General features: G+C 53.1%; 52 protein-coding genes, 1 pseudogene and 1 CRISPR repeat array (1 of these 54 running past the window's edge). Of the genes and pseudogenes, 33 read left to right on the top strand and 20 right to left on the bottom strand.

Translation table 11 applies throughout. The annotated features are described in order from the left end of the window. From HZ297_RS10035 to HZ297_RS10025, 3 genes are all read left to right on the top strand, one after another. Positions 1–115, top strand: partial view of a 3',5'-cyclic-nucleotide phosphodiesterase gene (locus HZ297_RS10035; protein WP_178863383.1) — the final stretch only. Its footprint begins 683 nt before the window's first position; only the last 115 of its 798 coding nucleotides appear in the window; its start codon lies off the left edge, out of view; the stop codon is at positions 113–115. 45 nt (positions 116–160) lie between these two features. Next, positions 161–298, top strand: a complete 138-nt coding sequence (locus tag HZ297_RS10030) for a hypothetical protein (protein ID WP_178863381.1) — start codon at positions 161–163, stop codon at positions 296–298. A 151-nt stretch (positions 299–449) separates the two neighbouring features. After that, positions 450–683 (top strand): hypothetical protein, encoded by a 234-nt coding sequence (locus HZ297_RS10025; RefSeq protein ID WP_178863379.1) that lies wholly within the window; start codon positions 450–452, stop codon positions 681–683. 62 nt (positions 684–745) lie between these two features. Next, positions 746–5,325: direct repeats of the CRISPR family, unit length 32 nt; unit sequence GTTTCAATCCACGCGCCCGCGTGGGGCGCGAC. 193 nt (positions 5,326–5,518) lie between these two features. Here HZ297_RS10025 and HZ297_RS10020 read toward each other — a convergent pair. The 11 genes and pseudogenes from HZ297_RS10020 to HZ297_RS12210 all read right to left on the bottom strand — a co-directional run. Continuing rightward, positions 5,519–5,800: a helix-turn-helix domain-containing protein gene (locus tag HZ297_RS10020; protein ID WP_246261886.1), complete on the bottom strand. Its 282-nt coding sequence runs from the start codon at positions 5,798–5,800 to the stop codon at positions 5,519–5,521. Then, complete coding sequence (locus HZ297_RS12070) at positions 5,778–6,029, bottom strand: type II toxin-antitoxin system RelE/ParE family toxin (protein WP_343034814.1); 252 nt, start codon at positions 6,027–6,029, stop codon at positions 5,778–5,780. The genes HZ297_RS10020 and HZ297_RS12070 overlap by 23 nt, the downstream gene beginning before the upstream one ends. A gap of 130 nt (positions 6,030–6,159) precedes the next feature. Next, positions 6,160–6,453 carry a CRISPR-associated endonuclease Cas2 gene (cas2, locus tag HZ297_RS10010; protein ID WP_178863377.1) on the bottom strand — a complete coding sequence of 98 codons (294 nt, stop codon included), beginning with the start codon at positions 6,451–6,453 and terminating at the stop codon, positions 6,160–6,162. Positions 6,454–6,465: 12 nt separating this feature from the next. Further along, entirely contained in the window at positions 6,466–7,485 is a 1,020-nt protein-coding gene (gene cas1c / locus HZ297_RS10005; RefSeq protein WP_178863368.1) for a type I-C CRISPR-associated endonuclease Cas1c, read from the bottom strand. Continuing rightward, complete coding sequence (gene cas4, locus HZ297_RS10000) at positions 7,466–8,104, bottom strand: CRISPR-associated protein Cas4 (protein WP_178863366.1); 639 nt, start codon at positions 8,102–8,104, stop codon at positions 7,466–7,468. Before cas4 ends, cas1c begins: the two co-directional genes overlap by 20 nt. Before the next feature lie 2 nt (positions 8,105–8,106). Beyond that, entirely contained in the window at positions 8,107–8,946 is an 840-nt protein-coding gene (gene cas7c, locus HZ297_RS09995) for a type I-C CRISPR-associated protein Cas7/Csd2 (RefSeq protein ID WP_178863353.1), read from the bottom strand. Between the two features lie 17 nt (positions 8,947–8,963). Further along, complete coding sequence (gene cas8c / locus HZ297_RS09990) at positions 8,964–10,892, bottom strand: type I-C CRISPR-associated protein Cas8c/Csd1 (RefSeq protein WP_178863351.1); 1,929 nt, start codon at positions 10,890–10,892, stop codon at positions 8,964–8,966. Then, on the bottom strand, positions 10,889–11,605 hold the full coding sequence (gene cas5c / locus HZ297_RS09985) for a type I-C CRISPR-associated protein Cas5c (RefSeq protein WP_178863349.1): 717 nt from the start codon (positions 11,603–11,605) through the stop codon (positions 10,889–10,891). Before cas5c ends, cas8c begins: the two co-directional genes overlap by 4 nt. A gap of 14 nt (positions 11,606–11,619) precedes the next feature. Next, on the bottom strand, positions 11,620–14,064 hold the full coding sequence (gene cas3 / locus HZ297_RS09980; protein WP_178863347.1) for a CRISPR-associated helicase Cas3': 2,445 nt from the start codon (positions 14,062–14,064) through the stop codon (positions 11,620–11,622). A gap of 225 nt (positions 14,065–14,289) precedes the next feature. Further along, a complete protein-coding gene (locus HZ297_RS09975) occupies positions 14,290–15,132 on the bottom strand; it encodes a helix-turn-helix transcriptional regulator (RefSeq protein WP_246261883.1) in 843 nt (280 codons plus the stop codon). Further along, positions 15,133–15,261, bottom strand: a pseudogene (locus HZ297_RS12210) (DeoR family transcriptional regulator); the annotation flags it as partial. 174 nt (positions 15,262–15,435) lie between these two features. Between HZ297_RS12210 and HZ297_RS09970 the strand changes: the two are divergent. The 11 genes from HZ297_RS09970 to HZ297_RS09920 all read left to right on the top strand — a co-directional run bounded on the left by HZ297_RS09970 (position 15,436) and on the right by HZ297_RS09920 (position 24,816). Continuing rightward, positions 15,436–16,434, top strand: a complete 999-nt coding sequence (locus tag HZ297_RS09970) for an HlyD family secretion protein (protein WP_178863343.1) — start codon at positions 15,436–15,438, stop codon at positions 16,432–16,434. Then, on the top strand, positions 16,431–17,390 hold the full coding sequence (locus tag HZ297_RS09965) for an ATP-binding cassette domain-containing protein (RefSeq protein ID WP_178863341.1): 960 nt from the start codon (positions 16,431–16,433) through the stop codon (positions 17,388–17,390). The genes HZ297_RS09970 and HZ297_RS09965 overlap by 4 nt, the downstream gene beginning before the upstream one ends. Continuing rightward, the gene (locus tag HZ297_RS09960; RefSeq protein WP_218644610.1) at positions 17,387–18,484 is read left to right on the top strand and encodes an ABC transporter permease; all 1,098 of its coding nucleotides are present in this window, start codon (positions 17,387–17,389) and stop codon (positions 18,482–18,484) included. Before HZ297_RS09965 ends, HZ297_RS09960 begins: the two co-directional genes overlap by 4 nt. 88 nt (positions 18,485–18,572) lie before the next feature. Beyond that, the gene (gene atpD / locus HZ297_RS09955; protein WP_178863339.1) at positions 18,573–19,964 is read left to right on the top strand and encodes a F0F1 ATP synthase subunit beta; all 1,392 of its coding nucleotides are present in this window, start codon (positions 18,573–18,575) and stop codon (positions 19,962–19,964) included. Between the two features lie 11 nt (positions 19,965–19,975). Continuing rightward, positions 19,976–20,371, top strand: a complete 396-nt coding sequence (locus HZ297_RS09950) for a F0F1 ATP synthase subunit delta/epsilon (RefSeq protein WP_178863337.1) — start codon at positions 19,976–19,978, stop codon at positions 20,369–20,371. A 19-nt stretch (positions 20,372–20,390) separates the two neighbouring features. Continuing rightward, entirely contained in the window at positions 20,391–20,687 is a 297-nt protein-coding gene (locus HZ297_RS09945) for an AtpZ/AtpI family protein (RefSeq protein ID WP_218644609.1), read from the top strand. 15 nt (positions 20,688–20,702) lie between these two features. Next, the gene (locus HZ297_RS09940; RefSeq protein WP_178863335.1) at positions 20,703–21,413 is read left to right on the top strand and encodes a F0F1 ATP synthase subunit A; all 711 of its coding nucleotides are present in this window, start codon (positions 20,703–20,705) and stop codon (positions 21,411–21,413) included. Positions 21,414–21,416: 3 nt separating this feature from the next. After that, on the top strand, positions 21,417–21,683 hold the full coding sequence (gene atpE / locus HZ297_RS09935; RefSeq protein ID WP_178863333.1) for an ATP synthase F0 subunit C: 267 nt from the start codon (positions 21,417–21,419) through the stop codon (positions 21,681–21,683). Between the two features lie 27 nt (positions 21,684–21,710). Next, the gene (locus HZ297_RS09930) at positions 21,711–22,466 is read left to right on the top strand and encodes a F0F1 ATP synthase subunit delta (protein ID WP_178863331.1); all 756 of its coding nucleotides are present in this window, start codon (positions 21,711–21,713) and stop codon (positions 22,464–22,466) included. Next, on the top strand, positions 22,447–23,940 hold the full coding sequence (locus HZ297_RS09925; RefSeq protein WP_178863329.1) for a F0F1 ATP synthase subunit alpha: 1,494 nt from the start codon (positions 22,447–22,449) through the stop codon (positions 23,938–23,940). Before HZ297_RS09930 ends, HZ297_RS09925 begins: the two co-directional genes overlap by 20 nt. A gap of 9 nt (positions 23,941–23,949) precedes the next feature. Continuing rightward, positions 23,950–24,816 carry a F0F1 ATP synthase subunit gamma gene (locus HZ297_RS09920; protein WP_178863327.1) on the top strand — a complete coding sequence of 289 codons (867 nt, stop codon included), beginning with the start codon at positions 23,950–23,952 and terminating at the stop codon, positions 24,814–24,816. Here HZ297_RS09920 and HZ297_RS09915 read toward each other — a convergent pair. Beyond that, positions 24,802–25,158: a putative quinol monooxygenase gene (locus HZ297_RS09915; RefSeq protein ID WP_178863325.1), complete on the bottom strand. Its 357-nt coding sequence runs from the start codon at positions 25,156–25,158 to the stop codon at positions 24,802–24,804. The two genes, HZ297_RS09920 and HZ297_RS09915, sit on opposite strands and share 15 nt — an antisense overlap. Positions 25,159–25,228: 70 nt before the next feature. On the opposite strand from HZ297_RS09915, the gene HZ297_RS09910 reads away from it, so the two are divergent. From HZ297_RS09910 to HZ297_RS09845, 14 genes are all read left to right on the top strand, one after another. Beyond that, positions 25,229–26,092: a methyltransferase domain-containing protein gene (locus tag HZ297_RS09910; RefSeq protein ID WP_178863323.1), complete on the top strand. Its 864-nt coding sequence runs from the start codon at positions 25,229–25,231 to the stop codon at positions 26,090–26,092. A gap of 162 nt (positions 26,093–26,254) precedes the next feature. Next, positions 26,255–28,273 (top strand): EAL domain-containing protein, encoded by a 2,019-nt coding sequence (locus HZ297_RS09905; RefSeq protein WP_178863321.1) that lies wholly within the window; start codon positions 26,255–26,257, stop codon positions 28,271–28,273. 92 nt (positions 28,274–28,365) lie between these two features. Continuing rightward, positions 28,366–29,238 (top strand): DNA/RNA non-specific endonuclease, encoded by an 873-nt coding sequence (locus tag HZ297_RS09900; protein WP_178863319.1) that lies wholly within the window; start codon positions 28,366–28,368, stop codon positions 29,236–29,238. A gap of 128 nt (positions 29,239–29,366) precedes the next feature. After that, the gene (locus HZ297_RS09895) at positions 29,367–30,647 is read left to right on the top strand and encodes a sensor domain-containing diguanylate cyclase (protein WP_178863317.1); all 1,281 of its coding nucleotides are present in this window, start codon (positions 29,367–29,369) and stop codon (positions 30,645–30,647) included. A 13-nt stretch (positions 30,648–30,660) separates the two neighbouring features. Beyond that, positions 30,661–31,857: a murein transglycosylase domain-containing protein gene (locus HZ297_RS09890; RefSeq protein WP_178863315.1), complete on the top strand. Its 1,197-nt coding sequence runs from the start codon at positions 30,661–30,663 to the stop codon at positions 31,855–31,857. Between the two features lie 237 nt (positions 31,858–32,094). Next, complete coding sequence (gene cmoA, locus HZ297_RS09885) at positions 32,095–32,838, top strand: carboxy-S-adenosyl-L-methionine synthase CmoA (RefSeq protein ID WP_178863313.1); 744 nt, start codon at positions 32,095–32,097, stop codon at positions 32,836–32,838. Between the two features lie 74 nt (positions 32,839–32,912). Next, positions 32,913–33,902, top strand: coding sequence for a tRNA 5-methoxyuridine(34)/uridine 5-oxyacetic acid(34) synthase CmoB (gene cmoB, locus HZ297_RS09880; protein ID WP_178863311.1), 990 nt, complete (start codon positions 32,913–32,915; stop codon positions 33,900–33,902). 209 nt (positions 33,903–34,111) lie between these two features. Continuing rightward, complete coding sequence (locus tag HZ297_RS09875) at positions 34,112–36,556, top strand: methyl-accepting chemotaxis protein (protein WP_178863309.1); 2,445 nt, start codon at positions 34,112–34,114, stop codon at positions 36,554–36,556. A 246-nt stretch (positions 36,557–36,802) separates the two neighbouring features. Continuing rightward, positions 36,803–37,777, top strand: coding sequence for an AAA family ATPase (locus HZ297_RS09870; RefSeq protein ID WP_178863307.1), 975 nt, complete (start codon positions 36,803–36,805; stop codon positions 37,775–37,777). A 13-nt stretch (positions 37,778–37,790) separates the two neighbouring features. Then, positions 37,791–38,723, top strand: a complete 933-nt coding sequence (locus HZ297_RS09865) for a DUF58 domain-containing protein (RefSeq protein ID WP_178863305.1) — start codon at positions 37,791–37,793, stop codon at positions 38,721–38,723. A 12-nt stretch (positions 38,724–38,735) separates the two neighbouring features. Next, positions 38,736–39,236 carry a DUF4381 domain-containing protein gene (locus HZ297_RS09860; protein ID WP_178863303.1) on the top strand — a complete coding sequence of 167 codons (501 nt, stop codon included), beginning with the start codon at positions 38,736–38,738 and terminating at the stop codon, positions 39,234–39,236. Beyond that, complete coding sequence (locus tag HZ297_RS09855) at positions 39,236–40,246, top strand: VWA domain-containing protein (protein WP_178863301.1); 1,011 nt, start codon at positions 39,236–39,238, stop codon at positions 40,244–40,246. The genes HZ297_RS09860 and HZ297_RS09855 overlap by 1 nt, the downstream gene beginning before the upstream one ends. A 1-nt stretch (position 40,247) precedes the next feature. Next, on the top strand, positions 40,248–42,263 hold the full coding sequence (locus HZ297_RS09850; RefSeq protein WP_178863299.1) for a VWA domain-containing protein: 2,016 nt from the start codon (positions 40,248–40,250) through the stop codon (positions 42,261–42,263). Then, a complete protein-coding gene (locus HZ297_RS09845; RefSeq protein ID WP_178863297.1) occupies positions 42,257–43,921 on the top strand; it encodes a BatD family protein in 1,665 nt (554 codons plus the stop codon). The genes HZ297_RS09850 and HZ297_RS09845 overlap by 7 nt, the downstream gene beginning before the upstream one ends. A gap of 31 nt (positions 43,922–43,952) precedes the next feature. On the opposite strand, the gene HZ297_RS09840 is transcribed toward HZ297_RS09845, so the two are convergent. The 4 genes from HZ297_RS09840 to HZ297_RS09825 form a co-directional block, all read right to left on the bottom strand. Continuing rightward, positions 43,953–46,118 (bottom strand): AMP-binding protein, encoded by a 2,166-nt coding sequence (locus HZ297_RS09840; RefSeq protein WP_178863296.1) that lies wholly within the window; start codon positions 46,116–46,118, stop codon positions 43,953–43,955. Positions 46,119–46,136: 18 nt separating this feature from the next. Continuing rightward, positions 46,137–47,438 carry an MFS transporter gene (locus HZ297_RS09835; protein ID WP_178863295.1) on the bottom strand — a complete coding sequence of 434 codons (1,302 nt, stop codon included), beginning with the start codon at positions 47,436–47,438 and terminating at the stop codon, positions 46,137–46,139. 88 nt (positions 47,439–47,526) lie between these two features. Continuing rightward, complete coding sequence (locus tag HZ297_RS09830) at positions 47,527–48,213, bottom strand: hypothetical protein (RefSeq protein WP_178863294.1); 687 nt, start codon at positions 48,211–48,213, stop codon at positions 47,527–47,529. Beyond that, positions 48,213–48,788 (bottom strand): RNA polymerase sigma factor, encoded by a 576-nt coding sequence (locus HZ297_RS09825; RefSeq protein ID WP_178863293.1) that lies wholly within the window; start codon positions 48,786–48,788, stop codon positions 48,213–48,215. Before HZ297_RS09825 ends, HZ297_RS09830 begins: the two co-directional genes overlap by 1 nt. Positions 48,789–49,006: 218 nt before the next feature. Between HZ297_RS09825 and HZ297_RS09820 the strand changes: the two genes are divergently transcribed. The 3 genes from HZ297_RS09820 (at position 49,007) to HZ297_RS09810 (ending at position 51,419) form a co-directional block, all read left to right on the top strand. Further along, on the top strand, positions 49,007–49,465 hold the full coding sequence (locus HZ297_RS09820; RefSeq protein ID WP_178863292.1) for a DsrE family protein: 459 nt from the start codon (positions 49,007–49,009) through the stop codon (positions 49,463–49,465). Between the two features lie 12 nt (positions 49,466–49,477). Next, positions 49,478–49,966, top strand: a complete 489-nt coding sequence (locus HZ297_RS09815) for a DsrE family protein (RefSeq protein ID WP_178863291.1) — start codon at positions 49,478–49,480, stop codon at positions 49,964–49,966. 88 nt (positions 49,967–50,054) lie between these two features. Next, positions 50,055–51,419, top strand: a complete 1,365-nt coding sequence (locus tag HZ297_RS09810; RefSeq protein ID WP_178863290.1) for a porin — start codon at positions 50,055–50,057, stop codon at positions 51,417–51,419. A gap of 206 nt (positions 51,420–51,625) precedes the next feature. On the opposite strand, the gene prlC is transcribed toward HZ297_RS09810, so the two are convergent. Further along, positions 51,626–53,680 (bottom strand): oligopeptidase A, encoded by a 2,055-nt coding sequence (gene prlC, locus HZ297_RS09805; RefSeq protein WP_178863288.1) that lies wholly within the window; start codon positions 53,678–53,680, stop codon positions 51,626–51,628. A gap of 118 nt (positions 53,681–53,798) precedes the next feature. Here prlC and HZ297_RS09800 point away from each other — a divergent pair, with 118 nt between their 5' ends. Continuing rightward, positions 53,799–54,218 (top strand): secondary thiamine-phosphate synthase enzyme YjbQ, encoded by a 420-nt coding sequence (locus HZ297_RS09800; RefSeq protein ID WP_178863287.1) that lies wholly within the window; start codon positions 53,799–53,801, stop codon positions 54,216–54,218. A 243-nt stretch (positions 54,219–54,461) separates the two neighbouring features. Here HZ297_RS09800 and HZ297_RS09795 read toward each other — a convergent pair whose 3' ends face one another. Further along, complete coding sequence (locus tag HZ297_RS09795) at positions 54,462–54,716, bottom strand: hypothetical protein (RefSeq protein WP_178863286.1); 255 nt, start codon at positions 54,714–54,716, stop codon at positions 54,462–54,464. A gap of 178 nt (positions 54,717–54,894) precedes the next feature. Continuing rightward, positions 54,895–56,691, bottom strand: a complete 1,797-nt coding sequence (locus tag HZ297_RS09790) for a Na/Pi cotransporter family protein (RefSeq protein ID WP_246261881.1) — start codon at positions 56,689–56,691, stop codon at positions 54,895–54,897. A gap of 217 nt (positions 56,692–56,908) precedes the next feature. Between HZ297_RS09790 and HZ297_RS09785 the strand changes: the two genes are divergently transcribed. Continuing rightward, positions 56,909–57,496: a rhodanese-like domain-containing protein gene (locus tag HZ297_RS09785; RefSeq protein ID WP_178863285.1), complete on the top strand. Its 588-nt coding sequence runs from the start codon at positions 56,909–56,911 to the stop codon at positions 57,494–57,496. Between the two features lie 82 nt (positions 57,497–57,578). Here HZ297_RS09785 and HZ297_RS09780 read toward each other — a convergent pair. After that, a partial coding sequence (locus HZ297_RS09780; RefSeq protein ID WP_178862052.1) for an IS3 family transposase occupies positions 57,579–57,671 on the bottom strand: 93 nt, incomplete at its 5' end.

Below are 57,671 nucleotides of genomic sequence, written 5' to 3'. Positions count from 1 at the left end.
AACCATTCTCGACGAACTCAACCGCCGCCAGATTCGTCCATTGATCAGCCGCATATTGCAACGCGGCGACCAGCTCGATGTTTTCCGCGCCACCCCGCAGGTCACACCTTTGTAACATCCGACTGGCCTTGGAGGCCATTCGAACGATCAGCTGCGTATCTTGCTGTCGATCGCCCAATCGATCACCTCGGAATCCCGGATTGAACACCTGCTGAAACAGATTCTTGAGCAAGCCATCGCTTTTTCTCAGGCCGATGCCAGCACCCTTTACCAGCACAAGAACTTGAGTTCAGGGTGATTATCAATCATTCGCTAGGCATCAAGATGGTTGGCAGCGGCAATCTGATCGAATGGGATCAGTCTGCCACTCTATCTCGAGGACGGTGTGCCCAATATCCGCATGACAGCCGTGCTCTGCGCGCTCAACAAACACCCCATCAACATCCACAATGTTTACGAAATACCGCGCCTCGATTTCAGCGACACCAAGGCGTTCGACCAAAAAACCGGAATCCATGCTAATCGTGCCGATTATCGACCGCGACCAAAACGTCTATAAACGTGCGCATTACGATACCGAAAACGACGATCAAAAAACTCAACATATAAGGCCAGGTCGTCGAAACCTTCGCAGCGTTACCAACAAAGTCTTGCCGAGTTGGACGGTTTTTGCAAAACGCTAACAGCGGCAACGACATCCTTCGCGATGACGCCACCAGGAGACTCTAGTACTCACCCAAATGCCGTTTCAATCCACGCGCCCGCGTGGGGCGCGACGGTCATGTTTTACCCGTAATAGTCGCTGTTCAACTCGTTTCAATCCACGCGCCCGCGTGGGGCGCGACTGCATTAAGCTCATCAATGTATTTATCTTGAAGGCGTTTCAATCCACGCGCCCGCGTGGGGCGCGAGCCCATGTTTTGCATCGGCGGGTTTTTTTATACCGTTTCAATCCACGCGCCCGCGTGGGGCGCGATTTGATCGGATCACTTCCATGTCAACCAGGTACGAGTTTCAATCCACGCGCCCGCGTGGGGCGCGACCCGACATTGTGTTTATGGGCGGCGCGCTGTCCGGTTTCAATCCACGCGCCCGCGTGGGGCGCGACCAAGGTTTTGCAACGGTGATTCAGCGTTGATTTGTTTCAATCCACGCGCCCGCGTGGGGCGCGACTGTAGGGATATAGACTGCGGCACCTTGTTTAACGTTTCAATCCACGCGCCCGCGTGGGGCGCGACCATTGTGCTCATGTCATACGCCGTGGATAGCGGGTTTCAATCCACGCGCCCGCGTGGGGCGCGACGAACCTACCAGCTTTAAGAATCCGCCAGGGAATGGTTTCAATCCACGCGCCCGCGTGGGGCGCGACAGCTGCTTTTGCACCTTGCCGGCAACCATTGGAGTTTCAATCCACGCGCCCGCGTGGGGCGCGACCGGTGGAGTTCTTGCGCTCGAGCGGCAAGGAGCCGTTTCAATCCACGCGCCCGCGTGGGGCGCGACTTGATTGGTGATTTTATGGCTACGTATATTGAAGTTTCAATCCACGCGCCCGCGTGGGGCGCGACCTGTCATAAAGCGATCTGGCATTAATGGCTCTTGTGTTTCAATCCACGCGCCCGCGTGGGGCGCGACGAGAGCAATTTCAATATTAGAAAAGCATATGAGGTTTCAATCCACGCGCCCGCGTGGGGCGCGACTTAACGACTGGAGCGGTGTCGGTTTCTGATCTTGTTTCAATCCACGCGCCCGCGTGGGGCGCGACACCTGTTCTTCAAGCGCTGTAACCTGTTCTTTTAGAGTTTCAATCCACGCGCCCGCGTGGGGCGCGACTTTAACAGCCCCGCCGTCTGTCGTGATTTTCACGGTTTCAATCCACGCGCCCGCGTGGGGCGCGACTTTGCATTTTATTAACAATTACGGTGGTGAAAATGTTTCAATCCACGCGCCCGCGTGGGGCGCGACTGATAGACCCTGTGGGTGCCATGGCGCTTTCTGGGTTTCAATCCACGCGCCCGCGTGGGGCGCGACAATTTTACTTCTTTAATCCGGGTACGATGGAACTTGTTTCAATCCACGCGCCCGCGTGGGGCGCGACACCCGCCCTTGGCTGAAAACGGCTTGAAGGTCGCTGTTTCAATCCACGCGCCCGCGTGGGGCGCGACTCAGCGATTTGTAGTGAGCTACCAGATGCAGCAGTTTCAATCCACGCGCCCGCGTGGGGCGCGACTATCTTCTCCAAATTTAGGAAAGATAAAAAGTTAGTTTCAATCCACGCGCCCGCGTGGGGCGCGACGCGGTACTTTCTCTTTATGGCGCGCAACCAATAGTTTCAATCCACGCGCCCGCGTGGGGCGCGACGCGGGATGGTGCTTGATTGTCGGGGCCTTGGTCGTTTCAATCCACGCGCCCGCGTGGGGCGCGACGTGCCTTTTCCGCGCCATTATCAACTCCGTCCAGTTTCAATCCACGCGCCCGCGTGGGGCGCGACGGATTGCCGTGAGCGCCGGCTTAAAAAGAGCGAAGTTTCAATCCACGCGCCCGCGTGGGGCGCGACAGTACCCCCAAAGCCGATTAAACCAACCCACTCAAAGTTTCAATCCACGCGCCCGCGTGGGGCGCGACATGCCAATATCATGCCCAACCTTGGGGTTGTTAGTTTCAATCCACGCGCCCGCGTGGGGCGCGACTACCTGTTGAGCGATGCATTGCATGGCTGGCTCAAGGTTTCAATCCACGCGCCCGCGTGGGGCGCGACACTACGTTCAATGAACTGACCAGGGGTTAAACGAGTTTCAATCCACGCGCCCGCGTGGGGCGCGACATTCAACAGCAGCAGTCTGCACCGCTAGGTATTGTTTCAATCCACGCGCCCGCGTGGGGCGCGACGATAGGGATACTATTACTAGATTGCCAATTGAAGTTTCAATCCACGCGCCCGCGTGGGGCGCGACGAAGACAAAAAGCCATGGATACAAGCTGTCAAAGTTTCAATCCACGCGCCCGCGTGGGGCGCGACGAGTACGCCGACGCGATTAAACACATTGCGCCTGTTTCAATCCACGCGCCCGCGTGGGGCGCGACCTAAAACGCGCACACGCGTCATTATTCCTGGAGCAGTTTCAATCCACGCGCCCGCGTGGGGCGCGACCGTCAACCCGTACAGCACAATCGGCTTCTCGGTTGTTTCAATCCACGCGCCCGCGTGGGGCGCGACATGGTCTCGATGGACTTCTGCACGCTGTCCTGCTGGTTTCAATCCACGCGCCCGCGTGGGGCGCGACCCCTTTGCACCGGCACAGTCCCGGAAAAACCGTGGTTTCAATCCACGCGCCCGCGTGGGGCGCGACGGATGTGACGCGCATGGTCGATTTTATGGACGCGTTTCAATCCACGCGCCCGCGTGGGGCGCGACTGGGTAAATACCCAAGCCAGGCACAGCCGATTGAGTTTCAATCCACGCGCCCGCGTGGGGCGCGACAAAACAGGGGAAACCCCATGCCGTTTGATTTAAAGTTTCAATCCACGCGCCCGCGTGGGGCGCGACGATGCAGAGATGTTGGAATCAGCTAAACGACTGGTTTCAATCCACGCGCCCGCGTGGGGCGCGACATGGAACTTTCCGGTAGGATCAGTAGTGGGTAAGTTTCAATCCACGCGCCCGCGTGGGGCGCGACAATGAGCGTGGATAAAACAACATTGGATTTTCTAGTTTCAATCCACGCGCCCGCGTGGGGCGCGACACCTAAGAGATGGGTTAATAGATAGTGTTGACTGGTTTCAATCCACGCGCCCGCGTGGGGCGCGACTGTTTACCCTTTAAATAAACGCCTGTAGGGATATCGTTTCAATCCACGCGCCCGCGTGGGGCGCGACTCATTATACCTGCTAAACTAGCCGTTGGTTCTACGTTTCAATCCACGCGCCCGCGTGGGGCGCGACAAACGATGGCATAGTTGTAGCGGTGATTCCTAAAGTTTCAATCCACGCGCCCGCGTGGGGCGCGACTTCGTAATAGCCCTTGTTGGCGATTTCTTGTACGTTTCAATCCACGCGCCCGCGTGGGGCGCGACCGAGCTGCAGTTCGACCCCCTTTAAGTATTGAGTGTTTCAATCCACGCGCCCGCGTGGGGCGCGACGAGCGAGTGGTTAGATTACGCCAGAAGAAATGGATGGTTTCAATCCACGCGCCCGCGTGGGGCGCGACTTAAGCTATGAGGATATTCGTGCGGAATTTGACGTTTCAATCCACGCGCCCGCGTGGGGCGCGACCTGGATATAGACCAATCTAGATTGAGCGGTGGTCAAGTTTCAATCCACGCGCCCGCGTGGGGCGCGACAGCAACACTGTAAAAGGTCAAATTGCTTTAAATAGTTTCAATCCACGCGCCCGCGTGGGGCGCGACTCAATCTGCTTGACCAATTGATGCAGGATAAACCGTTTCAATCCACGCGCCCGCGTGGGGCGCGACGGAGCTAGCGTGTGAGCTGTAAAAGTTAAAGAAGTTTCAATCCACGCGCCCGCGTGGGGCGCGACTAAAACCGTGGTCAAAGAGGTGCAGAGCCATGTTGTTTCAATCCACGCGCCCGCGTGGGGCGCGACGCAAGGCCAAGCATGCCGCCGCCGTTGAAACACTGTTTCAATCCACGCGCCCGCGTGGGGCGCGACTCCTTCGTCAAGCTGGTCTTTTAGCTGTGCCTTGTTTCAATCCACGCGCCCGCGTGGGGCGCGACCCGCGTATAGATCGGCTTATGACGCGGCCAATATGTTTCAATCCACGCGCCCGCGTGGGGCGCGACAAGGCGTGCGGGAAATTTGAGAGGGTGGATGCATGTTTCAATCCACGCGCCCGCGTGGGGCGCGACTCAAAAGCCATTCCCCGTTCAAGCGTGACAGATTGTTTCAATCCACGCGCCCGCGTGGGGCGCGACACTATCACCTCGAACCCAAAGATTTGCATCCCTGTTTCAATCCACGCGCCCGCGTGGGGCGCGACCGCTTGCGCCGGTGCCAGCCGGCGTTTCGTTGCTTGTTTCAATCCACGCGCCCGCGTGGGGCGCGACCTTACCACGGTGGCGCGGGCACGAATGCAAGGTGTTTCAATCCACGCGCCCGCGTGGGGCGCGACTGCGCTCGACGATGAACGCCTGGCCATCGGCATGTTTCAATCCACGCGCCCGCGTGGGGCGCGACTGGCGGAACAACAAACACGGTAATAACTATTCAGGGTTTCAATCCACGCGCCCGCGTGGGGCGCGACTAGGCGGCATCCGCATCCCAGTCGCCCACCGCATCGTTTCAATCCACGCGCCCGCGTGGGGCGCGACCGCTTATCTTTCAAGCCCAGCAAATCGAATGGATTTAGGCGGGAATTCGCTAACCTTGAAAATAAGCTTATACATTTTAGCAAACCTTGCTTGAAGAAGAGACTTAAGGTTTGAAGGACAGGCAATTTGCGCCTTATCGCTAAAGTTCCGAGTTTTTAAAGAGCACTCTAGGTTAGCGATAGACGGAAAAGACTTATTGGGTGTATTGCAGCTGAATTTTAAATCCACACGCATGGGCATAATTCTGAAGGGTTTTCCAACCCGGATTGCCAGTTCCAGATTCTAAGCGACTGATATTGCTTTTTTGAGTGCCCATTTTTTGCGCAATTTCTTCTTGCGTTAAACCAGCTTTTTGACGCATATCGACCAAGGCTTCGATCAATTTAAACTCTTCCTCAAGCGCATCGTACTCTTTTTTAACATTCGGATTTTTAAACGCTTCTTTTTTTAACTCATCTAATGTCATCATCTGCATTTTCTATTTCCTTTTTTCGTTTAAGAGCCAATTCCAACTCTTGCTTGGGTAATTTTTGTGTTTTCTTAACAAAAGCATGCAAAACATAAATATGCTTGCCTCTCTGAAAGCAATACAAACTTCGCGCAATACCCTCTGCAGACTTGGCACGCAACTCAAACACCCCCTTACCTAGAGCCTTTGACTGAGGTTCATCGAGCGATGTACCTTTTTCTGCAACAAGATCTATAGTTTATAGCACACGAGACTGCAGCTTGTCAGGCATGCTCAAAATCGCTTTTTCAACCCCCGGGTATAGAATTACTTTCCATTCGTTTGCCATGTTTAGCTCCGAAACAATGTTATCACAAAAGATAACCTTATAAAATCAACGTGTCTTTAAAAACATCCAAAGTCTTTTTAGCCCCAAAATGCTCAACCTTGCCACGCCAACGCGCTCCAAGCATATAAAAACGCAAGCTATCGGTCTCTGCGTTATAAATTTCTAATAATTTTGCTTTTAACCGCACCCATTGATCGGGCTCAATTTCGCATTCAAAAACGGAATACTGCACCCTGACTCCGTGATCGAGACAGGCTTTGGAGATGTGTCGCAAGCGGCGCTGCCCACCCGGATCGTCAAATGAAACGTCATACGTGATTAATACCATCATAACTTACCACTCCTAACGCGGTACAAACGGCGGATATTCGGCCAAATCACCGCGCAAGTGGCGTGCAAGCAACATCGCTTGAACATGCGGCAAGAGACCAATTGGAACCTCTTCATTCAAATAAGGATGCATTACGGTTTCCTGTTTTCGATTTTGCAATGCAACCAAAACGGTTTTACGCACATCGTCTTTTAGTTTGACCGCCCCACTCGCTTCAATCACAAAATCATTGGCTTTAATCTGTTTACGATTGATTAAACTCAGCACTAAACGGTCGGCATACCAGGCACGAAACTCTTCCAAAACATCTTGCGCCAAGCTATCCCTACCCGGCCTGTCCAAATGCAAAAAACCCACTTGCGGATCAAGCCCTACCCCTTGTAATGCCGCCGAAATATCATTGCCAACAATGCTGTAAATAAACGATAACAAGGCGTTAGTTCGATCTAGAGGAGGACGGCGCGAACGGGTGGAAAATGCAAAATCCGCCTCAACGGCCGGCAAAATCAGCTCATTAAACACTCCAAAATAGAAGGCCGCCGCTTCGCCCTCTATGCCGCGAATCAAATCCAAATTTTCAGCCCGTTGCAGCCGATTCAATGCTGACGAAATTTGCGTGATTGCCTGTTTAACCGATGGATTTTCGCCATGATTGCGTAAATGACGATACAACACAGAACGGGAGTTGCTGATTTTGGCGGCGATGATATTGCGGGCAATTTTTTCGGGAGAAGACTCCGCCACGTTGTATTGCGCTTTACGCAACAGCACATTGCCGGTTTGCTTTCCTTGCATACGCCCAAGAAAACGGCCATATTCGGTAAAAAAGGCCAAATGCACGCCGTTTTCGCCGCAAAAACCAATCAAAAACGGCGAGACCATCACATTACCGAAACAATAGATCGCTTGAATGGCATGAATCGGCACCTGCATCGCCTTTTCATGTTCAACCTCAATCACCAACGTTTCGCGTTCTTTATGCAGGTAGGCTCCTTGGCGAGTGATGTACAGGCTATTTTTCAGTTTCTTCAAACGATCTCTCCTGATAAATCGCCTGCACATAAGAGCGGCTTTTATCCCGAAACGTCAGCTTGGGATTGCACAACTCATACAATGAGCAAGCATCGCACTTCTTTTCGTATTTAGCTTTTGGGGTTTTTCCTGAATTGAGCAGGTTTCGAGTTGCCTCGATAATAGATAAGGTTTCCTCTCGAAGCGTCTCGGAGATTTCAACTTGGTGACGATGACGTGTTTGCCAATACCAAATTGCTCCATGTGAAACATTCAAGCCCAGCATCTCCTCCAAACATAACGCCTGAGCACAAAGCTGAATCAAATCGATATGATCTTGTTTAGGTTTTCCGCGCTTATATTCAACTGGAAAACAGACTCCAGTGGCGATATCTACCTCCACCAAATCCAGCTTTCCAGTTAAGCCAAGTGACGGAGCGGACACTTCGACCCCGCGTTCATAACGAATCCCTTTACGGGATTCAGGTAGCCCATGATCCACCCGCTGATGCAATTGCTGACCTTGCGCCGTCAGAAAGTTTTCCGACCAGACCTGTTCATTATGAATAAGCGCACACTGCCGCGGACAAAAAGCATAATGCTGTAATGCCGACAAAGGAATCAAGCGGGTGTCTTGCATGGTTAGAATCCGTCAATTTCTTCAGGCACTAAACCATCCAAGTTATGTAACTCATAGCTACCATCAGGTTTTACATTCAAAGTGCGATGCACCTTGGCAGATGAATATTGTCCCGCCTTCGAGTTATGCTGCCACCAAATGACTTTTTCAACAACCATACTTCCTTCAGGGCGCGCGGAAGATGCGTCCCCTTCAAATAACTTTGGAAGGGTTGCTTTAATTTTTTCTGCATCACCATCGCTAAAGGCTGTGCGTTCAGCTAGTTGTGGCGACATGGCACCAAAGGTTACATACACGGCTTTGTCAACACGGTGTTTCATGCCCATCGTATCAGAGCCTTTTTTAGAGCCATCTCCTTCACCGCTAACACTTTTTGTAATTTGTGTGCTCGTAATGCTCACCGGTTCAATGCTAAATGCCGATTGAATTGAAACAGGTCCGCGAATAGGTATAGATACGCCATCTTTAGTTTCACTTTTGAACGCAAACAATTGTCCAAATGTTCTAACATCAAACCATTTTTGGCACGCTAATTGAGCCGTTTCTTCAGGTTTAGTTTTCTTTACATTGAGTGCATTTTTACCCAAGCCAAACTCTTCAGATTCCGCACGCGCTTTTAAACTTGGCAGTCCATCGGTTTTCTTTTCATCCGATTGTACAAAAATCGACTCACCCACATCCTGCAGGCGATCTCGAATTTTACGCTTTAAACACACATCAGAAATTTCACCAAACCCTTCATAATCCGTTCTCGGACGATTACCGTTCAACGGGTCACCATTAGGGTTGGCATTTTTAACACTAAAAATAACAGCAAAATCTATTTTATTTCGTAAGCTCATGGCTATATCCTCCAGCATTATTGATCAGAATGAGTTTGTGAATCAGATGTATCTTCTTTAGATTTATTTAGCTCAAGCCTTTGAGCATGAAAGGCCAACAAGAACTCACCAGACAGTGATTTATCAGAATTAAACTCCGCTGAGTTAAACATGCCCATCACCTCGTCAAGCTCAGTTAGCCTTTTGTGTAAAAATCTTCCACGAGTGACTTTTAACCGTTGAATATAGGGATTTAACGCCAACTCGATATTGCGCCAAGTTGAAAACGGTCTGTCAGCAAATCGTTGCATTAACCTTGCGGCGGTTGTTGAACGGTTTTCACCTGCGACATAAAGTGCGGTTTCTTCGATTTTTTCGGCAATCGCTAACAATCGGCCAAACAAGTAATCACGACTGCTGTTCTCTTTTTCTAACCCCATCTCATACTCCTTTGACGGTATCTGACGTTTTTTAAAACCTTTGAACAGGGCACAAGCAATGCCCAGATTTTTTTCCCATAACCAACCTTCATCCGATTTATAACCTTGGCGATTAATAGCACGACGAACCGCGCCTTGCATTAAATCCCTCGGAAAAGGGACTGCCTCGACAATACAGGGTAAGATCCGTTCAATAGTTTGCTTTTTTAATGAATCAGAAATGGTAGAGCCAAATATCGCTTCATAAATCGACTTGGGCGCGGGCGTGCTAATTGACCAAGTTGTTTGCTCTTTGCCATTGATTTCTTGTTTAACTCTTTGAAACCAAGCAAAGTCCTGATGCCATTTTTCAATACGTGAAAGGTACTCTTCGGGCATGAACTCTTGATAATAAGTCACCCCCATTCGACCCGGTGTTGCGGAATCTAAGCCGATAATGATCACACTGTCACTTTGATCAAGCTTTGCTTTATAACCTGCGATGTACTTTTTAAGTTCTAAGCCAAACTTTTTGCCAATATCAATCGAATGGTCTATAGCTAATTGACTAGCTTCGTCCGAAAGTAAATCAAAGCTCATTGTCATCGGATCGGGTATTTCTTTACAGGAAAGCGCCCATGCGACCACCGCTTGATCACCATTGCGGTAACCTTGTCGTGAAATTAACCACCTGAGCGCATTATGAGATTTTTGGGTGACATCGTAGGCTATACTCGCAGCTTGATCACCCGAAGCATCTGTAAAGCGCCCTCTAAATGTGAAACCTGAGCTGTCATTAGAAGAAATGAGTTTCGCTTTATCGCCCGTATGACGTAGCTTTGCTGGATGATTCGATGCCAACGGCATGACTTTACCCGTAATATAACAAAGACCTTGCTGTCCTGCCGTTTGGCTATCGTATTGAATCCATGAAGATTGAATATCAGGATTTAACCAAGTTTCACTCGTTAAAAACTTCACATCTTCAACATTCCAGCAAACCAAAGCATTACCTTGATCCAAGCTCCCCGCTTCTTTCGGTAAAACCTTAAATATTTTTGGCGGTTCTAAATCCGACTCTTTAGGCCAACTTGTTAATAGTTTATTTTCAGCATCAACAAATAAAATTTTCTCGGCAATGAGGTCTGCCACTAAACAGCCTTTTTCTACATATTTTTGTACTGCTCTAACTTGCTCAAGTGCAAATTCAGATGTACACCAAGCTGTAAGCTGATCCAAATACCCTTGATAATAGGCGTTTTTGAGCCCTCCGAACACTGCGTAATCACCAGCAACATATTGAATTTTGTCTGCCAAGGGGTGAGGAGCCTCGCCACTGCTTCTTCCTGCTGATTTTTCAGTTGCAGGCAATACAATTTGCATTTTTTCTAACACCTCAGCACGCTTAAAATTACCGTCTAAATCAATCGTTACTTTGATATGGGCATTTTGCAATGTATGACTGATTGGTAAAGGTTTAAGGTCATCAGAAATATCTAGCTGCTGAGCTTTTTCGTAGGTAGCGTAAAGACTAGATAACCAACTCATATCGCCTCCTCTTCCTGTTCAACAGGTTTCTGATTTTCATCCAATTCAAACGTTTTTGCTGTCATAGGCCGCACAACGCGACTATGCTCACACTCATCAGGGCGAGGAAAGTGCAGAACACCTTGCTTCATGGTTGCTTGCCAAAAATTGGCACTCAACTCATCCTTTCCTGTTTCGTCAGGGTAACCAAAACTGTGGAACATTAGACCGAATCCAAGTTCATCTATTTGGTCATACGCCCCCTCACCTTCACCAAATTCACAGGCTTCTACATAACCTTGACAATCGCGTGTCCCTAAAAAAATGTCTTGGCGACCACCCTTATCAATGAACCTTTTCGCCATTGCAAAATGCTTACCATCAATACGATCACGCTCAAGCTCGGGACGATGTTCATTCCATTCAAAATGTGCTTGTACTTGATACTCGACATCATGCAAAAAAGTGTAAATCGCTAAACTATTGCCTCCTCCCCACACTAAAGGCTTCGTTCCTTTAGTTTGCGTGCGCATAGGCTTCATAACTCTTACTTTATCTACGTGCCAAATCAAAGTTGGCTTCCAATAAACGGACTTTAAAATGCCTTTAATCGCTTCGTAGGTCGGAATGTGATAAGAACACTTTTCTCCTCCCACTTTTGTAACCGGGTCAGTAAATAACGCATAGCGCCCACTTACCTTAAAACTGACCGTATTCTTCGGGGTTTCGTGCATGTGAACCTCCTGTGTTAACAATCATAAAATGCCATTGTCGAAACTACCTTTTCCGACAGGCCAAACTCTTTACTGTAGTGTTCATTTTTTAAGTAATAGATACCTTCTCCTTGTATTTCGACAATAGCTTGCGCATCAATTAACCGACTCCAGACATTTGGAAAGACATTCACACTGTACTGTTGGGCCTGCTTTAAGGCTTTTTTATAGGCTTTTAAATCAAAACGCTTTTCCACTCGGCAAAGCTCTGCAATCACCGCCTCCCCTTCACCATAAGGCACAATAACCGCTTTTGTGGGTGAATCAATGGCTTCAAATTCGTCAGCTGCGGTCATAAAAGACTGTTTTAGAAATGGGTAATCAGAGTTATTAAGGCCGCTTACTGGAATATTTACGTTTGAACTTAATAAATTCAGAATATTTTCCTCAGGGTCATGTTTTAATGGAAAAACCATTAATTTCTCACGGTCTGGCTGGTAAAAATAATGCTCAAAATAAAGCGACATAGCTTGCGGGGAAAGAATATCTTGCACACCTGAGTCTAGGACTAGCCTTGCTTTGTCGCGCCCTACTTTAATCTCGTGTAATAAGTCTATTTTTTCTTCGTCGGGATTCACGACATAGACTGTCGATAGCTCACGTTTACCATTACGGTTACAACGCCCAGCGGCTTGTGCAATAGAATCTAACCCTGCTAAAAATCGAATAACCGAAGCAAAATCTACATCAACGCCTGCCTCAATCAACTGCGTACTAATACACAAGACCGGCAAATCATCGTTTAGACGCTGTTTCATTTCTGCAAAAATCGCTTTGCGGTGAGCCGGACAAAGGTTTGTACTTAGAATAAAAAGCGCTTTACTATCTACTTGGTTTTGCAATGATTGATACAGCTTGCTCGCCCAATCCTTGGTATTTACGATTACCAAGCAACTGCCTAAAACGTCAAATTGTTTGTACGCCAAATCTGAAATTTCTGCCTCAGTCCAGCCAGATGACTTGCATAAGTTTTTGACTTCTACACGCTTTAAATCTTCAAACAACTGACTTACATCACTAATCAATTCATTTTCAGACAAGAGATTTAGCTGTCCTTTATCTGGGCGTTTTAGCCTATTCAATAAGGGCTGGGTAGCCGTACACAGTAAGGCGGTTGTGCCACAATAATCCGTCAAAAAATTAAGCGCATTACAGAATAAATGTGTGGTTTTAACTGGCAAGGTTTGAATTTCATCAAAAATCAAAACTGCATTAGCCAATTGATGTAATCGCCGCGCGCGGCTTGTTCCGCCTGCAAACAAAACTTCTAAAAATTGAACCATGGTTGTTAAAACAATTGGCGAATCCCAATTTTCACTGGCTATTTTGTTGTGCCAAGTCTGATGTTCAGGTTCTAAATTAGAATGATGCTCCAGCACCCACGAAAGGTCATCAGCTTCATGTTCAATCACATTTCGAATTGCTTGAGCATTTTGTTCAATGATCGAAGTGTATGGAATGATGTAGATAATCCGCTCAAGCCCGTGATGCTTGGCATGATGCAATGCATAGCGCAAACTAGCATAGGTTTTTCCTCCACCAGTTGGGACGGTTAAGGAATACAAACCTTGTGACTCGGTAGCACGCTGAAAACAATCATCCGAAATTTTTTCTCGTATCGGTGATACCGGGTCTTTTTGAGAGCTTGATTTAAATTCGTTAAGCTTCGTTTCCAAACGCTGGATAGCAACTTTCCAGTCGGGTTTTCTAAACCTCCTATCCGCGTTTTCAGACGTTTCAAAATCCGCACTATTGATGCGGTCAGCATCAATCAAACAACTGAACAGAAACCTAACTAGAAAACCCTTGTTAAATGCCGAAATGCAAGAATGACGTTGTTCCTCACTAACTCGCTTAAGCTGCTCAAGAAACTCCACTACCAAATCCTTATTGAGATGGGATTTGAGATGCTGAGTGTATATCTCTGAAGCATTTTGCAGGCACTCCTGAAGATGAGTTTCATAATCTGTTTTTTTAATTCGCTTAACGAAGTGATTTGTACCATCCAACTTAAAACAATCAATTAAACCACTGTGATGAGAGGCAATACAAAGCGATAAGGCTTGTGCCACAACCTGTCCTTCGCCCTTAAACTCACTTGCTAACGAATGAAATAAATACTGAGAACCTGCTGTGGAATGATCTATATGGCCTTTATGGCTTATTGGATCAATATAATCTTCAGAATCGGGATCAATACGCCCAACGGCTGAACGTAAATAATTTTGAAATGAAAAGCTATACTTACCAAAATCATGTAACAATCCTATCAAATACCCCGCTTTCGGTAGCCCTACCTTTCCTGCCAACTTTTCAGTAAGTTCTGCTACATCAAACAGGTGACCATCTAATGATTGGTCTTCTCCTTTATTTGAAGGGTGAGCTATAAACTCTACATTACTCGTTTTTAAATTATTCATTCAAACCTCTCCCAATCGCTCAACAAGCCTGCCAAATACGCCAATTCTTGCGCACAAAAATAGCGAGCATTGTGTTTGGCGAGATTGGCCACCACTTGCAAATGATCTTGGAGAGTCTGCCAATCAGATTTATCTGCATTACGGCCCGAGTGTGCGTAAAAATGTTGCATAGCTTCCTTACTAAATAGTAGTCATGACTCTATCACATGGTTGTGACAAATCCTGTCACGCTAGCACATCACTGTAGTGTTTTAAGGTCTCATAAAGTATTTTGGCGACTTTACCGCGCAATTCGGGTGGGCTGACGACTTCAATTTCGGGGCCGAATTTGAGAATATCCTGAATTAATTCGGCATCTTGTCCGTAGGGTAAATGCAGTTCCAAACGGCCGTCTTCCAACACCCGTGATACTTGCTGCGGATGCCACTGCTGGTCTTTGACCCAACGCGCCTGATAGGCGCTGAAACGGAGCACGGCGGTTTTGTCGGCATTGCCGTTAAAAATCCCGTAACTGGATTGATAAAATCGGTTCAGAGCGTCGGCTTGTGGCATGTAAACCGCTTTATTCAGCGGCTTGATGTCGAGAATGGCTTCCAGCGAGAAACTGCGCAATGCGTCGCGTTGGTGGCAAAACGCGTCCACAAACCAGCGGTCGCGGTAGCGCACGAGTTGCAGCGGTGAAATTTCGCGCCAATCTTGCTGATCTTGGTGACGGTTCCAAAAATGAATTTTCAAGCGCGTTTGGGCAGCAATAGCCGCGGTGATTTGATTGAGGTTAACATTATTGATCGGCGGGCTGGCAATCGGCACGATCTTAACGTGCTGCGTTAAATAGCGGCTCTCATTTTGAGTTCCTAAGAGCTCAAGAATGCGTTGTTTCATCTGTGCAAAATGGCCTGCCAGCAACCCCTCCGACAGACTATCCATTGCATGATAGAGCGCAAGCAGCGAAAACAGTTCGTCTGAGGTAAACCAGTAACCTTCCAATTCGATTTGCTGCTGTCTGGAAAGATCAAGGTACACCACCCCATCGCTGATAAACCAAGGCGCATGGCGCTTTTCGACCAATTCTTCAATATCCCGCCGGATAGTACGCTGACTTTTCCCAAACGCCTGCGCTAAACAATTAAGTGCTATTCCGCGGTGATTTTTAGGAAGTCGTTGCAACAAACTTTTTTGACGCTCTTCTTTATCCATAAACACAACTACGTATAAAAACCCATGAAAATGAATTTTTAACGTAAAACGCGTTGGCTCACAAGTAAAAGATCGGTTTAACTTTTAACAACCCTCTCTCTATGAAAGCAAAACCACTCAATATGAAGGGCGATTGGAGTAAGATAAAAACCATCAAATCCCACAAGATCGTTTATGCGTATGAATTGGTTTGCGGCTTTTCTTATCCCGTTTTGGCTGACGGCTTTGCTGACAGGCTGTTCAAAACATGAAAACGGCACAACACTCGGCGAACTCGCCTGGGATCGCGTCGAGCTGATTAATGAAGCCAGTGAATCGATTGTCGAGAGAAGCATCGCAGAAGGCAGCCGCGTGTCCACGGGTGAGGTCATTCTTAAACTGGACGACCGCCGCGCCCAGGCCGATCTGGCACAGGCGCAGGCCAACCGGCAGCAACTCGCCGCCAGACTCGACGAACTGCAACACGGGCCACGTCCTGAAGAGATTGAGCAAGCTAAACAAGCCGTGTTGCGCTCGCAAAGCCAGCTCAATCTGGCGCAACTCGAACTGAACCGTCTGCAAAAACTGCTGGCTCAAAAACTCATCAGCCAAAACGACTTGGACCGCGCCAAAAACGACTATCAGACCGCATTAGCCGAATTCAATGCCAACCAGGCCAATCTGACCCTGCTGCAGAGCGGCACGCGGAGCGAACAGCTTGAACAGGCCAAACAAGCATTGGACGCCGCCAATGAACAAGTCAGCCATTTGCAGATTAATCTTGAACGCCATCAGATTCGCGCGCCGGTTGACGGTATTTTAGATAGCCTACCGTTCCAACTTGGCGAACAACCCGCACCGCACAGTGTGGTCGCCGTGCTGCTTTCAGGCAAACAACCCTATGCCCGCGTGCATGTACCGGAACAGATTCGCGCCTTTATTAAACCCGGCACGCCGGCCGAGGTGCAGATTGACGGCGTGGCAAATGTCATGCGCGCCAAGGTGCGCTCCATTCAAAGCGATCCCGATTTCACCCCCTATTACGCACTCACCGAAGGCGACCGCTCACGCCTAAGCTACACCGCCAAGCTTGATATCGAGGCCGATCTGCACGACTTGCCCGCCGGCCTGCCGCTCACTGTGGTCTTTGATCTGGACAAAGTGCAAACAACCGATGCAGGAGCCGCACGGTGAATTCAACAGCCGCCATCAAATGCCACGGCCTGACGCGCCGTTTTGGCGACTTGGTGGCGGTGGATCATTTGGATTTGACGGTTCCCAAGCAGAGCATTTACGGCTTTTTAGGGCCAAACGGCTCCGGCAAATCGACCACCATGCGTATGCTCTGCGGCTTGTTGCTGCCCTCCGCTGGCGAGATTGAAGTTTTGGGACTCAAATTGCCCGAAGCGTCCGAAGCCCTCAAGCAGCGCATCGGCTATATGACGCAGAAATTTTCGCTCTATGACGACCTGACCGTTCAGGAAAACCTGCGTTTTATGGCTCAAGCCTACGCGCTGCCGACCAACACGCAAAAGAGCCGCATTGCAGAAACCTTGGCGGCCTACCAACTGGACGAACTACGCCATCAACTTGCCGGCACCCTGAGCGGAGGCCAGAAACAGCGGCTGGCCTTGGCAGCCGCGACCTTGCACCAACCGCAACTGTTGTTTCTGGACGAACCGACCAGCGGCGTCGACCCGCAAAGCCGCCGCGACCTCTGGGAAGCCCTGTTCAATCTGGTGGATGATGGCGTCACTGTACTGCTCTCCACCCACTATATGGATGAGGCGGAACGCTGCCACCAACTGGCCATTCTTGACCACGGGCGCAAAGCAGCCGAAGGCGTGCCTGCCGAGATGATTGCCAATCTCGATGCGTGGGTCGTCAAAATCGACAACGGCTCGATCCCCGCCCTCAAACAGCACTTGGCACAGGCCAAGGAGGTCATTAGCCTGTCGCAAATGGGCGGCCAACTGCGCCTGCTGGTCAAGAAAAACATTGCCGATCCGGTAACCTATGTGCAACAGCAATTAGCCGGCCTGTCCGAAATTGAAATTGCGCAGCATGCCATCAGTCTGACGGAACCGACCCTGGAGGACGTGTTTGTGGTAGCTACCCAAAAACCGCGCAAAATGGATGCACCCAAATGATGTCGTTGCGCCGCTTACTGGCCGTTTTCCGCAAGGAGGTCTGGCAGCTCAAGCGCGACCGCCTGACCATCGCCATGATTTTCGGCATCCCGATTATCCAGATCCTGCTGTTCGGCTATGCCATCAACACCGATATCCGCGCCATTCCCACGGTGGTGCTCAACCAGTCGCACAGCCAACTCTCCCGCGACCTGCTTTCCGATTTGCAGGCATCGCAAGTCATAAAACTGAAAGGTAACGTCCACCATGTCGAGGAAATTGAAACCCTTTTAAGACAGGGAAAAATCAGTATCGGCATTGTCATCCCGCCCGACTTCGAGCGGCGCTTACAGGATAGCTCGCGCGCCGCCGCACAACTGCTGGTGGACGGCAGCGACCCGATTATTCTCGGAGCTGCCAAGCAGCTCACCGCCATGCCTTTCCACCTTAACAGCCAGAGCGTGCCGCCCCAAAACCGCCTATTTGAAGTGCGCCACTTCTATAACCCCGAAAAACGCTCCGCCATGAACACCATTCCGGGGTTAATCGGCGTGATTCTGACCATGACCATGGTGATTTTCACCGCCATCTCGCTGGTGCGCGAACGCGAGCGCGGCAATCTCGAACTGCTCATCAACACCCCCATCACCTCCAACGAACTGATGCTCGGCAAAATGTTGCCCTATATCGCCATTGGATTCTTCCAGGTGACGCTGATTATGCTGCTCGGTTTGGTGATTTTTGATGTGCCGGTGCGCGGCCAGCTGGTGGATGTCTATATCGCCGCGCTGGTGTTCATCGCCGCCAATCTGACCTTGGGGCTGTTGTTCTCCACCCTTGCCAAAAGCCAACTGCAGGCCTTGCAGATGACGATTTTCATTATGCTGCCGTCCATTCTGCTCTCCGGCTTTATGTTCCCGTTTGACGGCATGCCCGAAGCCGCACAGTGGATTGCCGAGATCCTGCCGCTGACTCATTTCGAGCGTCTGATACGCGGCATCATTCTGCGCGGTGCCGATTTGAGCGAACTGTGGCCGGAGCTGTTGGCCTTAATCGCTTTTGCAAGCGTGACGATGTTGCTCGCGCTCAAGCGTTTCCGTAAACGCCTCGATTGACCTGGCTCAACAAAGCAGTGAAAAACCCAGTCCTCAGGATGGCAATGACTATAATGGAACTTCATTTGTTAAGTAGATTTGCGGCACCATGAACCACTTTCATGCCACCCAGCAAGGCGAACTCATCGGCACCATCAGCGAAGTGCATGGTCCGGTGGTGGTCATCGCCTGCCAACAGCTGCCGCCGCTGAATCAGGCGCTGTTCGCGAAATTTGACGACAGCGTCTGCCTGTTCGAAGTGCATCAACACCTCGACAAACATCACGTGCGTGCCGTCAGCTTGCACTCTACCGCCGGTCTCTACCGCGGCATGGACGTTTTCGATACCGGCTCGCCGCTGCATGTGCCGGTCAGCCCCGACTGCCTCGGGCGTGTGCTCAATATCTTCGGCGAACCGCTGGATGGCGGCGAAGCCATTCAAACCGGCACCTACCGCAATATCCACACTCCCCCGCCAGACCTCTCCGAAGCCACCGACGGCAGCGACATCCTGATGACCGGCATCAAGGTCATTGACCTGCTCTGTCCGTTTGTCAAAGGCGGCAAAACGGGGCTGTTCGGCGGCGCCGGGGTGGGCAAAACCGTGCTGACCATGGAGTTTATGCACGCCGTGGCCTCGATTCACAAAGGCGCCTCGGTGTTTGCCGGCGTGGGCGAGCGCATGCGCGAAGCGCACGAAATGTGGCACGAAATGGACGCGGCCGGCATTCTGCCGCAATCATTGCTGATTTTCGGGCAGATGGACGAAGCCCCCGGCGTGCGTTTCCGTCTTGGCCTCTCCGCCCTGACCTACGCCGAATACCTGCGCGATACCCTGCAAAAGGAAGTGCTGTTTGTGATGGACAACACCTTCCGTTTCGTACAGGCCGGCAGCGAAGTCTCCAGCCTGCTGGGGCGCATGCCGGCCACCGTGGGTTACCAGCCCACCCTGACGACCGAAGTCGCCGAACTGGAAGACCGCATCACCTCGACACGCCGCGGCAATATCACCTCGGTGCAGGCTATCTACGTGCCCGCCGATGACATGGGCGACCCGGCGGTGAATGCCATTTTGAGCCATCTGGATACCACGGTCATCCTGTCGCGCAGCCAGGCGGCCAAAGGGATCTATCCGGCGGTCGACCCGCTCAAATCCAGCAGCAAGGCGATGGACGCCTATACATTGGGAGCGCGGCATTACAGCGTGGCCGAAGCGGTACGCGAACATCTGGCGCGTTACCACGAACTGGAAGATATTATCGCCATGCTCGGCGTCGAGGAACTTTCGCCCAAAGACCAGCTGATCGTCAAACGTGCGCGCCGTCTGCAACGTTACCTGACCCAGCCTTTCTGGGTCACCGCTGGCCAGAGCACGCTCAAAGGGGTTTCCGTGCCGTTGGAAAAAACCCTCGACGACTGCGAAGCCTTTTTGCGCGGCGATTACGACGAACTCACCGAAGAGGAGTGTTATATGCGCGGCGCCATGAGCGATCCCAAATAGGTGACCAGACCATGCCGTTTGTGATGCAACTCCAGGACAGCACCCACAGCCAGACCTTCGAGGCGGTCACGGCGTTTGTCGGCGAGGATGCCAGCGGCAGTTTCGGCTTGTTAAGCGGTCATGCGCGTTTTATGACCTCGCTGCAGATCGGCTTGGCGCGTTTTAAAGAGGAGGATGGCTGGCACTATCTGGCCACCCCCGGCGCCCTGCTCTATTTTGACGACAATGTGCTGACGCTCTCGACGCGCCACTTTGTGATTGACGACGACTACACCCGCATCAGCCGGATATTGCAGGAGCAGATTCTGGAAGAAGAAATGGCCTTGCTGCAGCAAAAACAGAGCCTGCGGCGCATGGAAGAAGAGGTGCTCAAACGCCTCTGGAAACTCAACAGGCCGGGTGGCTGAGCGCTGTGATGGTAATGAGATGACTGAGATGACTGAGATGACCGATAAAGAAACTCTCAAAAAACAGGTCGAACGCCAGGTTAACCGCCTGCAGCAGGCGGAAAAACAGCGTTCGACCCTGCTGGCGCAAACCGTCTATCTGGGCACCATCGGCTTGCTAATTGCGCTGCCGATTGTGGTCGGCGCCTATCTCGGCCACTGGCTCGACCAGCAGGAAGCGCTACGTTACTCTACCAGCTGGACGGTCAGTCTGATACTGCTCGGTGTCTTTATCGGCGCCATGAACGTCTATCTGTTTATCAAACGCAACCCCTAAGCGGAATCAGCCAAGATGAATGCATCGGAAATCGCCATCCAAAGCCTATTTAACATTGGTCCTATCGGCATTACCAGCACGGTGGTCACCACCTGGGCGATTCTGCTCGGCCTGACGCTGTTTATCGGCGTTTACACCCGCCACCTGGCCGCCGCACCCGGCAAAATGCAAACCGCCATCGAAGCGGTGGTGATTGCCATGGAAGACGCCATTGCCGCCGTCGCCCCCGAACACGCCAAACGCCTGCTGCCGTTTGTCGGCAGTCTGTGGATTTTTCTGGTAGTGTCCAATCTCATCGGCCTGATTCCTGGCGCCCATTCGCCCACCCGCGACTTTTCCGCCACGGCCGCGCTCGCCGCGCTGGTGTTCCTGTCGGTGCACTGGTACGGCATCCGCATTTCCGGCCTCAAGGCCTACCTGCACCACTACCTGACCCCCACGCCTTTCCTGCTGCCGTTTCATCTTGTCAGCGAAATCACCCGCACGGTGGCGCTGGCAGTGCGTCTGTTCGGCAATATGATGAGCCTGGAAATGACCGCCCTGCTGATTCTGATGGTGGCGGGGTTTCTCGCCCCCATTCCGATTCTCGCGCTGCACATTATCGAAGCACTGGTGCAGGCCTATATCTTCGGCATGCTCGCACTGGTCTATATCGCCAGCGGCCTGCAAACGCAAAGTGCGCAGAGTTTAAAACAATCCACACAATCCACTAATCCCTCGGAGTAACCCATGACCGATATCGCCACCTTCGTTACCGACTCCACCCTTATCGCCGTTTTCGGCATCGCCATCGGCGTGCTCGGCCCGGCCATTGCCATGGGCTGGTCGATCAGCCGTGCACTGGAGGCCATCTCACGCCAGCCGGAGGCCGAAAACTCGATTATGCGTACGCTGTTCATCGGCCTGGCGATGATCGAATCGCTCGCCATCTATGTGCTGGTCATCGTCCTGATCGTGTTGTTCCGCAACCCATTAATGGAATATCTGGTGAAGTAAACACCCTTTTGAGCAAGGAAAAGCGCCGTGGAATTTAGCCTCTCGACCTTTGTGCTGGAAGTCATCAACTTCCTGATTCTGATGTGGATACTCAAGCGGTTCTTCTACCGTCCGGTACTCAATGCCCTGGAAAAACGCCGCAACGCCATCAACCAGACGCTGGAGGACGCCACCCGCAAAATGAGCGAAGCGGAAGCGCTGCAAAACCGCTATCAGCAGCGTCTGCAAGCCTGGGATAAAGAAAAACAGCTGCTGCAAAATAACTTGCAGGAAGAACTGCAAACCCAACGCGGCACCCAGTTGGCGCAACTGCAGGAGGAGCTGGCGGCAGAACGCGAAAAATCCCGCGTCAACCAGGCCAGCGAACTCGAACAAACCCTGCAACATTACCAGAGCACCGCCCATCAGCAAGGCGCGCGTTTTGCCGGCAAGCTGCTGCAAAGCATCGCCTCGCCCGAAGTCGAAGCGCGTCTGCTGGATTTCCTGCTGCAACAATTGCAACAGCTGGACGAAGAGGATCTAAAACGCTTAAAAAGCGCCTGTGACGCCTCTTCACACCAACTGTCCATCGTCAGCGCCTATCCGCTGTCGGAAACACAACGCCAAACGCTGCACGACAAGCTCGCGGGCTTCTGCATCGAGCCGGTCAAGCTGAAGTTTGAAGAGGACAGCGAGCTGCTCGCCGGATTCCGCATCCATATCGGAGCTTGGAGTCTGCGCCTCAATTTGCATGATGAACTCACCGGTTTTGCGGAGTTGGACAATGAAAAAGCCAGCGTCTGAGCGCACGGTGTTTCACGACATTGACGAATGGCTCAACGATTACCGCCTGAAGATCGGCATGGCGGAACGCGGTTATGTGGTGTCGGTCGGCGACGGCATTGTCTGGGTCAGCGGCCTGCCAAGCGCCAAAATGGACGAAATCATCCTCTTTGAAGACGGCAGCCGTGGTTTTGTCTTCGAACTCACCCAGACGCTGATCGGCGTGATTCTGCTGCACGAAACCCGCACCCTGACCGCAGGGCATGACGCCTGCCTCTCCGGGCGCATTCTCGATATCCCGGTCGGCGACGGCTTGCTGGGGAGAATTATCGACCCACTCGGCATGCCGCTGGACGGCCAGGCGGCGCCTGCGGCGCAGAGCCGCCTGCCGCTGGAGCGACCATCGCCGCCCATCCTCGCGCGCGAAAAGGTCAATCAGCCGCTCTACACCGGCAATAAAATCATCGACACCCTGATTCCCATCGGCAAAGGCCAGCGCCAGCTGCTCATCGGCGACGAAGGCTTGGGCAGAAGCACCCTGGCGATCGACACCGTCATCAACCAACGCGGCAAAAACGTGCGCTGCGTGTACGTGCTCATCGGCCAGAAACGCTCCACCATCGTCAGCACTATCGAACTGCTGCGCAAACACGGCGCGCTCGAATACACCACGGTGGTGACCTCGCAGGCCAGCACCCTGCCCGGTTTGCAATATCTGGCGCCGTTTGCCGGCTGCGCGCTGGCCGAACACTGGATGCAACAAGGCAAGGACACGCTGGTGGTCTACGACGACCTCTCCACCCACGCCAAAATCTATCGCGAACTCTCCCTGCTACTACGCCGCCCGCCGGGGCGCGAAGCCTATCCGGGCGACATTTTCTATATCCACGCGCGCCTGCTGGAACGCGCCACCAACCTCAACGCGCGGCATGGCGGCGGCAGCATGACGGCGCTGCCGATTATCGAAACCGAACAGGGTGAAATCGCCGCCTTCATCCCCACCAACCTCATTTCCATTACCGACGGGCAGATTTACCTCAACCGCGAACTCTTCGTCTCCGGTTTCCGCCCGGCGATCGACATCGCCCGCTCGGTGTCGCGCATCGGCGGGCAGGCACAGCATCCGCGCATCAAGGAGGAAGCCGGCCACATGAAACTCGATTACCTGCAGTTTATGGAACTGGAGGTCTTCACCCGCTTCGGCACGCGGCTCGAAGCGCGCATCGAGAAAGCCATCCAGCGCGGCCGCACCCTGCGCGAACTGCTCAAACAGGGGCATCTGGCACCCAAATCCATCGAATTCCAGCTTGCCTGGCTGATCGCCTTTAACGACAACCTGTTTGACGACATCCCGCTCGAACAACTCGGCGAACAACTACAACAACTGGAAGCGCGGGTCGGCAACAGCCGCCTGACCATCGACAGCCCGCGTGAACTGTGGAAATCGGCCTTATCGGAGTGGTTTGCTTCACGTGAAACCGTAGCGGACGTTTAAGGTACGCAGATGGCCCGGTATCACGAACTCAACCTCTACCGCAACAAGCTCAACGATATCCGCGAGATCATGCACTCCATGAAAACCCTCGCGCAGATGGAGGCGCATAAGCTGTCACGCGTCATTCAGCAACAACGCGCCCTAAAAGCGCAGATTGAGAACGTCGCGCAGGATTTCCTGCATTTTTTTCCCACCGCCCTGAGCGCCGATGACCCTGTTGGCAAAACCGTGATTTTGGTGGGTTCGGAGCGCGGATTTTGCGGCGATTTCAATGCCAAACTGCTGAAAACATTCAACGAGAAATTTACGGATGATCGCGTGCAGCTAGTCGCTATCGGCAATAAGCTGCAACCGCTCGTCGAAGCACGCGCAAACACCCTGACGCTGCCCGGCGCCAATGTCACCGAAGAGATCGGCACGCTGGTGGAACTGGTCATCAAAACCCTGGCCGAACAACTGCAAACCAATACCCTTTATGCCGCATTCCACAGCGAAAAACAGGCACAACCCGTCGTCGAAAAACTGCTGCCGGCTTTTACCGAAATGGCGCCAACCAACCAAGTCAGCCGCCACCCGCCCGAACTAAACCTGCCGCCCGATGAGTTTATGCTGGAACTGACCGATCATGCACTGCATCACGCCCTGCAACGCATTTTCTATGTATCGCTGATGGCCGAAAACCAGCAGCGCATCCACCACCTGGAAAACGCCACCCAGCATCTCGATCAGAAAACCGAACAGCTGCAAAAACGCATGAACGTGCTGCGTCAGGAAGCGATTATTGAAGAAATCGAGGTGATTCTGCTCAATCAAGCTACCTTAATAGCGCCCGACCAAACCGAAAACGGCGATAGGAAGGCATCAAACGGCTCGTAGTGACGGACGGTCATACGCCTCCGGCTCGTCGGAATAGACGCACACATTCCAGTCCGCCGCCAAACCGTCCTCGGCCAAACAGTAGGTATTGAAGAAATCGACGATTTCGCGGCGCTGACAGTGCGCCTCAAACGCCGCCATATCCGCCCAGATTTCGTTAAACACGATCGGAAAACCCGTGCCCTCGGCAAACGGGCTGGCAATCTGCCGCGTCACCCGATACTGCAAACAACCGTCCTCGCGCAACGTATTCGGCTCAAGCCCCTGCAACACCGCAAACAACGCCTGTTCCTGGCCGGGTTTAGGTAAAAACTGCGCTAAACAGTAAACTTTGGATGACATTTTTCTCTCCTTTTAACATTCGCTTTACTACAATAACCCGGCCTGTTCACTTTTCATAGAGTCCATTTTCATGACCTCCAAACGCCCCACACCGCGCGGCCAGCAAGACCGCAACTTTGACAAACTGGTCGATAAGTTTGAATCCAAAATTTACAGCACCGTCAAAGGCGAATGGCGTTTGAAACTGCTCAAGGAAGATCTGCAGCGTTTTATGCCGCAAACTGCGCACGATGGCGGAGAAGAAAATCGTGACGAAACGGCTCAAAAAAACTCAACAGGCCGGGTAGAACACCCCTTGCAGGTTTGGGACGCGGGCTGCGGGTTTGCGCAGATCAGTCAATGGCTCGCCGAAGCGGGGCATGAAACCACGCTATGCGACCTTTCCTACCAAATGCTGTGGCGCGCGCAGCAGAATTTTGAACAGGCCGGGTTACAAGGCCACTTCATCCATGCCGCCGCGCAGGAAATCGCCCCGACTCTTCCGCAATTTGATCTGGTACTGTTCCACGCCGTACTGGAATGGCTCGCCCAGCCGCAGGACACCCTTAAAGCGGTGGCCGACAAGGTCAAACCCGGCGGGACTCTCTCGCTGCTGTTTTACAACCGCAACGCCGTGGTCATCCGCAACACCCTGCGCGGCGGCTGGCGCCTGCCTTACGTACTCAGCGACGAATACCTCGGCAAAGGCAAAAAACTCACCCCGCCGAATCCACAAATTCCCGAAGAGGTCTGCCAATGGCTGGAGGATTGGGGATTTGACATCGAAATCCACACCGGCATCCGCGTGTTCCACGACTACATGAGCGAAGAAGCGCTCCAACAGAGCAATATCGACGAGCTGCTGGCACTCGAATACCGCTTCTGCCGCCAACCCACCTACCGCAATATGGCGCGATACATCCACCTGCTCGCCAAGCGCCGAGCAAGTGATTGATTTTTATTCATAAAAATTATCATCAACGCGAAAAAATTGATGGGTTTTTTATCCCCTGCAGTGATAAGGTAATACGTAATAAATGCACCTAAAGCGTGATCAAATGCGCGTATTTCCGCAAAATGCAGGCTATTTGACCCCATAGGTCAAATAGGGGGATCTATGAAAACCGAACAAATCGAACTTTTTATCGAGGCACTGCTGGATTCATTGGAAAACGAGATCATCCAACAGCCTTCAATGACGCATGTCATTCATTCTCTGGAAGAGCTGCACGCACTCTACAATGAGGAAACCTACTGGCTCAAACAGATCATAACCCATCATCTGGATGAACATGATCTTCAAGAACTCAAGCAGATCGGCACGGCCCTCAAACAGACATACCAACTCAACCTGAGTGACATTTTTAAAGTCATCGATCTGGCGCAGGACTATCTGTTCAACAATCTTGACCAGTTCGCTGAAAAAGACGAGAAAGAGCGTATTTATGCAAACGTCAAAGCCCTTAAATCGGCACTGACGCAAGGCTTTTTCGAAGCCACACTGAATGAATTCATCCACCATCTCGAAAACGGCTTTATCGGTCCAAGTCGAGTCATGTCGATGCACAAAAACTGGCTGCTGCAACTTCAGACGCATTTTCTCAATACGGCGGCATCCTGCATACCCGAAATAGAACACAATCAGTGCGCTTTCGCGAAATGGCTGGAAAGCATGGAAGCCAAACTCATATTGTATGCCTCCGGAGAAAAGTCCTTTGATCTGCATGGCAATATCCTGCTGGCGCATCGCAATGTGCATGAACAAGCCAAATACGTCAATAACTACCTCAAGCAGAACAGTTACTTCGAAGCGCTGACCCACTTTGAAGCGATGATCCGCGAATTTCTGATGCTCGACAAATACATCAACGAGGCGCATTTCAACTACCTGTCCGACCCTTACCGTCATTTCATCGACTTTGTCGTTTCCGAAACCAGACGTCAGAAACGCCTGGACTACTATTTCGTTATCCACTTCGGCCTGCTTCACCAGTCGGATATTTACTACAAACGCAAAAAAGAGATTCTCGACAGTTTTGCCACCTTTTTTCAGGAAAAACTTAAAGAGGATGCTGTCGACTTCATCAGCCTGCAACAAAATGAAAGCCTGCACGTCGTCATCAGGGAGGGCGCTGTCAAATATGACCGGCTGGAGCCGGCCAAACACGCGCTAAAGAAACTCCGCAAAAATTTTGGGAAAATTCTGGCAGAACCCATCAGGGTGAAACTCTTCGAACTGCATGAAATGCCGATATGCGATGGCCGCCATTTCGACTCCATACTCCAAAAAATGGCTCGCGACCAATGCCACAAGGCCATTTGCACCATCGACGCCAAAAAAATACAACGCTACCGCGATGAAGTCATAAAAGACCTGGAGCTGCTGGAAATTGTACAGGCCCATCTCGACCAGAAAAAATTCGAGATGCATTACCAGCCTATTGTCGATGACCTAGGTAAATGCCAAACCGTCGAAGCCCTTATCCGCATGTCGGTAAACGACCGTATCATCCCGGCGGAACAATTCCTGACACTGGTAGAAAACCATCGGCTCACCCTGGAAATCGACCAACTGGTATTCGAACTGCTCAAACAGGACATTCCACGCCTAAAAGGCATCACTCCGATGATCAACGTCAATATCTACCCCCAGTCCCTCGGGCAGCTCTCTTTCATTCAGCAGATTATTGAACTGGGGCTTATCTGCCATCAAAACCATCTCAAACTGATGGTCGAAATCACCGAGCACGAAGCCCTCATGCATGACCAGGTTTTGCAGGAACTACATGAAAAACACCATATCCTCTTTGCCATCGACGACTTCGGCACCGGTTACTCCAACCTTGCCAAACTGGCCGAACTGGCCGGCAACCACACCGTCCAACAAGCCAAACTCGACGGCTCCCTGATTGAAGGCATACAAACCGATGAAGCCAAATTACGGGTGGTACGTTTCATCACCGATATGGCCGCACATCTTGGTCTGCAGCCGGTTATTGCCGAATTTGTCGATTCCAAGGAAAAGCTCAACGCCCTGAAAAAACTGCCGTCGCAGATTCTCTACCAAGGCTACTTTTTCAGCCATGTCCTGACGCTAGACCAACTACAAGAACGGTTTGCCGCCGGAAAGCCTTGACCTGCAAGCTGGCAACCCCGCAAAAGTCATCTGTTGACTGACTTTTAAGCGCGCCTATAATGACGGCTTTCAATTCAACGCATGGAAAGTCGATGAACCGCCGTCACCAGCTATCACTGCTGCAAACTCTGCTCACCCTGGTCATTAAAAATCCCAAATACCTGCTCATCGCCGTGTTGGGCGGCGGGCTCTGGTACGGTTACGAAGTCACTGTCGCCCGTCCGGCCATGGCCTATATGGGCTTGCCACAGGAAAGCGCCGTGCCCGCCAAAGGGCAGTGGAGCCATGTATTGCGCAACGACGGCTTTATGCTGAGTTATTCCGAATCGCTCAAAAACCCGCTGTGGGTCACCTACAAAGTCGGCGCGGCGGACTATATCCCCGGCAAGCGGCCTTCGGGCTTCAGCACCGACTGGCGCAGCCCGGCGTTTGTGAGCCATGACGACTACACCGGCACCGGCTACGACCGCGGCCATATGGCGCCCAACTATGTGATTGCCAGCCGTTACGGGCGTTCGGCGCAGCTCGATACCTTCAAAATGACCAATATCACCCCGCAAAAACCCAATCTCAACCAGAAGAGCTGGCAGCGGCTGGAAGAGTTGGTCGCCAACGATTTTTCCAAATGGTTCGGCGAATTCTGGGTCGTGACCGGCCCGGTTTTTGACGCCGAGCCCAAGCGCCTCAAAAGCGGCGTGGCGATCCCCAAAGCGTTTTACAAGATTCTGCTTAAACCGGCCACAGCCGAGCAGCCCGCCAAAGCGCTGGCGTTCATTTTCCCGCAAAACGCCAAAGCCAATATCAGCCTGATGAAACTGGTGGTCAGCATCGACGAGGTTGAAGCGCAAACCGGTTTGGATTTTTTCAGCGATCTGGATGACAGCATCGAGAACGCCTTGGAAAGCAGCCTAACACCGGAAGCCTGGCGACTGCCGGAAGTAGCTAACCGCCCTTCGCGTTACTAAGAGACGCCAGCGCAGCGGTTTTCATAAACGCCGCGCTGTTGTAGTATGGCGGAATGTACACCGTCAACATGGTTCGCCGCCGATTGAGCGCGGCGCCGGCCTAAAAAATACAAAAACAGAGTCATCGCATGCCAAGCAAATATCTCACGCCTTATATCGCCAACGTCGTTAGTGACTTTATCGAGCGTTACCGCCTCTCTTTCAACAAACTGCCCGATAGCGCCTACGACGAATACAAAACCCTGATTCAAGGCGTGCTCGACGCAACACTGCAACAGGATTCGCAATCGCTCGGCGAACACTGCCGGAAGTTGGCGCAGATCAACAGTCGCTACAACATTCCCTATATCGTGATGGTCAACGAACTCAACGCCATCAAAAACCGTCTGACGGCGATTTTGCTGGAGCACGAAGCGCGCGACGAAGTCTTCGCCCTGCAGCGCACCTATCACGACATTGAAAACGTCTTTGCCTACGAATATTTGCATCAGTACATGAGCGAGCTCACGCACGCCAACACGGTGCGCATGAACAGCCTCAAAGACCTGCTTAAAAAAGACCTGATTATGCACTACCAGAGCCATCTGGAATGGCTCAATGCCTTGATCAAGGCGATTGACGCCAAACAGCCCGAACAGATGCCAGAGCTTGAAGCCGACCTCTGCCGTTTTGGCTGCTGGCTGCACACCGACGGCAAAGCGGTCATCAGCAACAACTCCAAATACACCTATCTGGTGTCGATTCACCACACCCTGCACGCGCTGGGCGGCGCTATCCACAACCAGATGCAGAAACCCTTTATCAACTACAACATTCTGATGAGTTATCTGGAGAAGTGCGAGTTCATCTCGCTGTCCATCGGCACCGAACTGGCGCTGATCGACAACCGCAACCTCGTCAAAGACATCTCCAAAGACCCGCTCACCGGCGCGCTCAACCGCAACGCCCTCGAAAGCGTCTTCAGCAACCACTACGAACTGGCCTTGGCGACCGACTCCTATTTCGTCATGGCGATGTGCGATCTCGATTACTTCAAAATGCTCAATGACCGGTACGGCCATCTGGCCGGCGACAAGGTGTTGAAATCGTTTGTTTCCACCTGCAAGCACCTGCTGCGCGAATCCGACATTATCATCCGCTACGGCGGCGAGGAATTTATTATCCTCATGTCCAACACCCGTTTAGCGCCGGCCGCCGACAAACTCGACCAGCTGCGCCGCGAATTCAGCAACCTCTGCTGTACCGTCGACAACCAGTTTATCGACGTCAGCGTCAGCATCGGCGCCATCGAAATCAAACCAAACATCTCCGACAGCCAGGCCAACAAAGAGATCAACACCTATATCCAGAGGGCGGATATGAAACTCTATCAGGCCAAGGAACACGGCCGGAACCGTGTGGTCAGTTAAGCCGGGGTTGCCAATGTCCATCGCCTCACGCCGCCAACTGTTTAAAACCCTGCTGACCGCCGTCGCTTCAATCGGCGGCGGTCTGGCGGCATCGGGGCTTGGCGGCTGCACCGTGTCGCAGGTACGTCGCGGCATCACCACGGCGCAGCAATTGTCCGAAGGCGACGTCTCCAAAGCGGTGTCCACGCAAGTCGCCGGACAAATCGGCGCCCAGATTCCCGGCAGCGGCGTGGTCGGCTTGGACAGCCTCATTCAAAAACAGCTCACTGCGTTCATCGACGAGCTCTTCAAAACCTGGGGCGACAAACAGATCGCCACCCCCAAGGAGTACGTTAAATATACCGACCGCTACCAGAGCCGCGCGCTGATCGACTTTGCCAGCGGCCATATCCGCGTGGAAACGGTGGCCGAAAAAGACAGCAAAACCGCCCTTAAAAACGCCATTGTCAGCACCCTGCTCACCCCCGACGACCCCACACAGGTGGATCTGTTCAGCACCAATGCGGTGCCCGCCGGCAAAACCCCGTTCCTATACGGCCTGGTGGTCGATCAGGACAAACAGGCGGTGCGCTACGCGTGGCGCGCCAACCGTTTTGCCGACTACCTGATCCAACACCGCTACCGCCAGTATCAAAGCGGCGGCAAACTCCGCCATGCGGTCGATTTTGACATGACCAGCGATTATCAGGGCAAACAGCAGCACCGCTACCAGAACGAGGTGCTGCGCCAGGCACGCCGTTTCAAGATCGAACCCGCGCTGATTTACGGCATTATCCAGACCGAAAGCGCCTTCAACCCCTACGCCGTCAGCTCCGCGCCCGCCTATGGGCTCATGCAGATCGTGCCGAGCACCGCCGGGCGCGACGTCCATCAACTGCTGCACAACCGCCCTGGCCAGCCGAGCAAAAACACCCTCTTCAAACCGGCTAGCAATATCGAATACGGCACCGCCTATCTCTCCATTCTGTTCAACCGTTATCTGGCGGGCGTTAAAGACCCCAAATCGCGCGAATACTGTGTGATCGCCGCCTACAACACCGGCAGCGGCAATGTGCTCAAAGCCTTTCACGCCAACCGCCAAAGCGCCATCGCCAAAATCAACCGCATGAACAGCCAGCAGGTTTACAGCCATTTGACCCAACACCTCGCCTATGCCGAAGCACGCCGCTATCTGGTCAAGGTCACCCAAAACAAACGCCAGTTCGTCTAATTTAAATTCTCAACAGGCCGGGTCTAAAAAAATTTCACCACAAAGACACAGAGGCACAGAGGCACAGAGTTTTGTGGAAAACAAAGGCCGGTTGCCAACCGCTTTTTTCTCAATTCCTCTGTGCCTCTGTGTCTCTGTGGTTCAAAACGCTCTTAACCCGGCCTGTTCACTTTTTTAAAAACCTAAAATTGCAGTAAAATAACGCGCATTGCCATTCGCCCATAGAGCGCCTGTTTTATGAAAGAAAATCTGACCAGCAAAAAAGATACGATTTACGCCCATCCGCATGAGGCGGTCGGCGCCTTTCAGTTCGACGAATCGGTGGTGGCCGTCTTTCCGGACATGATCCAGCGCTCCGTGCCCGGTTACCAGACCATTCTGACCGGCATCGGCGAACTCACCGCCCAGTTTGCGCAGGCCAACAGCCAGCTCTACGATCTGGGCTGCTCGCTCGGCGCGGCAACCTTGACCATGCGCCGCAAACTCACCCAACCCAACTGCAAAATCATCGCCATTGATAACTCCGAAGCCATGATCAAACGCGCCGGCGAATACCTGCACGGCTACCACTCCGATATTGCGGTGGAACTGCACTGCGCCGACATCACCGCCACGCCGATTGAAAACGCCTCGGTGGTGGTGATCAACTTCACCCTGCAGTTTGTCGACCCGGCCAAACGTCAGCAGCTTCTTGATACCATTTACGCCGGCCTCAAACCGGGCGGTATTCTGATTCTGTCCGAGAAAATCCACTTCGACGACAGCGCGCTGCAGCACGCCATCGAACACCTGCACCTGCAATTCAAACGCGCCAATGGCTACTCCGAGCTGGAAATCAGCCAGAAACGCAGTTCGCTCGAGAACGTGCTCATCAGCGACACCGCCGATTTTCATATCCAACGCCTCAAGCAAACCGGCTTTACCTCCGCCGGCATCTGGTTCCAGGCCTACAATTTCGCGTCATTTATCGCCATCAAATAACACAAAAAATGTCGTGCCCTGGGGCCGGCGTGGTTTAAAATTCACCCAAAAGTAAACGATCAACAGGGTTTCACGTGAAGCAGCATTACGAGCATTTTTGGGACAAACTGGGCGATTCGCGTTTAGCGGAATGGAAGGCGGAACTGCCGGCGCTGATTGACGAGGCGCTCAACCCCGAAGGCAACGGCAACCTGCCGAAATGGCTTGAAGCATTCGACATACTGCGTACATTCCCGCGCGATCAGGGGTACGACCTCAACCAGGCCACCGTCAGCGCCGGCGAAGACAATCTGCCGGCCGAACAAAAAGCCCGTTTGGAATCCGCTTTGCGTCTGCTGATGCCTTGGCGCAAAGGGCCTTTCGAGCTGCACGGCATTCATATCGACACCGAATGGCACTCCGACTGGAAATGGGATCGCGTACGCCCGCACCTGCAACCGCTGGAAGGCAAGCGGGTGCTCGACATCGGTTGCGGCAGCGGCTACCATCTGTGGCGCATGGCCGGCGAAAACGTCAAACTGGCCGTTGGTGTCGACCCGAGTCTGCTGTTTATGAGCCAGTTTCTGGCGCTTAAACATTTTATCGGCGAAGCGGTGCCGGCCTATTTCCTGCCGCTGACGCTGGAGCAACTGCCCGTTCCCAAACAGGGCGGCGCTTTCGACACCGTCTTCTCGATGGGTGTGCTCTATCACCGCCGTTCGCCGATAGACCACATTCTTGAACTGAAAGCGCAACTCAGACCCGGCGGCGAACTGGTATTGGAAACGCTGGTGGTGCCCGAAAGTTTCGGACAACTGCTGGTTCCCAAAGACCGCTATGCGCAGATGCGCAATGTCTGGTTTATCCCCTCGGTTTCCGAACTGGCGATTTGGCTGGAGCGCTGCGGTTTTGAAAACGTGCGCAGTGTCGATCTTAACCAGACCTCGATCGAGGAACAACGCTCCACCGACTGGATGCAATGGAACTCGCTCAAGGATTTTCTCGACCCGACCGATCCAAGCAAAACCGTCGAAGGTTACCCTGCGCCGCTGCGCGTTGTAATGCTGGCACAAAAACCCAACTGAACACTAGGGTTATCCCCTATTGAATTCGCATAAAAACTAAATAATAAGCATTTGATATTACTTATTATTTGGTTTTTTTCATAAAACCGTCACAAAATCGCAATATTCATTTAACGATAGGTTAAATTTTCGTTATATTGCAGATAAGATACCCCCCTTTGCAGGCAGCGACTGCTATTTTCATTGTCGAAACCCCATAGGAATGCCGTATGTTCAAAGCACTTGGTCTACAATCAAAAATGCTACTCATCACCAGCCTGATTTCCATTCTGGTGTTGATCGGCTTAGCCGTTACCGAATACCAGAAGTATCAGAATGCGTTTGCCGAGACCGCCGCGCAACTGGCGAAAGAACTGCGCACCGACGTGGAACGCAGCATCGACACCAAGCTCGCCATCGGCGTGACCAATGCCGTGAGTTTCGCCGCCAATCAGCAGCTGATTGACGCCGTTTCCGCTCAAAATCGTGATGCGGCACTGCAATCCCTAAGCGAAGTCAACCGCACCTTTGCGCAAAACACCGACTTCAAAAACGTCAAAATCCATATCCATACGCCCGACAACCGCTCGTTCCTGCGCGCCTGGAAACCCGAGCAGTACGGCGACGACCTCTCCTCCTTCCGTTTTGGCGTGGCGGAAGTCATTGCCAAGCAAAAGGCCATCGCGGTGCTGGAGCTTGGACGTGCCGGCCTTTCGGTACGCGGCATTACGCCTCTGTTCAAAGACGATAACTACATCGGTTCGCTGGAATTCATCCAGGGCATGGGCAGCGTGGCGCGCGAATATGAAGCGCGCAATATGCACTATGTGCTGCTGCTGAACGACTATGCGCTGACCATCAGCACCCAGGCAAAAAACAATACCAAAATCGGCGCTTACGTGTTGGGCGACCCGAAATGGTTTAGCGAAGACGCCGTGAAACTGACACAGGCGATTGACTGGCCGCTGTTGAACAAGCAGAACTGGGTCATCCAAGACGGCTACCTGATCAGTCAGGTGATGGTTAAAGACCTGCAAAACAAGGATGTCGGCGTTGAGATCATCGCCACCCCCACCACCGAACTGGAAGCGGCCATGCACATCGTGCAGCAGACCATCGTCAAAGAGTTCGGTTTACTGCTGCTGATCATTGTACTGATGGTCATCGCCAATGTGATTGCGCTGCGCAAAATGGTACTCAACCCGGTGAGCAACCTGAAACAGACCATTGAAACCGTGACCCGCCAGGGCGATTTTTCGGCCCGCGCCGCGGTGAGCGACAATCAGGACGAAGTCACCTCCATGGCACAAGATTTCAACCGCCTGCTGGATAACACCCAACAGGTATTGGCAGAAACCTCCGCAACGATGCACGCCATCCAAAACGGCGATCTGGCGCAGCGCATCCACATCGAAACCGTCGGTGATCTGGACAAACTCAAAACCACCGTCAACCAGAGTGCCACCACGCTGCAGGCCACCATGACCACGCTCAACCAGGTTTTGACCGCCCTGGGTCAGGCTGACTTTGGTGCGCAAATCCACACCAGCCAGCAGGCCAATGGCGAATTCAAAGCCGCACTCGACAATGCGCAGCACACCTTGAAAACCCTGAATCAGGCGGTTTCCGCGATCAATGCGGTGGTGGCAGACATGGCCGAATCGGAGTTCTCCCACCCGATTCAAATGACCCTGAGCGGCGATCTGGATATCCTCAAAGCCAATATCAACCGTGCCCTGCACAGCTTGCAGAACGGCTTCACCAGCTTTAACGGCAGCCTCACCAACCTGATCGACGGCGACCTGACGGCACATGTCATCGGCGACTACAAAGGCGAACTGGCCACATTGCAGAACACCATCAACACCGCCTTGAACAATATCGCCACGATTTTCATCGACATCAAAACCACCTCGGCGAGTGCGCTGGCCAATATCGAACAGCTCTCAAACGGCAACCAGCACCTCAACGAGCGCACCCAGAGCCAGGCGGCCTCGATTGAAGAAACCGCCGCCTCGATGGAAGAGATCACCTCCACCGTGCAAAACTCCTTGAGCAACGCCAAAGACGCCAACCAGCTTGCCCAAAAAGCGCGCCAGGATGCCAACCAGGGCGAAACCGTCATGCAGCAGGCACAAAGCGCCGTTCAGGGCATCCACGCCGCCAGCGCCAAGATCGCCGACATCACCACGCTGATTGACAGCATCGCCTTCCAAACCAACCTGCTGGCCTTGAACGCCGCGGTCGAGGCGGCGCGCGCCGGCGAACACGGCCGCGGTTTTGCCGTGGTGGCCGGAGAAGTCAGAACCCTGGCGCAACGCACCGCGGAAGCCGCCAAAGAAATCTCCTCGCTGGTGGCCAACACCACCGGGCAGATCGACCACGGCTCCAAACTCGCCTCCGAATCGGCACAAATGCTGCAGCAGATCAACCAGCGCATCACCACCGTTTCGGAAATGGTCGACGAAATCAGCCGTGCCGCCGAGGAACAATCCCTCGGCATCGGCCAGATCAACCAGGCGATCAGCTCGATGGACAGCGACACCCAGGAAAACGCCCTGCTGGTTGATCAGGTCGCCCGCGACACCGAACAGATGCACCGCGAGATGAGCCGATTGGTCGATCTGATCGACTCCTTCAAAATCGACACCAGTAAACTATTGCCTAAAAAATAGGCAAAAATTCCGCGTTAAAAACTCAACAGGCCGGGTTAAAGGGTTTGAACCACAGAGGCACAGAGAAATTAAGCAAGGGAAGTTACCAATAGGCCTTTCTTATCCAAAAAACTCTGTGCCTCTGTGTCTCTGTGGTTCAACACGCTTTTGCAACCCGGCCTGCACATTTTTGAATGGGATTTTTGACGCCGTGCTTTATGGGTATAATGAGTGCTTTGCCCTTAATAGAAACGGCTTCGTCAGACTATGCACGCTTCCGACACTCCTCTTGCCACGCGTTTCCAGACGCTGCAAACCGACATCAACCGCCACATCATCGGTCAGCCGCACCTCACGCAGCGTATGCTCATCGCCCTGCTCGCCGAAGGCCATCTGCTGGTGGAAGGCCCGCCGGGACTAGCCAAAACCAAAGCCATCAAAGTGCTGGCGCAAAGCATCGAGGGCAGCTTTCACCGCATCCAGTTCACCCCCGACCTGCTGCCGGCCGACATCACCGGCACCGAAGTCTACCGCCCCGAAACCGGCGTGTTCGAGTTCCAGTCCGGGCCGATTTTCCATAACCTGATCCTCGCCGACGAAATCAACCGCGCGCCCGCCAAAGTGCAATCGGCGCTGCTCGAAGCCATGGCCGAGGGTCAGGTCAGCGTCGGCAAACGCACTCTCCAGCTCGACCCGCTGTTTATGGTCATGGCCACGCAAAACCCGCTGGAGCAGGAAGGCACCTATCCGCTGCCGGAAGCGCAGCTTGACCGTTTTATGCTGCACGTCAAAATCGACTATCCCAGTGCCGAGAGCGAATACCAGATTCTCGAACTGGTGGAGAACGAAGCCCGTCACAGCGCGGCCGCCCCGCAGGAACACCTCAGCCAGGCCGATCTGTTTGCGGCACGCGAGCAGATTCTGAATTTGCATATGGCCGACGCCGTCAAAACCTATCTGGTCGAACTGGTCATGGCTACACGCAACCCGCAGGCCTACCAGCGTGAACTGGCCGACAAAATCGCCTACGGTGTCAGCCCGCGCGCCACCTTGGCCCTGTCGCGCGGTGCCCGCGCCCATGCCTGGCTGCAAGGCAAAGACTTTGTCAGCCCGGACGACGTGCAGGCGATGGTGCACGATGTGTTCCGCCACCGTCTGCTGTTGAGCTTCGAGGCCGAAGCGGAAGGCCTGCACGCCGACGATCTGGTGGACGAGATTCTGCGTCTGGTGCCGGTGGTGTAAACAGGGATTGCCCATGTCTTTGCACACGCCTGATTCCTCGCTTTACAACTCCCTGCAAGAACTCATGGGCTGGCGGTTCCACGTGAAACATCGCCAGCTCAACAGTGTGCAAAAAGTCATGGATCAGGTCAGCGGCCAGCACCACAGTCTGCGCAAAGGCAGCGGTATGGTGTTCAGCGAAGTGCGCCAGTACCAAGCCGGCGACGACATCCGCCATATCGACTGGCGCGTCAGCGCCCGCACCGGCAAGGTCCACACCAAACTCTTCAGCGAAGAGCACGAAAAGCCGATTCTGGTCATCAGCGAACAGAGCCCGGCGCTGTTCTTCGGCTCGCAAGTGCGCCTGAAAAGCGCGCAGGTGCTCAATCTCGCCACCATTCTCGGCTGGACGGCATTGCAACAGGGCGATGCCGTCGGCGGACTGGTGTTTTCACCGGGCCACGCCGCCTGGGTTGCCCCCAAGCGCCAACAGAAAACCTGGCTGCATTGGCTGCAACAGGCAGTCAAACTGCAACAAGGGCTGCAAGCTCCCGGCAAAAGCCAGCCGCATTTCTGGCAACAGGCCAGCGCCCAACTGCTTAAAACCGTCAAACCCGGCAGCAAACTGTTTCTGATCGGCGATCTTCTCTCGCTGAACGACGCCACCCTGAACAATCTGCAACGCCTGCGCCAACACAGCGACCTCAGCGCCATCCACGTGTATGACGAACTGGAAATGGAACTGCCGGCGCTGGGTTGGTTAAGCCTCAGCGACGGCGCTTTCGATGCACCCGCTTTGACCATCGACAGCAGCCTGCCGATTACGCGCCAACACTACCGCGAACAATTTGAACAGGCCGGGTCGCAGGCCAAAACGCGCTTTCGCCAGCACGGCATCCCGCTGACATTGATCAGCGCCCAGCAAGCGCCCTTAGAGGCCCTGCTCAAACAGCAGCTGTTGCGTTAGAGGAGCGAAGCGATGAATCTTGATCCGCAACAGCACCAAGCACTACAACAGGCGCTGCAACAACTCCACGGCCTACACCTGCCCGAGCCGGTCGGCTGGTGGCCATTGGCGTTTACCTGGTGGGTGCTGTTTCTGAGTCTCGGCGCCATGCTGCTGGCCCTGATCTGGTTCTGGATCGACCGCCGCAAGCGCCACGCCTACCGCCGCGAAGCGCTGCAAAAACTGCGCGAAATTAATGCCAGCATGACACCGGCGGAGCAGATACAGCAACTCAATGCGCTGTTGAAACAGGTCGCCATCACCGCCTACGGCCGCCACAGCGTGGCCGCTTTGAACGATCAGGACTGGCTGGCATTTCTGCACCGCAGCGCCCAGCATATCCCCCAGCCGCCCAGTCTCGGCGGCACCCTGCAGGCCGCCTACCGCCCTGCCGATTCCACACAAGAGCTGCAGATCGGCGTGATGGAACTGAGAGGTTACGTGCAACACTGGATTAAAGGACACCACTTCTAATGCAGACGCTCGCATTCTGGCAAAATTTCGAGTTTTTATGGCCCTGGCTGGCGGCGTTTCTGCCGCTGCCGTGGCTGGTCAAACTGCTCTTCAAACCCCTGCCGCAAAGCCAAAAACCCCTGCTTGCGCCGCAGATTGTGCAGCGCGTCGCCGCTACCTTCAGCCATGCGCCGACGCAGCATACAGCGTCACGCAAAACCCGCATTCCGCTGATACTGACGCTGATCTGGCTGCTGTTTATGCTCGCCGCCATGCGTCCGGTCTGGTATCTGTCGCCGACCCCTTTCAGCGCCAGCGGCAAAGAGCTGCTGCTGGCGGTCGATCTGTCGGGTTCCATGCAGAAAAACGACATGCAGCTCGGCGGCCGTGATGTCGACCGCCTCACCGCCGTCAAATCGGTGGTGGCCGACTTTATCCGCCAGCGTCAGGGCGACCGCATGGGGCTGATCCTGTTCGGCTCGCAGGCCTTTACCCAAAGCCCGCTGACCCATGATCTGAACACCGTGCAAACCCTGCTGGACGAAGCCGAAATCGGCATGGCCGGCAACAATACCGCCATCGGCGACGCCATCGGGCTGGCGTTGAAGCAGAGCGCCCACCATCCCAAACTGGTGCTGATTCTGCTCACCGATGGCACCAATACCGACGGGGTCGATCCGCTTGAAGCCGCCCAACAGGCGCAACAGCAGGGGCTGAAAATCTACACCATCGGTGTCGGCCAAACCCGCGCACCGCATGGTTTGGACGCCTTTCTGGGCAACAGCAAGGCCGACATGGACATCGCCACGCTGCGCCGCATTGCCGAACTCACGCAGGGGCAGTTTTTCCTCGCCAACGACACCACCGAGCTGCAAACCATCTACGCCGCCATCAACCGGCTGGAATCGAGCGAACACGAGGTCCACAGCTACCGCCTGCAAAGCGAATTTTACGTCTGGCCGCTGGGGCTGGCGTTTGTTTTGAGCCTGCTCCTGGCGGGTTGGCGTTTGTATCGCGCGGGAGGGCTGTAACATGGAATTGCATCTCGAATTTCTGCGCCCACTGTGGTTTTTGGCTATCCTCCCGGTGGTCTGGCTGCTGTGGCGCGCCTGGCGTCTGAGCGACCCCAAAGGCCAGTGGCAAAGGGTCATCGCCCCCCCATTCCAACGCCTGCTGCTTGGCGACGATAGCCACGCGCAAGGGCTGAGCGGACGCCGCCTGGCAGTCATCGGCCTGGCGGCCCTGTGGATAATGGCGATTGTCGCCCTGGCGGGTCCGAGCCTCAAATCGGTCAAACTGCCGGCGCAGAAAAGCCAGCAGGGCACGGTGATTGTGCTCGACCTGTCGTTGTCGATGCTGGCCGACGACCTCAAACCCAACCGTCTGAGCCGGGTGCGCTTCAAACTGCTCGACCTGCTCAAAGCCCATCCCGAACAAGCTTTCGGCATGGTCGCCTACTCCGGGACTGCGCATACCATCGCGCCGATTTCCGAAGACAACCAGACCCTGCTGGCGCTGGTGCCCACGCTGACGCCGCTGATGATGCCGAGTTACGGTTCCGATCCCTTGGCGGCCTTTGAACAGGCCGGTCGACTGCTGCAAGGCGCACATATCACCCAAGGCCACCTGATCTGGGTCACCGACGATTTGGAAGCGGTTCAAAGCGATGAACTCGCCAACTGGCTCAAACAAAGCGGTTATACCCTCAGCATCCTCGCGGTGGGCACGCCGCAGGGCGGCGCGGTTAATCTGCCCAACTACGGACTGCTGAAAAACGATCAGGGCGCGATTGTCTTGCCTGCCCTGCCCTATGAAACCCTGCGCCAGTTCAGTCTGCATAGCGGCGCGGCGCTGACGCCGCTGACCGTTGACGACAGCGATTTGCAAAGCCTGCTACCCGGCCTGCTCGGTTCTGCGCTGGCCGAAAGCGAAACCAATAAACCGCAAGAAAAGGCGGTACTACACCCGCTGGATGACGGCAGTGCCATTCTGCTCGCTCTGTTGCTGCCGTTTGCGCTCGCCTTCCGCCGCGGCTGGCTGCTCACAATCACACTGCTGCTGACACTGCCGCTGGGTGCATTCTACTCGCCGCCGAGTTTTGCCGACTACAAGCTCTCCGACTTGGCCGATGTCTTCCAGACGCCCGACCAGCAGGGCTACAAAGCGTGGCAGAAAAAGGATTACGCCGCCGCCGAGGCGCTGTTTGAAAACAGCCAGTGGAAAGGCAGCGCGTTATATGAGAACGGCAAATACAAAGAGGCGGCCGAGCAGTTCAAAAAAGACCCGAGCGCCAGCGGCCTCTATAATCTCGGCAACGCGCTGGCACAGCAAGGAAAGCTCATGGAGGCCAAGCAGGCCTACGAAAAAGCCTTGCAGCGTCAGCCGGAGATGGCGGATGCCAAAGCCAATCTGGACCTCATCAATCGCCTGCTGGAACAGCAACAATCGTCCTCAGAGAACAATGCCAATCCTTCTGCTGAAAAGCAGCCCAATGCAATGCAAGATGCGATGCAAAATGCCACGCCAAAACCAGAAAATGCGGCTCAAAATTCGCCAAAAAATGGCGAAACAGCACCTTCAACTGAATCAGAAAAGCAACAGAATGCAGGCAGCGAATTGCAAAATAAAACTCAACAGGCCGGGTCGGACAAGGATGACAACCCTCAAACCGCAGATAAAAACCAACCGTCTCCATCGGCAGATCAGGATAAAGATAAAGGCAAAGATACCAACAGCGCCCAGGCAACGGCCACCAACCAGAAATCGGACGACAAGCCCGTTGGCGATCAGGCAAACAGTGAAGTGATGCCCTCCGCACCTACGCAGCAGGGCAAGGCGCTGGCCGAACAGAAGCAGGCCACGCAAAACTGGCTGCAGCAGATCCCCGACGAACCGGGCTTGTTCCTCAAACGCAAATTCCAGTATCAGTTTGACAATGCCGCGCGTACGCCGTCACAAGCGCAGAACTCGGCGAATAGCCGAGAAACGAAGAACTCGGCGAACAGCCGAGAAACCAATCCAACCCAGGCCGGAAAAAAGATATGGTAAGCAACCCCTTTTCCCAATCCCTAAAATGGCTTTTGAGCGCGCTGGCACTGCTGCTCAGCCAAAGCGTATGGGCCAACAGCGTCACCGTGCAGACCGACCGCCAGCAGGTGGAGATGGGCGATATCGTCACCCTGACCATCGACGCCGATTTCCAGAGCCGTCTGGGCCAGCCCGATCTGAGCGCGCTGCAGGACCAGTTCGAACTGCTCGGCAGCCAACGCAGCAGCAATATCCAGATCGTCAACGGCGACTTCCAGACCAGCACGCGCTGGCTGGTGCAACTGTTGCCCAAGCAGGCCGGCGAGTTGATGATCCCGCCGATCGACATCGACGGCGTTAAAAGCCAGGCCTATCAACTGAGCGTCAAACCGCTGGCCTCGCCGCTGCAACAAGGCGCCCTGCCGCCGTTTTTCCTCAAGGCCGAGGTCAGCACCCCCGAACCCTATGTGCAGCAGCAGGTGCTCTATACGCTGCGTTTCTACTATCAAGGGCGCTATGTGGACGGCGCCATCCGTCCGCCGCAATTCGACAACGCGCTGGTGCAACTCCTTCAGGACGGCGAAGTCTTCAACAAACAGATTCAAGGCCAGTCTTACACCGTCTACGAGTGGATTTATGCGCTCTACCCGCAAAAAAGCGGCGATTTAAATGTGACCACGCCGAGTTTCAACGGCCGCATCCAGTATCAGGGGCGCCTCAAGCAGATACAGGAAAACGCCAATGCCCTGACCCTCAAGGTGAAACCGGTCGCCGCCGACTTCACCCGGCAAGCGCACAATGCTTGGCTGCCGGCGCAACGCCTGGCGCTCAAGCAGGAATGGAATCTGCCCGCTGAAATCCATGTGGGTGACAGTCTGACGCAAACCCTGACCCTGCAGGCCGACGGCCTGATGGCGAGCCAACTGCCGACGCTGGATTTTAGCATCGGCGAGGATTTCAAAGTCTATCCCGACCAGCCGACCACCGATCAGAAAATCAGCACCAGCGGCATTATGGGCGCCAAACAGCTAAAACGCGCCTTGATTCCAACCCAAGCGGGCGAATTGCACATCCCGGCGCAAACCTTCCATTGGTGGAATACTCAAAGCGACCGGCTGGAAAGCATTACGCTGCAAGCCAAAACCCTGACGGTTTTACCGGCCAAAAACAGCGCCACCACACTGACGCCGCAGGCCGCCAATCCATTGGCTGCGGCAACTCAGCCGACCGTGCCTGACACATCAGCCGACCGGGGATTGTGGCCGTGGCTAAGCGCCGTGTTTGCCGCTTTGTGGCTGCTGACGCTGGGGCTTTGGTGGCAAGCGCGCAGACAGGGACAAACGCTCAAGGAAGCGCAACAACACAGCGCGCAAACATCGGCCGAAAAAACTCAACAGGCCGGGTCGGACATGGCTACGCTTTGCGCGCTGCCGCCGCAAGCGCTCTATGCGGAACTCAAGCGCTGGCTGCAGCGGCAACATCGCATCAACGCTTTCAGTGAACTGCAAGATAACGAATTGCTTGGCGCGATACGCCGTCTGGAAGCGCATCTCTACCATGCGCAGGATTGGAGCGAAACAGACCGGACAGAGTTGTGCGAAGCGCTGAAAGCCTTTGGTTCAGCCCGGCAAACGACAACCAAAAGCCATTTGAAACCGCTATACGAAAACGGCGCCTGAAAAGCGCCGTTTGCAAAAAAACCGAATGCGATTACTGCCCGAAATGGCGTTCGGCGATTTTCTGCACTTCGGGATAATTAGTCTTACCCGTACCCAGCACCGGCACGGCTTCGACCAGAATCACGGTTTTGGGCACCATGATTTCGGCCACCTGCTGCGCTTTGGCGGCCTCCACCACGGTACTGCGGCTCAGATTGACATCATCCGTCACCAGCACCAACTGCTCGCCTTTGCGGGCATCCGGCACCGCCACCACCACATGGTGCCCTTCCGGACTGGCCTTGTTCAGATAGGCCTCCACCGCCGTCAATGAGACCATTTCGCCGGCAATCTTGGCAAAACGTTTGGCACGGCCCTTGATCCACACGAAATTGTCCTCATCCACCTCAACGATATCGCCGGTATCATGCCAGCCGTCCGTCGGCGGCACCAATACGCCCGGATTATCGGGCAGCAGATAACCGAGCATCACATTCGGCCCTCTGACCAGCAGGCGGCCGCCCTTTTCGATGCCGGGCACCGCTTGCAACTGGTATTCCAAACCGGGAATCAGCTGACCCGCCGAACCGTTCTTGAACGCCAGCGGGATGTTCACCGAAATCACCGGGCTGGTTTCGGTGACGCCGTAACCCTCGTAAATCGGTACATGGAACTTGTCGGCATAGAGCTGGCGCGTTTCCGGACGCAGACGCTCCGCCCCGGCGACCATCGCGCGGATGCTGTAGAAATCGTAAGGGTCGGCCTTGCGCGCATAGCCGCTGAAGAAGGTATCGGTACCGAAAATAAAACGCGCATTGGTCTGATAGACCATTTCCGGCACCACCGCATAATGCAGCGGCGAGGGATACAAAAACACCCGCGCGCCTTTCAAAATCGGCCACAACATTCCGGCCGTCAGACCGAAACTGTGGAACGTCGGCAGGGCGTTGAAGAGACGCTCGCCGGGCAGCAGCGTCAACATGGCGCTGATCTGTTCGATATTGCTGACGATATTCTGATGCGACAGCACCACGCCCTTGGGCACCCCTTCCGAGCCGGAGGTGAACAACACCACCGCCTCATCCTGCTGCTGGCGGTTATAACCCGGCAAGGCGCGTTTATTGCGCAGCAAACCGCGCAGTTTTTGACCTAGACCGATTTCGGCGCGCACCGTTTCCAGGGTGATAAAACGCACGCCGCTGGCCGTCAGCGCCTCAACAACAGGCTGCAAATTGAATGCCTCGATAAACTTCTGCGAGGTGATGATGGTTTTGAGCTGCGCGGTCTGGCAGGCGGATTGCATGGCGTGCAGACCGGCGGTGAAATTCATCATCGCCGGCACATAACCAAACGCCTGCAGGGCAAAAAAGCTCGCCGGCATGCCCGCCACATTCGGCAGCATCAGCCCCACACGCTGTTCGTCGCCCAGATGGCGTTGCAGCGCCTGCCCCAAGACCGCTGAAGCGGTGGTCAGTTTTTTCAGACTCAGCGTCTGGTCGTTGATATCTTCAACGCACACCGCTTTGGCTTCATAGTTGCAGCGCGCCTGCAGCAAAGCCGCATAAAGACTGCGCGCCTGCACCGAACCGTGGAAACTCATATCGCGCATCAGCGTGAAAATCTGCTGTTTCAGCGCGTGATGGCGGAAATGGCCTTTGAGATACGCCGGCGGATTGATGTGCTGCGCCGGCAGAATCGTCAGGGTGATTTTGGGGAACCAGAACTGTTTGGTAAACGCATGAAAACGGCCGTTCAGATAGGAGAAACGGCTGCGCTCCGCCCCGCTGATAAACACCGGCAGAATCGCCGCCTGCGTCTTGTCGGCCACCATCGCCGTGCCTTCGTAGACCTTCATCAACCCGCCGGTGGTGGTGATGCGCCCTTCGGGGAAAATCATGCACTGTTTGCCCTGCTTAAGCTCAGCGATCATGTGCTTGGCGGCATAGGGGCTGTGCAGATCCACGGTGAAGAATTTGCCGAAAAACAGCACCAGCTTGCCGTACCATTTCTTGGCGTGGTTCATGCCCACCATAAAGGTGGTTTCACCGGGTACGAAAAGATCGATCAGAGGGCCGTCCAACAATGAAACGTGGTTGGCGACAATCAGCAAGGGCCGCTCGGATTGATCGACCGCATGGTAATGCTCCAATCCCCTGACTTCAACCCGATAACAGAGCTTAAACAGCCCTTTTGCCAATGTTTTAAACAACCACTTCATTGTGACACCTCACACTAATCATTCTTCTTGCTTATTGTTATAGAACCAAACGGCCACAGCCACATTCAGAACCGCCACGGCCAGCAGCATGGCCGGCAGATCCAGGCCGACCATAAAACCCGCCATAAACGCCAGCGAGGATAATACCATCAGCAGCGCGTTAAGAATATTGTTAACCGCCACCATGCGCGCCCGCGCATGAGCCTCGGTACGCTGCTGCAATTGGGTATACAGCGGCACGATATAGAGCCCGCCGACCACGGCCAGCAGGGCCATAAACAGCAAAGCCAGGTTTTGCGGCCAGAGCAGCAGATAGTCCTGCAAGGTCAGCAAGCTCGATGTCGATAGCAACATCTGCTGGATACTGTCCGCGCTCCAGACGCTCAACGCCAGCAAAACGGACATCAACAGCAACAGCACCGTATGCCAGCGCAGCGTCACGCCGTGCTTGAACCACCAGCCGGCCAAACCGGCCCCCACCGCGATACCGACCGAAAAGGCCGTCAAAAACGCCACCACCACGTCCTCGTTGGCGTGCAGCTGGTATTTCACCAATGTCGGAATCTGGCTCAACAGTACCGCACCGATAAACCAGAACCAGGAGATCGCCAGCACCGCAAACAGCGCGGCCGGATAAGTGCGGCTGGAGGCGATAATCTCTCGCGTGCTGCGCCACAGGTTTTTGTCGATGCGGAGGCTGGCTTGCTGCTGCAGCGTCATCGGCACGCCGAAACTGATGAAATAACCCAACACCGCAACCAAGAGCACGCCGGCCGCCACCCACTGCACGCCTTGTTCGGCGGTGACCGTCAGTCCACCGACAATCGTGCCCAACAAGATGGCGATAAAGGTCGAGCCGCTGAACCAGCCGTTACCGCGCAACAGCTGGGCGTCATCCAGCATCTCCGGCAAAATGGCGTACTTGATCGGCCCGAAAAAAGCCGATTGCGCACCCATCAGAAACAGCGTCAGATAGAGCAGTTCCAGACTGCTGTTAAGCAGCGCCACGGCACCGCCGAGCATAATGAGGATTTCCGCCAGTTTGATCTTGCGGATCAGCAGCGTCTTTGGATAGTGGTCGGCGATCTGCCCGGCAAGTGACGAAAACAGAAAAAACGGCAAAATGAACAGGCCGGCTGCCAGAGTGATATACAGACCGGTCTGTTCATGGGTTTGACTGAGTTGGAAAGCGATGAGAATAATCATCGCGTTTTTGAAAAGATTGTCGTTGAAGGCGCCGAGAAACTGCACCGCAAACAGCGCCATAAAGCCTTTAGAGGAAAGCGCGGAAGGTTTTGAATGCAAAGCAGAATCGGCCATAATTCATCACGTTAAATCAAGATGACGCTAGTATAGCGCTTTATGCTTACTTTCTGCCTGTTTGAGTGAATTGCTCCCCTGAATCCGCTCAAATCTTAATGTATTTCCACCCCGTACTCAGACGTTGCGCCACCGCATCAATCGCCGGTTGTTCGTGCCTGACCTGCGGCAACATCTGCAAGGTTTGGCCTTTTTCCATGGCGCGCTCCAACGCGCGTTTGCAGGCATACAGGGTCAGATTATCATACTTGCTTAACAGCCCTTCCAGCTCCTGACGGTTGGGATTATTGACATCAAACAGGGTCACGCCCTGATAGTTGGAAATAAAATCCACCTTGACGTGCGAGCCGCCCTCCTGCAAAAGGCGCTCCACCTCCTGCAACGCCAGCGCCTGTTTGGCATGGTCGTCGGAGTCCAGATGGATCAGGTATTTACCCTCGGCAACCTGCTGCTGCGTCATAGGCAATAAAGTCGTACCGTTCAGATACACCTGCAGGCTGCCCGCGCCCAAAAACGCCCCCAAAACCAAAGAGGCCGCCACCGTTTTGGGCAGTGACCAGACCCGTGACGGTTTGGCGCTTTGGCGCACTTTTTCGGGCACAGCGATATCCTGATACATCTCCTTGACCTGGGCTTTCAAGGCACGCAGCTGTGCGATTTCCTGCTCCAATTCGGGCTGCAGTTGCATGGCCAATTCGATTTCCAGACACTCTTCGCGGCTCAACTGGCCGTCAACATAGGCATGAAGCTGATAACTTTCAAATACCTTAGCCATTATTTTCTCCGTAGCGACACAACGTTGGGTTGGTTAACGTCGTGATGTTGCAATAAGGTTCTCAAACGCTCCCGACCCCGCGCAATCCGGCTCATGACCGTACCGATCGGCGTGGCGGTGATCTCGGCAATTTCCTGATAACTGAACCCCTGTAAATCCGCAAGGGTAATCGCTTCGCGCTGCGCAAAAGGCAGTTTGGCGATGGCGTCGTAAAATTGCTCGGCGGTCTGTTTTTTAATCAATTCGGTTTCGCTGCAATCGACCACCAGATGATCGTCGATTTCGGCTTCGTCCGCCCACTCCCAGCGGCGATTGAAACGCATATTGTCAAGAAACTGATTATGCATGATCTTGGTCAGCCATGCATCCAAATGCTCCAAACTGTTTAAATCCTTGCGGCTTTCTATGGCTTTTAGCAGAGTTTCCTGCACCAAATCCTCCGCCATGAACGATTGATGGCACCAGGCAAATGCCAAGCGATACAAACGCCGGTATTTGCTTTCAAGTGCCTGATTAAACTGGCGTCGCTCCTTCGATTCACAGAACAGATCGACAAGCTTGCTGGAAAAATTCATGACTGTTTCATCACCTATTAAAAATTCGCCTTTTTTCGATACTAACTGCATTTTCACGGTGCGTGCAAATTTTTTATAAATATTAATAAGTTATGAAATAAGGTGGTTTAGTGGACAAATAAAAATTACTGTTTTAAAAAAAAGGAATAAAACACGGGGGCCATTCGTTTAAAGGGGTAAGCGCGCTCAATTCGATTACACAAACGGAGTTTTACACCATGCTAACAAAACAAACACAACGGCTTTTTGCGTTGCTAATCGGTTTGGTTTTGGCACTGCCTGTTTTTGCCGCACAGACAGAAGCGCCGCTACCCGACACTTTCGCCGCGCACAAAGTGGTTTTACAAATCAGTGACAAAGACCCTTCAAAACAGAATCTGGTGCTCAATGTGGCTCAAAACATACAGCGCTACTATGGCGTTGAAAACGTCGATATCGAAGTCGTTGCCTTCGGTCCCGGGGTTCGGCTGATGCTGGAAGGCAACGAGAACATCAAGCGCATGAAATCCTTAATGGCCAGCGGTGTACGTTTCAGCGCCTGTGACAACACCCTGCAAAACTTTGCCAAACAGCTCGGCCATGAATTGAAAGTCAGTGAAGGCGTGACAATCGTTCCTGCCGGCGCGGGACGCATTCTGCAGCTCAATGCCGCCGGCTGGCAAATCCTCCAACCGTAACGAGGGAAAAACATGCTGACATTATCAAACATTTCTAAAACGGTGCTAATCGCTATGTTCACCATTCTGCCGATCACCCATGCCCAGGCCAATGAGTATTACGGCAAGCAAAAGGTGGTGTATCACATCAACTTCGACGATGCCAAACAGCAGTCTTCGGCGCTGCGAAACATCCAAAACCACATTAATGCGGTCGAACCGGATAATCTGGATTTGCGCGTGGTATTGCACGGTAACGGCCTGAGTCTGCTGGTTAAACCGGAAGCGCTGGCGCACCTGCCCAAGTTCAATCACGCCAATGCCACAACCGAAATGCGCCAGAAAATCGATCAGCTCAAACTGCAGGGCGTGCAATTTGAGGTCTGCTCCAACACGCTCAAAGGCAAAAACGTCAATTACAGCCAGGATCTCTACGATGTCGAGGACAAACACATCGTACCCAGCGGCGTGGCGGAACTCGCCCGCCTACAACAGCAAGGGTTTACCTATATCAGACCCTAACCTTATTTGACGAAAATAACGTCAATCTAAGACCTAAATCATCATTAGAACAACAGATTCCCGTCAAAAAGATGGGAAGGAGATACTCATGCAAAAAAACTATACGACTGTTAAAAAATCGGCGCTGTTAATCGCCCTGGCCGGCGCCCTGACTGCTCCGACCGCCCAAGCCGCCAACTGGCTTATGCTTCAGGGAACAGAGAAACCCAATGAGGCACCGGCTGCCAAACTGTGGGGATTCGCCCAGATTGATTATCAGCAAACGGATGATACCAAACTGCCCACCCTTACAGGTGGGGCGGCGGGTCTATCGGGCACATCGGCGGCGTTTAACCAGATGGCGCCGCAGTTAAATACCTCATCCGGATTCAATATCAAGCGTGCGCGTATCGGTGTGCGCGGCGCCAATTTCCCACTGGATAAGGACGTCAACTATTTCCTGATGGCGGAATTCGGCAATAACGGCATTACCACCGGCGGCGGCACGCAAGGCCAATTGGTCGACGCCAGCGTGACAATCAACAAAATCGACGGCGCACGCGTCCGTGTCGGTCTGTTCAAAACACCGGGTTCGGAAGAATCCTTTAAAGGGATTCCGGTCTTCAACTATGTCAATTTCACCAATGGTACCGACCGCCTGTTGATCGAGAAATCGGTCGATAATTCCGCCGCGGTGGCCGCCCTTCCTGATGGTGTTCCCGCAGGAGCCAGACAGGCAGACACCCTCTACGGCGAAAGAACCGCAGCAGCATTTGCGGCTCGCGATACCGGTATCCAGGTTTTCGATACCTTTAAACACAATGACTGGGAATATAGCTATGCCGTCATGTACGGCAACGGTAATGGTCTGGCGTTGACGGACAACGACAAACATAAGGATTTGTATCTGTATGGTTCTGCCGAAAAAGTCTTCGATAATTCAGACGGGCCGCGCCGACACAGCCTGAAAATGTACGCCTGGTCGCAATCGGGCAAACGCACCGTAGACAATACAGCATACAAACGCGACCGCGCCGGTGTGGGGATGACCTATTTTGACGGTAAATACCGCGCCGCCGCAGAATATTTCACCGCTGACGGGATGATCTGGGGCGGACCGGTAGGCGGTGCAACCAATACGCCTTTATCGGTGTTTACCGATCAAACCGCAGACGCTTACCAGCTGGATTTCGGTTACCGCGTTAAACCCAATATCGAGTTGAACGTGCGTTACGACGTGTTGAACAGTGCGACTAAAAAAGATGCCAATACCGGCACGGCGATTGATAAAAAACGCGTCTTTACCACCACCACACTGGGTGCGCAGTATTTCTTTAACAAGAAAACGTCGGCACGAATTAACTACGAAATTCGTGATTTGACCGCACCGACGGCGCTGGCAGGTTCAAACCCCACCAAAGTCGTTGACGCTATAGATAACCGTTTATCCGCTCAAGTAATGATGGTGTTCTAAGGAGAGTACTCAAGGGGATTGAAAGGATTTGATCCCTTATGCGTTTTAAGTGTGACTTTCTTTTGTTGCCAGGCAGCTTACCCTGCCTATTGCCCTTGGCGATTCTTCCAAGGGCTTTTTTGTTTTCAGGCGTTTAAAAACTGAACAGGCCGGGTATGACAACACACCCGGCCTGTTCACTTTCCTAAAATTTCAAATTTTGGAAATTACGCCGCAATCCCGCTGTGACGCAACAGCGCATCAATCTCTGGTTCGCGGCCTCTAAAGGCTTTGAACAGCACCATCGGATCGATCGATCCGCCCGCCGCCAGAATGGTATTTTTGAATTTGGCGCCGGTTTCCGAGTTCAAAATTCCCGTTTCTTCAAACAGGCTGAACGCATCGGCAGACAACACTTCCGCCCACTTGTAGCTGAAATACCCCGCCGCATAACCACCGGCGAAAATATGGCTGAAACTGTGCAGCATACGGCTGTATTCCGGCGGCTGCACCACGGCGACTTCGTCGCGGATGCGTTTGGCCAGCTGCAGAATGTCTTCCGTCTCTTCCGGGTTATAGAAGCTATGCAGCTCAAAATCCATCAACGCAAACTCCAGCTGGCGCACCATCATCATCGCCGACTGGAAGCCGCGGCTGGCTTTCAACGCGGCAAACAGATCGTCAGGTAAGGGCTCACCCGTTTCAATATGCGCCGACATCAGATCCAAGCCCTCACGCTCCCAGCAGAAGTTCTCCATAAACTGCGATGGCAATTCCACCGCATCCCACGGCACGCCGCTGATACCCGAAATATCCAGATGCTCCATCTGTGTCAACAGGTGGTGAATGCCGTGCCCGAACTCATGGAACAGGGTGGTGACCTCGTCATGCGTCAGACACGCCGGCTTGTCGCCCACCGGCGGAGTGAAATTGCACACCAGATACGCCACCGGTTTTTGCAATTCGCCACCGCTGTGTTTCCAGCGGCTCACCGCCGAATCCATCCAGGCACCGCCGCGTTTGTTCTCGCGCGCGTACAGATCCAGATAGAACTGACCAATCACCGCACCGGCTTCATCCACCAACTCAAAGAAGCGCACATCCTGATGCCAGACCGGCACGTCCTGCTTCTCCCGCAGCGTCACGCCAAACAGCGTCTGGGTGATTTTGAACAGGCCGGCTAACACGCCTTCCACCGGGAAATACGGGCGCAAGGCTTCCTGCGACAGTGACAAACTGGCGTTTTTAAGCTTTTCGGACGCATAGGTCACATCCCACGGCTGCAGCTCATCAATGCCCAGCTCGGCTTTGGCAAAGGCTTTCAGATTATCCAACTCACGCTGTGCCTGCGGCTTGGATTTTTTGCCCAGATCGCGCAAAAAGCCCAGCACCTGTTCGGTGCTCTCGGCCATTTTGGTGGCGAGCGAATAATCGGCATACTGTTTGAAACCCAACAGATTGGCCAACTGGTGGCGCAATTGACGAATCTGCTCGATTATCTGCGAATTATCAAACGAGGTGTCTTTGGCCTGATCCGATGCGCGTGTGCCAAAGGCGCGGTAGACCTCGGCGCGCAATTCGCGGTTGTTCGCATGGGTCATCACCGCCAGATAGGACGGGAAATCCAAGGTCACCAGATACCCTTCCAAGCCTTTTTGCTGTGCCAGTTGCTGCAGCAAACCCAACGCACTCTCCGGCAGACCGGCCAATTCTGTTGCATCGGTGATCGGCTTGTTCCACGCCTGGGTGGATTTCAATACATTATTACCAAACTGGCTGGTCAGCTGCGACAGCTGCTGTTTGATCTGCTGATACTGTTTTTGTTGCGCCTCGGGCAAATCGATGCCGGACAGACGGAAATTGCGCAGCGCGTTTTCAATCACCTTTTTCTGCGCCAGTGAATAATCGGCAAAGGCCGCGCTGTCGGCAATCGCATTGAACTTCTCGAACAAGCCTTTGTTCTGCCCGACTTCGGTGTGATACGCGGTGATTTTTTGCAGGCAATTGGTGTAAGCCGCATGCCATTCATCGCTGTTCTTGACCGAATCCAGATGGCCGATAGGCCCCCAGACACGTTCCATGCGGTTGTCGATGATTTCCAACGGTTCAATGAAGTTTTCCCAGGTTGGCGTTTCCGTCATCGCTACCAAACGCGCGATCTCGGCGCGGTTATCTGCCAGCAACTGTTCCACTGCGGGTTCAATATGTTCCACGTGAAACAGTTCAAATCGTGGCAAATCGCTAATATCCAACAACGGGTTTGAGGAAGTAATCTGTGTCATAACGCATCTTTTAATAGAATTGGATTGGGCACATTATAACGCATACCGCCTTGATGGCAGCGCCTTGCCGGCAGGTTTGGTAAACTAATCATCCATTATTGAACGCAGGGATCAGCGCATGGCCACCTTTCAAAAAGAGATCACCCTTAACGCTTCGCAACGCGGCACCTTTAATATCACCGAGGCGATTCAGAACATCGTCAGCGAATCGGGCATCCAAACCGGTTTATGCCATGTGTTTATTCAACACACCTCGGCTTCGTTGATCATTACCGAAAACGCCGACCCGACGGTGCGCCAGGATATTGAATACTGGATGTCAAAAACGGTGACCGACGGCGATCAGAACTATCGCCATAACTATGAGGGGGATGATGATATGTCGGCGCATATCCGCTGCCTGATTACCGATATGAGCCACACCTTGCCGGTGACCCGCGGACGTTTGAATCTGGGCACCTGGCAAGGGTTGTTTCTGTACGAACACCGCACCGGGCGCTTCAACCGCAATCTGGTGGTCACCGTGCAGGGCGATTAAAAACCTCGGGTATCCATATTTTGTGATTGATAAGTTGATGATGATTAAAATCACGAAGAACACGAAGTTTTTCTAAGTAATTGATATGTCTTCTTAATGCATTTTATTGATTTGAAATGTTTTTTAAACAGCTTTAAAACGCAAAAATAACACCAAAACTGATTAACGTAGAAAGTCTTCGTGCTCTTCGTGTACTTTGTGGTTCAATAAATCAATCAAAAATGCGGTTACCCAAAATCGCCGTTACTTGAGTTGATACCCCAGATTGCGCATACATTCGTCGTAGGGGATGAGTCTTTGACCTTGCATCTGTCCTTCGCCCTGGCCGGTTGCCATGGCGCGGCAATAAGCTTGGTCCTGAATAAACTGCTGCTCGCTCTGCCCTTCTTTATTGGCAAAATGGTGTGAAGAACACGCCGCCAAAAACAGCGCCGAAAAACTCAACAGGCCACCCCCTAAAACGAAATGACTAAACAACCGCTTTGTGTGGTTTTGCATTTTTAATCCTTTTTAAACGTAAATTCCATTATTAATAATATGGGATTAACAAAATCCTTAAATAAAACCTCTTTACACAGTTTTAACGATCAAACCCTAAACGGTGCATTACCGCACAGCCGTTAAACGCTTTAAGGCCACTTTAAACGCGCCGTTTTTTTCGCGGCTTAGCAAAAAATTATTTGGTGACCGGAGCCTGATCTTCCGCCAACTGCAAACGGGCGATGCGTTTGGAGAGGGTGTGCAACTGTTTAAAACCGTCCACCAACTGCATTTCATAACGGAACACCTTCAAGCGTTCTTCGTTGGGTTGAAAACGTTTTACCTGATGCGCCAGAGCTTCCTGAATCAGATGGTCAATGGTGGGTTTGATGGCAATGACTGCCATTGCGGTTTCGGAGTTGTGTTGATGAATGCTTTGCAAGGCATTGTCCAACGCCTTGCCTACTTCGCTGGTGAGCTGGCCCACCAGATTCAACATGGTTTCCGAGGGCTTAATCCCCTCTTCAATCATCTCGTGCAATACCAATAACAGATGCGATTGCACTACCTCCACCAACGATTCGAGATTGTTCACGACATTCATCAACTTCATGTACTCTTTCTGCTCGTCGGCGGTTAAGGCCCCCTGCCCCAACTGTCCCATATAACTGACGATTTGCCCCTGATAGGCACGCAAGCGTCTAATCACCAGATCTTCGCGCGTCAATTTATCAAGATTGGGAGAGGCGATCATCGACACAACCCGTTTGTAAAACAGCCCCAATTGTTTTTGGAAATGTTCCAACTCCAAATTGACGGCGTGCATGGCCAAGGACGGCGTCATGATCAGCGTCTTATCCAGAAACTCCGCTTTGAATTCACCCACGCCTTTTTCTTCGGGCAATACCGGTACCAGACGGTTGACCAACCACAAAAACAGCGGGATAAACGGCAAAAAAACCAATAAGGCGATCAACGTCATAAAGGTGTTGGCGTTGGCGATTTCCCGCGGCGTATTGGCCGCCAGATCGAGCATCGAGCCGTTCTGCAGCGCATCGTGCGCTGAAATCCAGACGGCCAACTGCGCCAATTCGGGTATGAATGGCAACCACAACAATACCGCCATCACATTGAAAAAAACGTGTATCAGCGCGGTGCGCAATGCCTCGCGCGACTTGCCGATTGTCGCCAGCAACGCGGTCACGGTGGTGCCGATATGCGCCCCCATCGCCAGCGCAATCCCCGCCGGCAATGTCAGGAAACCGTTACCCGCCATGACAATCACAATGGCGATAGTGGCGGAAGAAGATTGAATCAACGCCGTGAAAATCAGGCCGGCAAGAATGCCGTACAACGGGTGTTGCATCTCCTGCATCAGCAGCAGAAAAGGTTCATAGCTGCGCAGCGGTGCCATACCGTCGCCCATCAAATTCATGCCGTAGAAGACCAGCCCCAGACCCATAATCAATTCGCCCACCGCGACTTTTTTGCGCAACTGCGCGGTGAACTGGATGAGAAAACCCAGCGCCACCATGACCAGCGCAAAGGAGGTCACTTTGAACGCCACAATCTGCGCCGTGACGGTGGTACCCAGGTTGGCGCCCATAATCACGCCCGCCGCCTGCCCGGCCGTCATCAACCCGGCGGATACAAATCCCACCACCAGCACACTGGTGACCGACGAGGATTGGATGACCGCCGTCACCCCGGCGCCCGTTAAAGCGGCGGTAACGCGGTTGGTGGTCAGCGTGGTCAAAAGATTGCGCATCTGGTCGCCGGCCACCACCAGCAGCCCTTTGATGAGTTTTTCCAGACCGTACAGAAACAAGGCCAGGCCGCCGAACAGCTGCATCAGCATCACAAACCAGTCAAGTTGCACCTCAGCGGCCGTATCAGCCTGAGCCTGACCCGTAAAAAATCCCAGCAACAGCATAAAACCGACAAAATATAACGCGCGCGCAGAACCCAACTGTTTAAGGATAAAAACATTCATCCAATCCACCTTGCAAATACTCATTGGCACATTTCACCATCATAAACCAATCACCCTGCGCGCCCTAGAAATTCATAAAACCAGCTCGCCGCCGGCTATAAATAAAGCTGATAAAACAACTTAATGTTCTAATTTATAATTTATATTATGTTTTACTAATATATTCGTATAAATTACTATAGCTTAATAATTTAATACCATCCTAAAAGGAAAAATGATGAAAAAACAAATTCTTGTCTCCCTGTTTGCTGCAGCGGTTTCATTCTCATCCGTGACCGCTTTTGCGGCCGAAGCACCAAAAGACCCCAAGAAACACACCCCACAAGGGCTTTATATTGACGCCAAAGAAACTATCGAGCTGATGAAAAAAGACCCTAAAGTCATTCTGGTTGACGTGCGCACCCCGGAAGAGTGGCAGTTTGTAGGCTACACAGAAGCGGCGCAAATTATGATTCCGTCGGTCATTTTCAAATACGATGGCATGGATGAGAAAAAACCACGCTATCGTTCGGTCAATAACGACAACTTCGTTTCAGAACTGGAATCCAAAGCGGCTGATTTGGGTGCCGATGAAAACAGCACCTACGTTATTATGTGCCGTTCGGGTGCGACCCGCGCGCAACCTGCCGCTAAAATGATGTGGCAATACGGTTACAAAAACGTCTACATCATGACTGACGGTTTTGAAGGTTCAAAAACTAAAGAAGGCGACAAAAAAGGTTTCCGTCTGGTTAACGGTTGGAAGAACTCCGGCGCGCCTTGGACATACAACATCGACGCTAAAAAAGCTTATTTCTATAAATAAGCGTCTTTATTACCGCGTTTAAAATCAAAAACCGCCATTCCTGTAAGGTTTTGAAGTGACCCCAAAAACTTGGACATTTTAGTTAAGCGGTACCCAAGGCCTGATTTCGATACTCTATCGGACTCAGGCCTTTGAGTTTCTGCTTGATGCGTTTGTGATTATAGTACTCAATATA

This window comes from Thiomicrorhabdus cannonii, assembly GCF_013391695.1.
GTDB classification, from domain to species: Bacteria; Pseudomonadota; Gammaproteobacteria; order Thiomicrospirales; family Thiomicrospiraceae; genus Thiomicrorhabdus; species Thiomicrorhabdus cannonii.
This window is presented reverse-complemented; position numbering and strand designations above follow the sequence as displayed.

What these genes read in the sequence shown, in the direction of transcription:
- HZ297_RS10025 (WP_178863379.1), top strand. Translation starts at nt 450, where the DNA reads ATGTTTACGAAATACCGCGCCTCGATTTCAGCGACACCAAGGCGTTCG.
- HZ297_RS10020 (WP_246261886.1), bottom strand. Translation starts at nt 5,800, where the DNA reads ATGCAGATGATGACATTAGATGAGTTAAAAAAAGAAGCGTTTAAAAAT.
- cas2 (WP_178863377.1), bottom strand. Translation starts at nt 6,453, where the DNA reads ATGATGGTATTAATCACGTATGACGTTTCATTTGACGATCCGGGTGGG.
- cas4 (WP_178863366.1), bottom strand. Translation starts at nt 8,104, where the DNA reads ATGCAAGACACCCGCTTGATTCCTTTGTCGGCATTACAGCATTATGCT.
- cas7c (WP_178863353.1), bottom strand. Translation starts at nt 8,946, where the DNA reads ATGAGCTTACGAAATAAAATAGATTTTGCTGTTATTTTTAGTGTTAAA.
- cas8c (WP_178863351.1), bottom strand. Translation starts at nt 10,892, where the DNA reads ATGAGTTGGTTATCTAGTCTTTACGCTACCTACGAAAAAGCTCAGCAG.
- cas5c (WP_178863349.1), bottom strand. Translation starts at nt 11,605, where the DNA reads ATGCACGAAACCCCGAAGAATACGGTCAGTTTTAAGGTAAGTGGGCGC.
- cas3 (WP_178863347.1), bottom strand. Translation starts at nt 14,064, where the DNA reads ATGAATAATTTAAAAACGAGTAATGTAGAGTTTATAGCTCACCCTTCA.
- HZ297_RS09970 (WP_178863343.1), top strand. Translation starts at nt 15,436, where the DNA reads ATGCGTATGAATTGGTTTGCGGCTTTTCTTATCCCGTTTTGGCTGACG.
- HZ297_RS09960 (WP_218644610.1), top strand. Translation starts at nt 17,387, where the DNA reads ATGATGTCGTTGCGCCGCTTACTGGCCGTTTTCCGCAAGGAGGTCTGG.
- atpD (WP_178863339.1), top strand. Translation starts at nt 18,573, where the DNA reads ATGAACCACTTTCATGCCACCCAGCAAGGCGAACTCATCGGCACCATC.
- HZ297_RS09950 (WP_178863337.1), top strand. Translation starts at nt 19,976, where the DNA reads ATGCCGTTTGTGATGCAACTCCAGGACAGCACCCACAGCCAGACCTTC.
- HZ297_RS09945 (WP_218644609.1), top strand. Translation starts at nt 20,391, where the DNA reads ATGACTGAGATGACTGAGATGACCGATAAAGAAACTCTCAAAAAACAG.
- HZ297_RS09940 (WP_178863335.1), top strand. Translation starts at nt 20,703, where the DNA reads ATGAATGCATCGGAAATCGCCATCCAAAGCCTATTTAACATTGGTCCT.
- atpE (WP_178863333.1), top strand. Translation starts at nt 21,417, where the DNA reads ATGACCGATATCGCCACCTTCGTTACCGACTCCACCCTTATCGCCGTT.
- HZ297_RS09925 (WP_178863329.1), top strand. Translation starts at nt 22,447, where the DNA reads ATGAAAAAGCCAGCGTCTGAGCGCACGGTGTTTCACGACATTGACGAA.
- HZ297_RS09920 (WP_178863327.1), top strand. Translation starts at nt 23,950, where the DNA reads ATGGCCCGGTATCACGAACTCAACCTCTACCGCAACAAGCTCAACGAT.
- HZ297_RS09915 (WP_178863325.1), bottom strand. Translation starts at nt 25,158, where the DNA reads ATGTCATCCAAAGTTTACTGTTTAGCGCAGTTTTTACCTAAACCCGGC.
- HZ297_RS09910 (WP_178863323.1), top strand. Translation starts at nt 25,229, where the DNA reads ATGACCTCCAAACGCCCCACACCGCGCGGCCAGCAAGACCGCAACTTT.
- HZ297_RS09905 (WP_178863321.1), top strand. Translation starts at nt 26,255, where the DNA reads ATGAAAACCGAACAAATCGAACTTTTTATCGAGGCACTGCTGGATTCA.
- HZ297_RS09900 (WP_178863319.1), top strand. Translation starts at nt 28,366, where the DNA reads ATGAACCGCCGTCACCAGCTATCACTGCTGCAAACTCTGCTCACCCTG.
- HZ297_RS09895 (WP_178863317.1), top strand. Translation starts at nt 29,367, where the DNA reads ATGCCAAGCAAATATCTCACGCCTTATATCGCCAACGTCGTTAGTGAC.
- HZ297_RS09890 (WP_178863315.1), top strand. Translation starts at nt 30,661, where the DNA reads ATGTCCATCGCCTCACGCCGCCAACTGTTTAAAACCCTGCTGACCGCC.
- cmoA (WP_178863313.1), top strand. Translation starts at nt 32,095, where the DNA reads ATGAAAGAAAATCTGACCAGCAAAAAAGATACGATTTACGCCCATCCG.
- HZ297_RS09875 (WP_178863309.1), top strand. Translation starts at nt 34,112, where the DNA reads ATGTTCAAAGCACTTGGTCTACAATCAAAAATGCTACTCATCACCAGC.
- HZ297_RS09870 (WP_178863307.1), top strand. Translation starts at nt 36,803, where the DNA reads ATGCACGCTTCCGACACTCCTCTTGCCACGCGTTTCCAGACGCTGCAA.
- HZ297_RS09865 (WP_178863305.1), top strand. Translation starts at nt 37,791, where the DNA reads ATGTCTTTGCACACGCCTGATTCCTCGCTTTACAACTCCCTGCAAGAA.
- HZ297_RS09860 (WP_178863303.1), top strand. Translation starts at nt 38,736, where the DNA reads ATGAATCTTGATCCGCAACAGCACCAAGCACTACAACAGGCGCTGCAA.
- HZ297_RS09855 (WP_178863301.1), top strand. Translation starts at nt 39,236, where the DNA reads ATGCAGACGCTCGCATTCTGGCAAAATTTCGAGTTTTTATGGCCCTGG.
- HZ297_RS09850 (WP_178863299.1), top strand. Translation starts at nt 40,248, where the DNA reads ATGGAATTGCATCTCGAATTTCTGCGCCCACTGTGGTTTTTGGCTATC.
- HZ297_RS09845 (WP_178863297.1), top strand. Translation starts at nt 42,257, where the DNA reads ATGGTAAGCAACCCCTTTTCCCAATCCCTAAAATGGCTTTTGAGCGCG.
- HZ297_RS09840 (WP_178863296.1), bottom strand. Translation starts at nt 46,118, where the DNA reads ATGAAGTGGTTGTTTAAAACATTGGCAAAAGGGCTGTTTAAGCTCTGT.
- HZ297_RS09835 (WP_178863295.1), bottom strand. Translation starts at nt 47,438, where the DNA reads ATGGCCGATTCTGCTTTGCATTCAAAACCTTCCGCGCTTTCCTCTAAA.
- HZ297_RS09830 (WP_178863294.1), bottom strand. Translation starts at nt 48,213, where the DNA reads ATGGCTAAGGTATTTGAAAGTTATCAGCTTCATGCCTATGTTGACGGC.
- HZ297_RS09825 (WP_178863293.1), bottom strand. Translation starts at nt 48,788, where the DNA reads ATGAATTTTTCCAGCAAGCTTGTCGATCTGTTCTGTGAATCGAAGGAG.
- HZ297_RS09820 (WP_178863292.1), top strand. Translation starts at nt 49,007, where the DNA reads ATGCTAACAAAACAAACACAACGGCTTTTTGCGTTGCTAATCGGTTTG.
- HZ297_RS09815 (WP_178863291.1), top strand. Translation starts at nt 49,478, where the DNA reads ATGCTGACATTATCAAACATTTCTAAAACGGTGCTAATCGCTATGTTC.
- HZ297_RS09810 (WP_178863290.1), top strand. Translation starts at nt 50,055, where the DNA reads ATGCAAAAAAACTATACGACTGTTAAAAAATCGGCGCTGTTAATCGCC.
- prlC (WP_178863288.1), bottom strand. Translation starts at nt 53,680, where the DNA reads ATGACACAGATTACTTCCTCAAACCCGTTGTTGGATATTAGCGATTTG.
- HZ297_RS09800 (WP_178863287.1), top strand. Translation starts at nt 53,799, where the DNA reads ATGGCCACCTTTCAAAAAGAGATCACCCTTAACGCTTCGCAACGCGGC.
- HZ297_RS09795 (WP_178863286.1), bottom strand. Translation starts at nt 54,716, where the DNA reads ATGCAAAACCACACAAAGCGGTTGTTTAGTCATTTCGTTTTAGGGGGT.
- HZ297_RS09790 (WP_246261881.1), bottom strand. Translation starts at nt 56,691, where the DNA reads ATGAATGTTTTTATCCTTAAACAGTTGGGTTCTGCGCGCGCGTTATAT.
- HZ297_RS09785 (WP_178863285.1), top strand. Translation starts at nt 56,909, where the DNA reads ATGAAAAAACAAATTCTTGTCTCCCTGTTTGCTGCAGCGGTTTCATTC.